The sequence below is a fragment of the Flavobacterium sp. W21_SRS_FM3 genome (genome assembly GCF_052113625.1).
GTDB lineage: Bacteria > Bacteroidota > Bacteroidia > Flavobacteriales > Flavobacteriaceae > Flavobacterium.
The window spans coordinates 57,672-115,342 of the sequence record NZ_JBGQOD010000011.1 but is presented as its reverse complement, the minus strand read 5'-3'; the positions used below and the strand labels follow the sequence as shown (position 1 = coordinate 115,342).

General features: G+C 34.3%; 41 protein-coding genes (1 of these 41 only partly in view). 24 read left to right on the top strand and 17 right to left on the bottom strand.

Translation table 11 applies throughout. The features are described 5' to 3' along the window. The first annotated feature begins 591 nt into the window (after window positions 1–591). From ACEN2K_RS14135 to ACEN2K_RS14110, 6 genes are all read left to right on the top strand, one after another. Window positions 592–1,098, top strand: coding sequence for a DUF4402 domain-containing protein (locus tag ACEN2K_RS14135; protein ID WP_441759983.1), 507 nt, complete (start codon window positions 592–594; stop codon window positions 1,096–1,098). A gap of 587 nt (window positions 1,099–1,685) precedes the next feature. After that, entirely contained in the window at window positions 1,686–2,252 is a 567-nt protein-coding gene (locus ACEN2K_RS14130) for a DUF4402 domain-containing protein (RefSeq protein WP_441759982.1), read from the top strand. 90 nt (window positions 2,253–2,342) lie between these two features. Further along, complete coding sequence (locus tag ACEN2K_RS14125; protein WP_441759981.1) at window positions 2,343–3,158, top strand: hypothetical protein; 816 nt, start codon at window positions 2,343–2,345, stop codon at window positions 3,156–3,158. A 43-nt stretch (window positions 3,159–3,201) separates the two neighbouring features. Further along, complete coding sequence (locus ACEN2K_RS14120; RefSeq protein WP_441759980.1) at window positions 3,202–3,741, top strand: DUF4402 domain-containing protein; 540 nt, start codon at window positions 3,202–3,204, stop codon at window positions 3,739–3,741. Further along, window positions 3,742–7,059, top strand: a complete 3,318-nt coding sequence (locus ACEN2K_RS14115; protein ID WP_441759979.1) for a stalk domain-containing protein — start codon at window positions 3,742–3,744, stop codon at window positions 7,057–7,059. A 138-nt stretch (window positions 7,060–7,197) separates the two neighbouring features. Next, complete coding sequence (locus ACEN2K_RS14110; protein ID WP_441759978.1) at window positions 7,198–20,304, top strand: LamG-like jellyroll fold domain-containing protein; 13,107 nt, start codon at window positions 7,198–7,200, stop codon at window positions 20,302–20,304. A gap of 351 nt (window positions 20,305–20,655) precedes the next feature. Here ACEN2K_RS14110 and ACEN2K_RS14105 read toward each other — a convergent pair whose 3' ends face one another. The 10 genes from ACEN2K_RS14105 to ACEN2K_RS14060 form a co-directional block, all read right to left on the bottom strand. Further along, window positions 20,656–21,918 carry a DUF819 family protein gene (locus ACEN2K_RS14105; RefSeq protein WP_441759977.1) on the bottom strand — a complete coding sequence of 421 codons (1,263 nt, stop codon included), beginning with the start codon at window positions 21,916–21,918 and terminating at the stop codon, window positions 20,656–20,658. A 90-nt stretch (window positions 21,919–22,008) separates the two neighbouring features. Next, window positions 22,009–23,544 carry a glutamate racemase gene (locus ACEN2K_RS14100; protein ID WP_441759976.1) on the bottom strand — a complete coding sequence of 512 codons (1,536 nt, stop codon included), beginning with the start codon at window positions 23,542–23,544 and terminating at the stop codon, window positions 22,009–22,011. A gap of 6 nt (window positions 23,545–23,550) precedes the next feature. Then, complete coding sequence (locus ACEN2K_RS14095; RefSeq protein ID WP_441759975.1) at window positions 23,551–25,107, bottom strand: N-acyl-D-amino-acid deacylase family protein; 1,557 nt, start codon at window positions 25,105–25,107, stop codon at window positions 23,551–23,553. Between the two features lie 214 nt (window positions 25,108–25,321). Beyond that, window positions 25,322–26,680: a serine hydrolase domain-containing protein gene (locus ACEN2K_RS14090; protein WP_441759974.1), complete on the bottom strand. Its 1,359-nt coding sequence runs from the start codon at window positions 26,678–26,680 to the stop codon at window positions 25,322–25,324. Continuing rightward, the gene (locus ACEN2K_RS14085) at window positions 26,673–27,713 is read right to left on the bottom strand and encodes a dipeptide epimerase (RefSeq protein ID WP_441759973.1); all 1,041 of its coding nucleotides are present in this window, start codon (window positions 27,711–27,713) and stop codon (window positions 26,673–26,675) included. Before ACEN2K_RS14085 ends, ACEN2K_RS14090 begins: the two co-directional genes overlap by 8 nt. Further along, window positions 27,714–29,126: a RagB/SusD family nutrient uptake outer membrane protein gene (locus ACEN2K_RS14080; protein WP_441759972.1), complete on the bottom strand. Its 1,413-nt coding sequence runs from the start codon at window positions 29,124–29,126 to the stop codon at window positions 27,714–27,716. A gap of 12 nt (window positions 29,127–29,138) precedes the next feature. Then, window positions 29,139–32,513 (bottom strand): TonB-dependent receptor, encoded by a 3,375-nt coding sequence (locus ACEN2K_RS14075; protein WP_441759971.1) that lies wholly within the window; start codon window positions 32,511–32,513, stop codon window positions 29,139–29,141. A gap of 96 nt (window positions 32,514–32,609) precedes the next feature. Next, window positions 32,610–33,590, bottom strand: a complete 981-nt coding sequence (locus ACEN2K_RS14070; protein ID WP_441759970.1) for a FecR family protein — start codon at window positions 33,588–33,590, stop codon at window positions 32,610–32,612. A 74-nt stretch (window positions 33,591–33,664) separates the two neighbouring features. Further along, window positions 33,665–34,243 (bottom strand): RNA polymerase sigma-70 factor, encoded by a 579-nt coding sequence (locus tag ACEN2K_RS14065; protein WP_441759969.1) that lies wholly within the window; start codon window positions 34,241–34,243, stop codon window positions 33,665–33,667. Between the two features lie 165 nt (window positions 34,244–34,408). Beyond that, window positions 34,409–34,909 (bottom strand): DUF456 domain-containing protein, encoded by a 501-nt coding sequence (locus ACEN2K_RS14060; protein WP_441759968.1) that lies wholly within the window; start codon window positions 34,907–34,909, stop codon window positions 34,409–34,411. A 50-nt stretch (window positions 34,910–34,959) separates the two neighbouring features. On the opposite strand from ACEN2K_RS14060, the gene ACEN2K_RS14055 reads away from it, so the two are divergent. Together ACEN2K_RS14055 and ACEN2K_RS14050 are read left to right on the top strand one after the other, a co-directional pair. Then, window positions 34,960–35,346 carry a hypothetical protein gene (locus ACEN2K_RS14055; RefSeq protein ID WP_441759967.1) on the top strand — a complete coding sequence of 129 codons (387 nt, stop codon included), beginning with the start codon at window positions 34,960–34,962 and terminating at the stop codon, window positions 35,344–35,346. A gap of 45 nt (window positions 35,347–35,391) precedes the next feature. Next, window positions 35,392–35,868 (top strand): hypothetical protein, encoded by a 477-nt coding sequence (locus ACEN2K_RS14050; RefSeq protein ID WP_441759966.1) that lies wholly within the window; start codon window positions 35,392–35,394, stop codon window positions 35,866–35,868. A 166-nt stretch (window positions 35,869–36,034) separates the two neighbouring features. Here ACEN2K_RS14050 and ACEN2K_RS14045 read toward each other — a convergent pair whose 3' ends face one another. Both ACEN2K_RS14045 and ACEN2K_RS14040 read right to left on the bottom strand, forming a co-directional pair. Next, window positions 36,035–37,141 (bottom strand): glycosyltransferase family 2 protein, encoded by a 1,107-nt coding sequence (locus ACEN2K_RS14045; RefSeq protein ID WP_441759965.1) that lies wholly within the window; start codon window positions 37,139–37,141, stop codon window positions 36,035–36,037. Window positions 37,142–37,152: 11 nt separating this feature from the next. Beyond that, the gene (locus tag ACEN2K_RS14040) at window positions 37,153–38,121 is read right to left on the bottom strand and encodes a hypothetical protein (protein WP_441759964.1); all 969 of its coding nucleotides are present in this window, start codon (window positions 38,119–38,121) and stop codon (window positions 37,153–37,155) included. A gap of 54 nt (window positions 38,122–38,175) precedes the next feature. Here ACEN2K_RS14040 and ruvC point away from each other — a divergent pair, with 54 nt between their 5' ends. From ruvC to ACEN2K_RS13965, 15 genes are all read left to right on the top strand, one after another. Beyond that, window positions 38,176–38,730, top strand: coding sequence for a crossover junction endodeoxyribonuclease RuvC (gene ruvC, locus ACEN2K_RS14035; RefSeq protein ID WP_441759963.1), 555 nt, complete (start codon window positions 38,176–38,178; stop codon window positions 38,728–38,730). Then, window positions 38,727–39,884 (top strand): radical SAM family heme chaperone HemW, encoded by a 1,158-nt coding sequence (hemW, locus tag ACEN2K_RS14030; protein WP_441759962.1) that lies wholly within the window; start codon window positions 38,727–38,729, stop codon window positions 39,882–39,884. The genes ruvC and hemW overlap by 4 nt, the downstream gene beginning before the upstream one ends. Window positions 39,885–39,936: 52 nt before the next feature. Next, window positions 39,937–40,221 (top strand): GIY-YIG nuclease family protein, encoded by a 285-nt coding sequence (locus tag ACEN2K_RS14025; protein ID WP_441759961.1) that lies wholly within the window; start codon window positions 39,937–39,939, stop codon window positions 40,219–40,221. 40 nt (window positions 40,222–40,261) lie between these two features. Further along, a complete protein-coding gene (locus ACEN2K_RS14020) occupies window positions 40,262–41,026 on the top strand; it encodes a cyclase family protein (protein ID WP_441759960.1) in 765 nt (254 codons plus the stop codon). Then, complete coding sequence (locus tag ACEN2K_RS14015; protein WP_441759959.1) at window positions 41,023–41,424, top strand: GNAT family N-acetyltransferase; 402 nt, start codon at window positions 41,023–41,025, stop codon at window positions 41,422–41,424. The genes ACEN2K_RS14020 and ACEN2K_RS14015 overlap by 4 nt, the downstream gene beginning before the upstream one ends. Before the next feature lie 18 nt (window positions 41,425–41,442). Continuing rightward, window positions 41,443–41,808, top strand: coding sequence for an MmcQ/YjbR family DNA-binding protein (locus ACEN2K_RS14010; RefSeq protein ID WP_441759958.1), 366 nt, complete (start codon window positions 41,443–41,445; stop codon window positions 41,806–41,808). 116 nt (window positions 41,809–41,924) lie between these two features. Then, window positions 41,925–42,338, top strand: coding sequence for a response regulator (locus ACEN2K_RS14005; protein ID WP_441759957.1), 414 nt, complete (start codon window positions 41,925–41,927; stop codon window positions 42,336–42,338). 8 nt (window positions 42,339–42,346) lie between these two features. Then, window positions 42,347–42,889, top strand: coding sequence for a heme NO-binding domain-containing protein (locus tag ACEN2K_RS14000; RefSeq protein ID WP_441759956.1), 543 nt, complete (start codon window positions 42,347–42,349; stop codon window positions 42,887–42,889). A 3-nt stretch (window positions 42,890–42,892) separates the two neighbouring features. Beyond that, the gene (locus ACEN2K_RS13995) at window positions 42,893–45,577 is read left to right on the top strand and encodes a PAS domain S-box protein (protein WP_441759955.1); all 2,685 of its coding nucleotides are present in this window, start codon (window positions 42,893–42,895) and stop codon (window positions 45,575–45,577) included. A gap of 1 nt (window position 45,578) precedes the next feature. Next, window positions 45,579–46,712: an FIST signal transduction protein gene (locus ACEN2K_RS13990; protein ID WP_441759954.1), complete on the top strand. Its 1,134-nt coding sequence runs from the start codon at window positions 45,579–45,581 to the stop codon at window positions 46,710–46,712. Further along, window positions 46,712–47,758, top strand: a complete 1,047-nt coding sequence (locus ACEN2K_RS13985) for a sensor histidine kinase (RefSeq protein WP_441759953.1) — start codon at window positions 46,712–46,714, stop codon at window positions 47,756–47,758. Before ACEN2K_RS13990 ends, ACEN2K_RS13985 begins: the two co-directional genes overlap by 1 nt. Continuing rightward, a complete protein-coding gene (locus ACEN2K_RS13980; protein ID WP_441759952.1) occupies window positions 47,739–48,056 on the top strand; it encodes an Hpt domain-containing protein in 318 nt (105 codons plus the stop codon). The genes ACEN2K_RS13985 and ACEN2K_RS13980 overlap by 20 nt, the downstream gene beginning before the upstream one ends. A gap of 10 nt (window positions 48,057–48,066) precedes the next feature. After that, the gene (locus ACEN2K_RS13975) at window positions 48,067–48,771 is read left to right on the top strand and encodes a LytR/AlgR family response regulator transcription factor (RefSeq protein WP_441759951.1); all 705 of its coding nucleotides are present in this window, start codon (window positions 48,067–48,069) and stop codon (window positions 48,769–48,771) included. Window positions 48,772–49,032: 261 nt separating this feature from the next. Then, complete coding sequence (locus ACEN2K_RS13970) at window positions 49,033–50,202, top strand: response regulator (protein WP_441759950.1); 1,170 nt, start codon at window positions 49,033–49,035, stop codon at window positions 50,200–50,202. A gap of 163 nt (window positions 50,203–50,365) precedes the next feature. After that, window positions 50,366–51,067, top strand: a complete 702-nt coding sequence (locus tag ACEN2K_RS13965) for a PH domain-containing protein (protein WP_441759949.1) — start codon at window positions 50,366–50,368, stop codon at window positions 51,065–51,067. 64 nt (window positions 51,068–51,131) lie between these two features. On the opposite strand, the gene ACEN2K_RS13960 is transcribed toward ACEN2K_RS13965, so the two are convergent. The 3 genes from ACEN2K_RS13960 to ACEN2K_RS13950 form a co-directional block, all read right to left on the bottom strand. Further along, on the bottom strand, window positions 51,132–52,232 hold the full coding sequence (locus tag ACEN2K_RS13960; protein ID WP_441759948.1) for a DUF4407 domain-containing protein: 1,101 nt from the start codon (window positions 52,230–52,232) through the stop codon (window positions 51,132–51,134). A 194-nt stretch (window positions 52,233–52,426) separates the two neighbouring features. Further along, window positions 52,427–54,028 carry a phosphoenolpyruvate carboxykinase (ATP) gene (pckA, locus tag ACEN2K_RS13955; RefSeq protein ID WP_441759947.1) on the bottom strand — a complete coding sequence of 534 codons (1,602 nt, stop codon included), beginning with the start codon at window positions 54,026–54,028 and terminating at the stop codon, window positions 52,427–52,429. An 80-nt stretch (window positions 54,029–54,108) separates the two neighbouring features. Then, complete coding sequence (locus tag ACEN2K_RS13950; protein ID WP_441759946.1) at window positions 54,109–54,495, bottom strand: DUF423 domain-containing protein; 387 nt, start codon at window positions 54,493–54,495, stop codon at window positions 54,109–54,111. A gap of 165 nt (window positions 54,496–54,660) precedes the next feature. Between ACEN2K_RS13950 and ACEN2K_RS13945 the strand changes: the two genes are divergently transcribed. After that, window positions 54,661–56,034, top strand: a complete 1,374-nt coding sequence (locus ACEN2K_RS13945; protein ID WP_441759945.1) for a saccharopine dehydrogenase family protein — start codon at window positions 54,661–54,663, stop codon at window positions 56,032–56,034. Between the two features lie 58 nt (window positions 56,035–56,092). On the opposite strand, the gene ACEN2K_RS13940 is transcribed toward ACEN2K_RS13945, so the two are convergent. After that, the gene (locus ACEN2K_RS13940; protein ID WP_441759944.1) at window positions 56,093–57,559 is read right to left on the bottom strand and encodes a M56 family metallopeptidase; all 1,467 of its coding nucleotides are present in this window, start codon (window positions 57,557–57,559) and stop codon (window positions 56,093–56,095) included. Beyond that, window positions 57,556–57,671: the 3' end of a BlaI/MecI/CopY family transcriptional regulator gene (locus ACEN2K_RS13935; protein WP_441759943.1), read on the bottom strand. The gene runs 259 nt beyond the window's last position; 116 of the gene's 375 nt are visible here — the last part of the coding sequence; the start codon falls outside the window, past its right edge; its stop codon occupies window positions 57,556–57,558. Before ACEN2K_RS13935 ends, ACEN2K_RS13940 begins: the two co-directional genes overlap by 4 nt.

The window sequence follows — 57,671 nt, the reverse complement described above, 5'->3', positions numbered from 1 at the left end:
TATTATCAGCTGTAGGGTGAATTTCAACTTTTATATGTTTGTCCCAAATATAATTATTGATCCCAAATTTTCCTTTAGCTAATTTTTGTATTTTATCTTTAAAAGTGGGATTTTAAAAATACATGCTGGTTATAATTTTGACGCTTCACTTTTTTAAGTATTACAAGTAAATTCCTTCGCTACGCATCCTCCTATATTAAGCATAACAATTAGAGATAGATTTACTTGCATTTAACAAAAATGACAGTTAAAATATTTTCATTGCAAGTGCATTAAATCATTACTTTTTACTGCCTTCTTTCCCTTATACTAAGCTGCTTGTTTCTTACTTACTTCATGACCAATATGATTTCGGTTTTATTTCATTAATAAATATTTAAGTAAGAAAAAACTTATATAAAAGTTAAAAGAATGTATTTAGTCGATTATTTATGTCGCTTTATCCGATATTTATTACTTTAGGATTAGAACTTCAAGTTTGAATGCTTTTAGACACCTATGATATTTCAACATTCTATAATGGATGCTTATTAATTGTCTCTCATCCAGATTTAAAGTACCAAAGTATAATGAATAGTAAATTTGATAACAGTGGATACAGTAAGGTTTATTTTAGTATTGATGTTCTTGATTTCTTCAAAAGGAATCAACGCACAATGTAATGCTAGCGCTGGAGCTTCTGCCACCATTGTTGCACCAGTGCAAGTCATTAAAAATGCCGACATCGCTTTTAGTGGATTCAATACTAATGGAGGTTTAGGAACTATTGAAATTATTGCAAATAGTAATGGAGCTATAAAATGTTCAAATAATATTGTTGAAACTGAAATGGCTACTGTCTCAAATGCGGCGATATTTATTATTTCTGGTAAAACAAATGAGGAATATAGTATAACTATTCCTGATAATGAATACATCGTAAGCAATGGCTCAGAAGATATAATAATCAATAAGTTTGTGTTTAATTCAGAGAAACAAAAGACTGAAGAAGGCGATCTATTATACCTTGGAGCTACAATACATTTAAAAGAAAATCAAGCTCTAGGACTGTACACTAATACTAAAAATAATTTGGCTGTTACTATTAATTACAATTAGGTCTTTAGTACCATTAGTATTACATATAAAAGGCTCATTGTCCAGTGATTAGTGAATTTTTTTAGTCAAAATTTATATAATTATAATGTTTAAGGTTTTGAATACGAATAGTGGCTTAATTTAATAGCAATCCCATATATGTGCTTTTCCAAAATTAATATTTTAGAAAGATTTTGGATTGTGTTTTTTAATGTAAACAGCAATTTAATTCTACTTCATTGTAATTGATTGTTTAGGTACTGGTTTAAGTATTTAATTCTACTATAATTTTTTTCCACTTTTCAATTCCTTCAAATTAATTTAAATATTTTGGTTACTTCTTATAATATTTCACACAATAGGTTAATTTCTTAACGAATTTTTTAAAATGTGGCTTTATTAAATAGGATTTAATAACCTTACTGACATTAATGCTATTAATAATGCTGTTTGTCGTTTTTATAGGTTGTTTAACAGTTATTTTTTTTTTAATTTTTTTCTTGATGTTTATTTGCAGCGTCAAAACAAGAACAATGTTCTTGACATTTTAAAAAAAAAATCAGATATAATTCCCCAATTCTATCGCCTAACATTCAAACCTACTTAATATGAAAAAAATTACTATTATTGCTATATTAGCAATCGCTGCTTTCTCAAACAATGCAAACGCTCAAACAGATACAAAAGCAACTACAACAACTGATGCAAAGGCTAAATTAATAAAAGTAATGTCTTTGTCAAATACAAATGCAAAAGGTTTAGACTTTGGGACTATCGTTTTGACAGATGGTACTGCTGGAACAGTTACACTTAAAACAGATGGTAGCCGTGTGTATACAGGTAGTGCTGCCCAAGCTGCAGCAGGAGCTACACAAGAGCCTCAAGTAGCGTCATATACAGTTTCGGGTACTCCAAATGAAACTTATGCAGTTACATTACCTTCTCAAATTGACATATCTACTACAACATCAGCTACAGCTGGAGGGACGGTTACAACTATGAAAATCGACAATTTAAAAGCAAGATTTAATGGTGCTAGTGCAGATGCAACATCAAGTAAATTAAGTACATCAGGGGCTGACTCATTTGTAGTCGGTGGTATTCTTAATATTGCTGCAACGCAAAATCCAGGTGTTTACACTGGAACTTATGATGTGGCTGTTAACTACAACTAGTTTATACATATAATTTTATAAAAAGAATGTACTGTGAAGTGCATTCTTTTTTTTTTGTATTTTCGCACTTAATTAATCAGCGCAAGTGTAATGAAAAAAGTAAAATATCTCGTAATCTGTATTTTGGTGAATTTATTTTTACCAAAGATACATGCTCAAGGGGATTTATATGTTACACCAAGTAGGGTGATTTTAGATGGCGCTAAGCAAAAAGCAGTTTTGAGTGTTGCTAATACAGGAAAAGAAACAGCCACCTACTCTATTTCTTTTGTTCAAAGAAGAATGAATGAAGATGGATCTTTTACTAATATCGATATAGCAGATGAAGGTGCTCCCTTTGCAGATCCTTTCTTACGTATTTATCCTCGTCAAGTTACTTTAGCCCCTAATGAAGGTCAATCTGTAATACTGCAATTAAAGCGTAATCAAGCCATGACTGATGGTGAATATCGTTCGCATCTCTACTTTAGATCAGAAAAAAATTATGTTCCTCTAGGGCAACAATTACAAGATAGTGTAGCCTCAGTTAGTGTAAAACTAATACCTATATTCGGCATAAGCATTCCAATAATTGTAAGAGTTGGAGAGGTTGTGAGCAAAGCTTCTCTATCAAATATTGCCATTGACTTTAAAGAAGAGCAAAATAGTATAAGCTTTACAATTGAGCGTCAAGGTAGTGGTTCTATATATGGAGATCTAAAAGTCGAATATATTCAGCCAAATGGCAAAGTGAAAGAAGTTGGAGCTATTAACGGTGTTGCTGTATATACCAACATTAAAAAAAGAGTTATGAAAGTTCCCCTCACAGACAGTTTTTTGACTAAGCAATTTAAAGGGGTTATCAAAGTTAGTTATTTAGATCGTGAAGATCAAACTGTTATAGCTACTTCTGAAATCACATTGTAGAAAATATTTTAAGGAAGATCAGGAAATACGATATTAAGCCTATATGAAGAGATTAGATTTAACAAATTCCAATATAAAATTCAGTATACTTTTCTGTAGTGTGTTTTTATATACCTCTGTAATTTGTTCACAACCATCACTACCTTCTAGAGCTTTAACTGTTAATGCAACTCAACAATTAAGTTTTGGAACTTTTGCCCTCACTGGAGGCGGAGATGGTATCCTAACCATTGGTACTGACGGATTTAGAACTGCAATTCAAAATATATATTTATCTGAGTTAAGTCCTTATGCGCAGCCCGCTGTATTTGATATAAGATTATGTCAAGGAAGAAATGTTAGAATCAACTTTGAAGATGCTATTTTTTTAACTCGACCAGGGGGAGGGACAATGAGATTGGAGTTAGGTCCAGCAAGAAGGGAAGGAATAGCAACAGATTTAAAAAACGGTGATTCATTTTCTAGCCAAAACAATTGCAATTTTATAACCATATTAAGGCTTGGGGGAAAACTATACATACCAGCCAACTCATTAAGTGGAATTTACACTGGCAGTTTTGAAATTATGTTTGAGCAAGAGTAGATGATGAATAATTTTATAAAGACTAGATATCCACGTATCTCTACACTGACTGAGCTTCCAGGTCAAGTAACCTACATTTTATCTTTTTTATTTTTCCTGTCGTTTTCAGTCTCTGCACAGCATGAAAATATTGCAATTAAAAATCAGGCATTCGCTTCTAATTATGATGTCATTCCTTTACAATTTAATGTTAATAATTTATTCTCATTTGAATCAGATGTTATCATAACTGAGGAAGAAATTGTTTTTGTTAATGTGGAAGAAGTATTTAAGCAGTTAGGTATTGCTATTAATGTAAATGTTTCTGAAAAAACTATTACGGGATTTATAAAATATGAATCGAATAATTATAAAATTGATATTGATAAGGAGATCCTATCTGTAGGCAATAAATCTACTTCATCTGTAAATGGAATTTATCAAGTGATGAACTCCATTTTTATTAAATCAAGTTTAATAGCGGATGAATTTGGCATTCAACTAATTTATAATCCGCGGTCTTTAACTATAAAAGTCGAATCAAATTTTGAGCTTCCCAAGTTAAAACAGGCTCGATTGGAGAATATACGCACAAATATTACGAAGCTGCAATCTAATACTCAAACGGTAAGTGATACCATTGTGGGTAGAGAATATCATTTATTTAAAGGTACAACGATGAATTGGGCTGCCAGTGCATTTGAGACATCTGGACAAGCTTTTGCCAGTACTGTTAATTTAAGTTTAGGCACAGAGTTCTTGTACGGGGAAACAAATGTGGCATTCTTTTTAAGCAGCCAAAATAAATTTGATGCTCGTCAACTGCAGTATAATTGGCGTTGGGTAAATAATGAAAGTAAGTTCATTAGGCAAGCTCAAGTTGGAAAAATTTACAGTCAAAGTATCTCTTTCCTGCGAGCACCATTAGTAGGGGCTACTTTTACTAATTCCTCTAATTCGGTTAGAAAGGCTAGGGGTACATATACAATCAGTGAGTTTACTGAGCCTAATTGGACTGTGGAACTGTATATTAACGATGCTTTGGTTGATCATACCATTGCAGATGGTTCTGGGTTATTCCTTTTCAATGTGCCCATCGTATACGGATACAGCACCTTAAAACTAAAATTTTATGGGTTGGTAGGCGAGGAACGTATTGAGGAGCGTAATATGAACATTCCTTATACCTTTATGCCTCCAAAAGTTTTGGAATACAACGTAGTAGCGGGTGTTTTAGAAGACGAGAACTTAAGTCAATATGGTCGCGGAGAATTCAATTATGGTTTTAATAGATTTATCACTATTGGTGGTGGAGTAGAATACTTATCTAGTATATCACATCAACCAGTTTTACCATTTGCGACTATAGCTTTTCAACCTTTTTCAAAGGTGGTTGTTAATTTAGAGTACGTACATAATGTCAGTCTAAAAAGTTTGCTCAACTACTCCCTAGGTAGTAGTTCATTTTTAGAATTAGATTATAGAAAATATGTCGAAGGGCAGCAAGTTTCATTAAATAGGACTTTAGAGGAGAGAAGTATTCGTTTCACTTTTCCGTTTGCAATCAATAAGGTCACGGGGAATACAAAAATAAGTTACAACCAATTCTTATATAAAGGTTTTGCTTACAATTCGATGGAGGCATTGTTCTCTGGTCGTTATGAAAACTATGCTGCTAATGCCTCCTTATCGTCAAACTGGATTAGTGGTGGAACTTATTTTTTAAGCTCAAATTTAACATTGTCCTATAAATTAAATAATGGGTTACTTATTAGGCCTGTTGTTCAGTATAATTTTACGGATAATCAATTAATGCGTCATGGTGTTAGTGTCGAAAAACGTTTATCAAATATGTCTTTCTCAACAGCATACTTTAAAAATTATCAAAACAATACCGATAACTTTTTATTGAGCTACTCTTATGATCTAAATAGTGCACGCAGCTATTTTACTGCTGCATATAATAACAAAAGGTTTAATTCTTCTCAAAGTGCTCAAGGTGGAATCGCATTTGGTGGTGACAACGGATATATCAAGGCAGGAAGTAATTCATCAGTAGGGAGAGGAGGAATATTATTTTATCCATTTTTAGACTTGAATAGAAACGGTAAAAAAGATATTGGAGAACGCACTGTATTTGTTAAAAATGTTAAGGTTTTAAATGGGCGTGCATCAACTAGTATTAAAGACTCAATCGTCAGGATTTCTGATTTGAATTCATTTATCAAATATAAAGTGGAGTTTTTGGATGCTGATTTAGATAACATATCCTGGAACTTTAAACATCATTCTTATGAGGTTTTAGTAGATCCAAATCAGTATAAAAAGGTGGAAGTGCCTATAGTGGTTATGGGAGAGGTTAGTGGTATGGTTTATTTAAACTCTAACAAAGATTCAAATGGGCAAGGGAGAGTCATTGTAGAAATATACAATAGTAATGGTTTAAAAGTAGCCGAGACCTTAAGTGAATCTGATGGCTATTTTTATTACCTTGGACTGCAGCCTGGACAATATACAGTTAAAATTGACCAACAACAATTAGATAAACTGAGTTATCAATCAAATCCTGGTATACACAAAGTCACTATTGAAGTGGCTGAAGATGGAACTGTAGTTGACGGACTGGATTTTCATCTGTCAGTGAAAGACAGGAAGGCGACTAGCGAATTGACACAATCAGATAAAAAAAACCAGGTCCAATCTTCGTCGTCAAACGGCAATACAAATACGAAGCCTTTAAGTGATGTAATTAATTCCAAAGAAATCTTTTATAGTATTCAAATTGGTCGTTATAAAAATGACGGGGTTCCTAATACAGTAAAAAATTTAGATTTAGTTTTCTATGAAGAATTAGAGGCAGATGAGCTAATGTATTATTATGGATTTTTCCGAACTAGAGATAGAGCTATAATTGCAAAAAACACGTTAGTGTTACGAGGTATAAATGGTACTTCAATAGTAGCTTACCAATTTGGAACAAAAATATCTGAAGTGACTCCTAATTTGAATGGTCAGATTGCAGTTAATACAGCAGAAAATGGGGTTGGATTACCCATGGATTTGAGAGTAAATACTACTTTTGAGAAAATCTCAAGTATTCATGAAGATTTCTTTAGTGTTCAAATAGGAGTATTTAAAAAATATGTACCTTCGAAAATTCTTAACAACTTTAATCCAGTATATTACGAGTTCATAGCGGGAGAACGGATTAGGTATATTTCAGGGAAATTCAAAACGTTCCAGGAAGCTAGAAAAATGAAATACAAAATAACTGCTAAAGGTATAAAAGATGCCTACATAGTTAAATATAATAATGGAATTGATAAGAACAGCAAATAGTTGCAGGGTGACAATAAAGAAAAGTAATTATTAACTGCTATTACTTTGCTTTTTACACCAAATAAAATAATTGGATTGAAACGTTCCTATTTTTAATTGCTATTTTAATTTTTTTATAATTCCCAAATCTTAAAAATATTGAAAACAAAATTACTCTACCTATTTGTAGTTTTTTTTATACATTCTTTTATTCAAGCGCAAATTATTCCTGCGCAAAACACTGTATGTAAAAATGATGCTGTGACTTACAGTGTTTCCAATACTTATACTTCTTACAAGTGGACGATCACAGGGGGAACACCTTCATCTAGCACTAATAGTAGCGTAAATGTTGTGTGGGGAAATGGCAACCGTGGTTCTATTTCTTTCGAAGGATTCAATGGTTCTGTTTCTCAGGGCGTTATAACTAAGACAATTTACATTGCGCAGCAATCTCTTGTCACTGCACCTGTTAATAAAAGTGTTTATAAAGGTAAATCTACAGATATATCACTTGATTTTGCAAATAAATCTTTATTGCTAAATGGTAGTACAGATTATGTCAAGATCTCAAATTCTAATTTAATCAATTTAGGAGTTACTGATTTCAGAACTGTTAGTTTATGGTTTAAGGCTAATGAAGTAAATACTCGTCAAGTTTTATATAACGAAGGAGGAGGAACTAATGGGTTTTCGATGTATATTGAAAATGGGCGCGTCTATGTTTTAGCGTGGGAAGGAAATGATGCATGGCAAGCTCCTAGTCAAATAATAAATACTGGTAAGTGGTACAACATTGTTTTTGTATTTGATAAAAATGCAACGGATGGATATCACTTTAAGGGGTATTTAGATGGGGTTAATATTGGCTCTTTTAATGAAGGAGCCAAAGCTAATGATGGCGTATCTGCTCACTCGGGTGCAGTTGAAATAGGAGCTAATATTGGATCAATTAGATTTGGAGATAATTCTACTAGCGCTAATAATTATTTTAATGGCTATATAGATGAATTTAAACTGTGGAATCGTGCGTTAACAAATCAAGAAATTATCGGAGAGAAAGATCACTGGTTGCAGAGTCCAATTATCGATGCAGAGCTGGATGTTTACATAAATTTCGATAATACAGTTGCTGATTTGTCAGATAGTCCTTCTGCTGAAAGTGGATCTCTTAATGGATCACCCCAATATGATAGTGATGCACCTCTTCTCCCATCTATTTTGTGGAGTCCTGGCGGAGCCACAACAAGGACCATTACGGTTAGTCCAAGTAATAGTACCACGTATAATTATAATTTAAAAGAGAAGTTGTCCAGTAACTGTTCTCAAAATGGATCTGTAAATGTGACAGTAGTCACGCTACCAGATACTGACGGAGACGGTATTTATGATTTATTCGATTTAGACAATGACAATGACGGTATAAGTGATGCCATGGAAAATAATTGTAACCCAATAACGGGTTATGATGCCTATTGGCCACTGGATAATTCAACAAATGATGTATCGGGTAACAATCACAATGTAGTATCAGGAAGTATTAATTATGATTCTGGAGCCAAAAAAGGTTCTAATGCTGCATCTTTTAATGGGGTCTCCACTTATTTGCAATATAGTGATGGAACTTTTTTAAATCAAGCAGTCAGCTATTTTACCTATTCGTTTTGGATTAAACCCTCCTCTCTATCTGGGATACAAACCTTATTAGATGAAGGAGGCGGAACCTACGGACTTGCTATTAGGTTAAATGGTAATGTATTAGAAAATTCAATTCGTAGTGGTGGAGCTAGTTCACAAGTGTCAACCTCTAACTTTGTTTTTCCAGATGATAACTCGTGGCATCATGTAGCTATGACTTATAACAATGGGGATTTGATTATGTATCTGGACGGCAAAGCATCAGGTACCTTAATTACTGGATTTGGTCAGCTTGCTAAACATACTAGTAATCATAGTTTCGGTAGAAGTGATGGTGACTCATTTGGAGTTTCAGACAATTATTATAGCGGTTTGATGGATGAAATCGTTTATTATGCTTCTGCTTTGTCTTCTGCGGATATTACAAAATTATACATTGACTTCTGTGACAATGATGGTGACGGTATAGAGAATAAATTTGATAAAGATAGTGACGGAGATAATTGTTTTGATGCGAATGAAGCCTATGGCGCTACTGTTGACAGCAATGGTGATGGTACATACGGTGGCGTCGTAGGTGCTGGTCAAGTGGATGGCAATGGAAAAGTCTTAGCTGCAGCCTATACTTCACCAATAAAAACAGCTGGAGGGAAAAGTAAATTTCAGGAAGCTGTGCTTGTTACTATTACTAAAGCTCCAGTAAGCTTGGGTCTGTGTGTAGGCCAAAATGCACTTTTTACAGCGGTGGCAGCAGCAATAGTAAAAACTACTTCGCCACCAACTACAACATTAACGGAACTTTCTTACAAATGGCAGCTGAGCACAAACAACGGGATTAGCTATTCAGATTTAGTAGGTCAGTCTGGAGTTGTCGCTAGCGGGACGCAAGTTTCATTAAATCTTACCAATGTGACCGCTGGAATGAACAATTATAAATATAAGATATTATTTAGTAACGAAGCCAATATATGTGGTGCAGAAGATTTTGCTACTTTGACAGTAAATCCTCTACCAACTGCAACTATATCTGGGAGTACAACTATTTGTGAAGGTGTTAGCACGCCGCTTACGTTAAATTTTACAGGTAAAGGGCCTTGGAACCTTTCTGCCACTATAAATGGAGATCCAGTAGTCATTAATAATTTACCATCTCCTATCACATTTAATCAAAGTCCAACTGTAACTACTGAGTATAAATTAGTAAGCGTGACAGACGCTAATGGTTGCATGCAAACTGATTTGACCAGTTCAGCAACGGTTACTGTAGTGCAAATTCCAACTGTTACAAGTGTAACCTCTAACTCCAGATGTGGGACTGGTACTGTAGTTTTAGGAGCTGTGCCTTCTTCGGGTACTATAAACTGGTATATAGCGTCAATAGGAGGTACATCTATTGCAACAGGAACTAGTTTTACTACTCCTTCAATAGCCACGACCACAAGTTACTGGGTTGATGCAACAAGTAATGGATGTACAACGGGAACAAGGACCCAAGTCACCGCAACTATTAATCCGCTGCCCAATACTCCAGGAACTATATCAGGTGCTATAATGCAATGTCCTACTTTAACTTCACAAACTTATAGTATTGCAGCTGTCCCTAATGCTACTTCTTATAATTGGGTAGTTCCTACTGGCTGGACTATTACAGCGGGGGCAGGTTCCACCGCTATAACTGTAACTACAGGCACAACTGGGCAAAATGGAAACATAACTGTTTCTGCATCAAACTCTTGTGGTACAAGTGGTTTGCAAACTTTAGCAGTTACTGTTGGACCCGCAAAACCAGCCACGCCAGGAACAATTACAGGCGCGTCTACTCAATGTCCTAATACAGTGAATCAAGTTTACAGTATTGCGGCAGTAACTAATGCTACTACTTACAACTGGAGTGTTCCTTCTGGATGGACTATAACAGCAGGTGCTGGAACTAACTCCATAACAGTAACTACGGGAAGTAGTACAACGGGAAATATAACGGTATCAGCAGTGAACAATTGTGGTGCTAGTACAGCCCAAACTCTAGCTGTAGGATTTTCACAAATCCAAGTACTAGCCACTCTAGGAACAGTAAATGCTTGTTACACTTCTTTAAATGCTGCTTTTACAGCTATAAATGCGGGAACTCATAAAGGGGCAATCACTATTAATGTCTTTGGAAACACTGTAGAATCTCTTTCGGCAGTTTTAAATGCTAGTGGGTCTGGTTCAGCTAATTATAGTACAATTTTAATTCGTCCTCAAGGAGGCCAATCAAGATTAATTTCTGGTGCAGTGACAGGGCATATGATTGATCTGAACGGAGCAGATAATGTGACTATTGATGGATTAAATAATAACGGTAATTCACTAACGATTTCTAATGTTGCTACAGGTGCTTCAAGTACAGTTAGGTTCATTAATGATGCCTCTGGAAACATGATTACCAATACCACAATTCAAGGTTCAGCATCTACAGTTGCTTATGGAGTATTGTTTTTCTCTACAGGAACACCAACTATAGGAGTAGGTAATGACAACAATACCATTTCAAACAACGTAATCACAGCTGCGGGCGCGAACCTACCCATAAATGCTATTTATTCTTCAGGAACATCAGCCGCTATTGACAATAGTGGTAATATAGTTTCGGGTAATGCTATTTCAGATTATTTTAGTCCTAGCATTGCTTCAACAGGTGTTTTTATAGCTGGTTTTAATTCATCTTGGACCATAAGTGGTAACAAACTATTTCAGTCCAGTACTAGAACTAGTACAGTGGCTGTCATTCATAGAGGAATACAAATACTTTCAACAACGGGAGTTGGCTTTGACGTTTCAAATAATAGTATAGGATTTGCAACCATTTCGTCAACAGGAACGAGTACTTATACAGGTAACATAGGACATTCTTTTAGAGCTATTGAAACGTCTGTGGGAACTTCAGTCGCATCAAGTATACAAGGGAATATTATTTCAGGTATTAATATTTCCTCATCGACAGCTATAGCTTTGCCAGGTACTTTCAGCGGTATCAGTGTGTTGGCTGGTGCGGCCAATATTGGTACGGATTCTGGAAATATTGTAGGAGCACCTATTGGTGCAACCGCCATTACTGTTACATCAGCCACTACGCTTACGAATCTTACTGGAATTTATTCTACATCAACAAGTGCGGTAAATATTCAAAATAACAGTATTGGAGGAATAAATACTGGAGCGGGCAGTGCAACTATAGGATATATTTTTCACGGGATTTACACTGCAGGTGCTGCTGGGATTTATAACGTATCTTCTAATACTATTGGTAGTACAACCACTTCAAACTCCATTTCTGTTGGGACAAATGGAATAACAACTACAGCCGTTTGTACCTTTAACGGAATTACGAATACAGCGACTGGGGCAACTATGAGTATTTCAGATAATACCATCCAAAACTGCTCCGTTTATGGTTCGGCGGCCTCTGTATTTAGTGGTATCAATACATCGGGGACTAATAGCGCAGGAATTTTTGATATTAATAATAATGGCATACGATTAGGTACTAATACAGGTACCGGAGCGATGACTATTATTGGTAGTACTTCTGCCTATGCAACTGTGAACATAAATAGTAATATAGTTAGAAGCCATAGAAGAACTTCAACAGGAACTTTTACAGGTATATCAAGTTCAGGAGCAATCAATACGGCTTTAAATATCACTGGGAATCAATTCGGGAATGCCAATGGTGGCTTGCTAACTTTTGAGGTAGCAACTGCAAGTGCTTTAGTGGGAATCAACGTTTCCGGAGCAACTAATGCTAGTTCACTAACCATAGAAGATAATGATTTTAGAGGAATTACTCATGCCACGCAAGGTTCTTCAGTACATACTTACATTTCTAATTCGGCAGCAACCAAAACTCAAGAAATTAATAACAACACTTTTACCAATCTGGATGTAAATACTACTGGAAATGTTATTTTTATATCTAATAGTGTAGTGATTCCAGTTAACGGGTCACAAACTGTGAGCGATAATAAAATTGTTACCGCTTTTAATAAAGGTGGGGCAGGAGGTACGGTTACTTTATTCACAAGTACGGCCCTAACGACTGCTGCTGGAGTAACAGTAACGCATCAAAATAATGATTTCTCGAATATTACGTTAACAGGAGCTGCAACCATCGCAGGCTGGGTGCATACCGATGCAGGTCAATCAACTAAATCATTTTCAGATAACGTTTTTAATAATTGGACCACAGGAGGTGCTGCAGTAACGGGTATGAATATCAATGGATTTGGTGGATCTTCTGAGGTTATCTCTAATAGCTTTTCTAATATTAATGGTCAGGGAGCAATTACAGGGTTAACTATAGGTAATAGTGGTGTAGCGAATTTACTGTCTATATCTAATAATTTGATTACAAACCTAGTATCATGGGGGACAGGAGGAACAGTAATAGGATTAACATCTTCAAACCCAACCGCAACAATACTTATTGATGGGAATATAATAAATTCCCTTTCATCTACAGCTACAACAGTTAATATTAGTGGGGTTACTATAACTGCTACAGGAACAAATCTAACGGCAAGCAATAACACTGTTTCAAATTTATCAGCCACAGGAACAGCTACCTTCACTGGTATCTCTGCAGCATCTACTGGAACCGTCGTGATTCAGAATAATGCTATTCATACTATTAGTACAAATGGAATTGCGGGATCAGGATATACAGTAAATGGAATCAGCACTAGTGGTGCAGCGGGAAATTTTTCGATTGTAAATAATACTATTGGTACGACTTCCGCTAATTCTATAAAAGTAGGTACAGAGGGAAGCACGACTGCTGTATGTGTTTTTAATGGAATAACAAATACAGCTACAGGTAACATCAGTGTAAATAATAATACGATACAAAATGTTTCAGTTTATGGAACGGGAGCTTCAACTTATGCGGGTGTACTTAATACAGCTGCTGCTACTTCAGTTTCTATCTCAAATAATACAATTACTTCAGCATTAAATTTAGGAAATACATCAGGAACAGTTCGAGGAATTTCGATATCTGGCGGAACTACAGTTGGCGCATCTGAAAATACCATTACTAATTTATATGGTAATTCAATTACGACAGGGTCAGTTACGGGTATTACTATTTCAGGAGGAAGTACAGTTACTACTTTTGACAATATGATTAATAATCTATTAGCAAATGCTTTAACTTCTGGTACTATTAATGGTGTTTTGATTTCAGGCGGAGCTACTACTGCAGCTTATAGAAATAAAATATACGATCTTACTTCGGCCAGTGCAGCCTTGTCAACAGGAGGTGTTTATGGTGTTTCTGTAACTGCAGGAACTGCGGTTACTTTAAGAAACAATATTGTTGGAAATTTAACAGCAACAGCAGCTAATTCAACAACGGATGTAATTAGAGGAATTAGTGTTACTTCTACAACTGCTTCTTCAAATTTAAATGTCTACTACAATACAATACATTTAAATGCGCAATCCAGTGGAACAAACTTTTCTACATCTGGTATTTATCATACAGCCAATGCAAATTCAACCACAGCTACTCTGGATTTGCGAAATAACGTTATTAATAATATTTCACAATATAAGGGTTCGGGTTTGACCGTAGCATTTAGGAGGTCTAGCTCGGCTATAGATAATTTGGCTTCTACAAGTAATAATAATTTATATTATGCTGGTGCACCATCTTCAAATAATTTAATTTACTATGATGCTGCAAATTCAGACAATCTCTTACTTAATTACCAAACTAGAGTAAACCCTAGAGAAACTGCATCAGTTTCTGAAGATTTAATAACGGATTCTAAATTTCTAAGTGTCAGTGGTGCATCTGATGACTTCCTGCATTTTGACAATACAAAGACTAGCTTAGCTGAAAGTGGAGGTGCCTCAATTGCCGCAGACGAAATAGATTTTGATCAAGACCCTCGTTTTGGTAATGCAAGTTATGCTGGTGCAGGATCAGCACCCGATATTGGTGCCGATGAATTTGAATCCACTAAAGCACAACCTATGGGTGGAAATTATACTGTGGGTATTGGCGGAGATTATGAGAGTTTAACGAGAAATGGAGGCTTATTTGCAGATATTAACAGTAGAGGATTACAAGGAAATATAATAGTCAAAGTGATTTCTGATTTGTCTGAAGACGGACTGAACCCGTTAATTCAGTGGAGAGAAATAGGAGTTAAAAATTACACAGCCACTTTGGTGCCCTCTGCTGCTATAATAAGGACTATTAGTGGTAATGTATCTAATGCAATGATTCGATTAAATGGAGCAGACCGTTTTATAGTAGATGGACGATTTTCTGGCAGCGGGAATTTCATAACCTTTAGAAATACCAATACTGTTGGAACTGTTGGATCAGCGATACGATTCATAAATGGTGCAACATATAATAATTTTAAAAATTGTACAATTGAGGCTTATGCGGATGCTACTAACGGCGTCATCTTGTTCAGTACTTCCAACATAGGTGGAGGAAATAGTTATAACAGTTTTGAAAACTGTAATATCATTGCAACTGTAGGAACTGGAACAAGTCCAGTGGCTATTTATTCTGCTGGATCCACTGGTTTTGAAAATAATGGAAATACCTTAAAGAATAATGCTATTTATAATTTCTTGCAAAGAGGAATTGATATTTCGGCGAGCGGATCTACCGCTTGGACAATTAGCGGTAACAGCATCTATAACGCAGCGGTAGTCTCGTCTGTTAATTTTGCTAATGCAACCGATTTTTATGGTATCAGAATTTCAGGAGGCTCGGGTTATACTCTAGACGGAAATTATATTGGTGGGTCTTCTGCCCAAATTGGTGGGACTAATGCTGTATATGGTTCTACTACTGGTAGAGTTGGTTTTTATGGGATTTCAATGACGACTTCCGCCCCTTTCACTAGTTCTGTAATTAAGAGTAATACTATTGCAGGAATAACAGTTAATTCTGTTCCTCTTGCAGCAAATGCCGTTACTTTTTATGGTATCGATTTACCAGCTACAGGAAGTAATATTATAGTTGGTGGCGAAACTAGCTCTGATGGGAATACAATAGGTTCTTCAAGCGGCAATGGTAGTATTTCAATTAATACTTCTACAGCTGCCTTAGCAAATACTTCCTTGGTGAGAGGGATTAATAGTTTGAGTTCAAAAGGTAACGCAGGTGTCATAAAAAACAATAAGATTGGTGGGATTGATATGATCAATTTCGGTATTACAGCAGCAGTTGCAGCACCAACAACTTTTTTAGGTATTTATGTAACGAATGCATCAGCTCCAAACATTCTTAATAATTCTGTTGGTTTAAGTCAAACAGCAAGTATTCGTCTTTTGACTTCTTCTCAGGCAGTTGCCACTAGTTTAACTGGAATAAGCATAGGGTCATTAGTTACCGCCATGATTGTGGATGGGAATACTGTGCAAAATATTTCTAAACTTAATACCACAAATACAGCAGGAACTTTTACAGGAATTAATTCTGTGGCTGCGGCAAATTCTATTCTGACAATCAATAACAATACAATCAAAAATATTTATATCGATAGTGGAACTACAGGGATTGTATCCGGTATCACTAATTCATCGTTGGCAGGAACTTCTACTGAAGCTCACATCACAAATAATACATTAGATACTTTTACTGTCAAAGCTTTTAATGTAGGAACAGGCAGTGCTTCTTATTTTATGGGGATTTTTAATTCTACTGCCATAAAGACCTTGAATATTACTAGAAACACGCTGACTAATTATAATACGCCGCAAACTGGAACCGGAAACATTAATTTTATTCGAAATACTGGAGCTGTAAGTACAACAGTTAACATTAATAATAATGCACTAGGAACTGCGTCTAATCCTTTAGTGACATTTACAGGAGCAAATACAGGAGCACATATTTTTATTTATAACTCTGGTGGTGGTGCTTCGGCCGCTTTATCGATTAGTGAAAATGATTTTAGGGGAATCAATTATACAGGAAATAACGGTACAGGAGCACATACTTATGTATTCAATTCGGCTACTACTTTAACACAAAACATCAGTAAAAACACTTTTACTAATTTGAATGTGGGCACTAGCGGAGCTATAACTTTTATTTCCAATAGTGTGGCCTTGCGCACAAATGGGATTCAAAATGTAAATGATAATAAAATTGTAACGGGATTCTTTAAAACGGTGGCAAATGGAGCGGTGACTTTTATGACAAGTATTGCTCCTACCACTCTTTTAAATGCTACTTCAACTCATTCTGGCAATAATTTTTCTAACGTTACAGTATCGGGTACATCTGCTATAAATGGATTGGTGTTAACTGATGCCGGAGCTGGTCTTGCGACTCGCGTTGTGGAGAACAATGTATTTGATTTTTGGAGTGGAGGAACTGGAGCGATTACTGGGATAAATGTTAATATCATAAGTACAAATAATGCAACGCGATTGAATAAAATTAATAATATTACAAGTACTGGTAGCATTATTGGAATTAACACAGGATTAGCAAGTACGGGTGTTGGAAATGATAATGTTTATAATAACATCATTTCTAACTTAACTTCTTCAACCACTGCAGCAAATGCTGTTACAGGAATTGCCGTGATAGCTGCAGGAAACACTAAATCTATTTATAACAATACGATTTATAATCTAACAACTGGAATAGGTGTGACTACAGGGTCAATTCGTGGTATAGCTGTTACGGGCAGTACTCTTTCAAATATTTATAGTAACACTATTTATAATTTGAACGGTAACAATATAACTACTGGTTCCATCACTGGAATTTTAGTAAGCGGAGGTACCACTCTGAGTGTCAATCAAAACACGATCTATGCTTTAGCTGCCAATGCGCTAACAACAGGTTCAGCCAATGGTATTTGGATTTCTGCAGGTACCACTGTTTCAGCTTACAGAAACAAAATTTATGACCTTTCGTCTAGCAGTTCAGGTGTAGGAACAGGAGGTGTGTATGGTATTCAAGTTTCAGGAGCAGTTGCTAATGCAGTGTATACTTTGAGAAATAATTTAGTTGGTGACCTGAGAGCCAATAACGCAAGTTCTACTACTGACGTCATTAGAGGAATAAATTTAAGGTCTACTGGAGCTTCATCTGATTTGAATGTGTACTTTAATACCATTCATTTGAACGCTTCTTCGTCCGGCGCTAATTTTGGAACTACAGGTATTTATCATACTGTAAATGCGACGCCAACTACCGCAGCTCTTGATTTAAGAAATAACATCATCCATAATTCTTCAACTGTTAATGGTACAGCTTTAACAGTTGCATTTAGAAGGTCTGGTGCATTAACTGATAACTTTAAAACTACGTCAAATAATAATTTATACTTTGGGGGTGCACCTTCTAGTAAAAATTTAATTTTTAATGACGGTACTAATTCAGATCAACTCTTAAATGATTATAAAGCTAGAATGGGCGATAAAGACCATGCCTCAGTAACCGAAGATTTAATAAGCACTGCTAAGTTTTTGAGCTTAGATGGAAGTTCGCCTCAGTTTTTGCATATTGATCCTACAAAAGCCAATCAAATAGAAAGCAAAGGAACTGCTATAAGTGGCATAACTGTCGATTTTGATGGCGACATCCGTTTTGGTAGTTCTGGATACACTGGAAATGGATTTGCTGCAGATATTGGTGCAGATGAATTTAATGGCGTTTTACCAGCTATTGTATGGGATGGTGGAGCTGGAACTTCGCTATGGAATGATGCTATGAACTGGAGTTATGATTTTGTTCCCACTGGGACAGATATCGTAGATTTATCAGGAAATGATATTATAGACATTAATACAGCAGTACAAATAAAAGAACTAACTTTAAATAACCCAGGCTTGCAACTAACGGTATTAAAAGGGTTTTCTTTATCCGTTACTGGAAACCTAAATTTGACTAATGGAACGTTGAATACCGAAACGGTTTTTCCTAGCTACTCGGGTTTATTAACTATAACTGGTGGTACTGTCGGTTACTCCGCTCTTGGTAATCAATTGATTGCTAAAGCCCCGTATTATAACTTGCTTCTTAGTGGCAGTGGTTCTAAAACTATTCCGGCCACCTTAACATCAGTGATTAATAATCTAGAACTTAATGGCGAAACTGTAGCTACCATTCCAAATAATTTTAGCGTAGGTGCTGATTTAAATTTGAATAGTAACGCTGTTTTAACTATCGATGCTGATAAGACCTTGACTATTAATGGTTCAATTAATAATTATGTTGGCACAAAGGGACTTGTGTTACGTTCAAATAGTGTAGGCACGGCATCCCTAATTCATAATTCAAACAATGTACCAGCCACGGTTCAACGCTATATTAATGGTGCCGCGGAGGATTGGCATTTTTTATCTAGCCCAGTTACAAGTCAGGTAATAGCGGGCTCCCCATGGGTTCCGGCAGGAACTTATGGAAATAAAACAGGTTATGATTTATATATTTGGGATGAACCCACTCCCTGTTGGACCTATCAACTAAATACTTCTGTGGCACCAACTTGGCCTACGATTCATCCATCGTCGAGCTTTGTTGTAGGTCGTGGCTACTTGTATTCTACACAAGCTCCTAATCCAACAAAAGAGTTTATTGGATTGTTAAACAATGGCACTGTAGCCATCCCAGTTACTAATACAGGAACGAGTCTCGATGCAGTGGTAAGAGGGTTTAATTTAATAGGAAATCCCTATCCATCTTCTATTGACTGGAAAGCTAATTCAGGTTGGTCACGTTCTAACCTCGTTCCGTCTGATGCGGGATATGATATGTGGATTTGGAATCCTGCTGCCAATAATTATGGAGTATTTAATTCTAGTGGCTCTGTAGGTACAAATGGGGTTACACAATTTATACCTCCTATGCAAGGTTACTTTGTAAGAGCAGCTACAATTGGGAATATTAGTATGAACAATCAAGTACGTGTTAACAATGGCGCTAGTAACTGGCTCAAACTAAAAACGGGTAAAGCAAACAATCTTAAAGTGAGAATTGCATCTAATGATGGGTATGGTTATGATGAGGTCTTACTCCAATTTGGTTATACAAATAATCAGCCTGGAGCTCTCAAATTATATTCTCGAAAAGAGTCGGCTCCTTCGACCTACCTATTTGATTCTAAAAAGGAACTTTCTGTAAGGTATTTAACGGATACTAATGACAATGCAGCTGTTCCATTATACTTTAAAGCCGGAAAAAATGGGACTTATACTGTGAATATCGGAAATGAAAGCACCTCTTTTGCAACCCTTTTGTTAGAAGACAAACAAACAAAGACGGTGACTAACCTGAATGAAAATCCGAATTATAACTTTAAGGCTACGACAAAAGATGCTACCGACCGTTTTATTCTCCATTTTTCGCCAGTAATTGAAGAATCGAAGGAGCTTCCTGCAAGGATTTACTATGATGGTTCTGCAATAAATGTAGATTTGAAAACCATTGAAGGTCAAACTAGCATCCGAATCTTTGATATTATGGGTAAATTAATTGTAAATAAGGAAGTGGATGGAAAAATGATTCATCAATTTACAATGGCAACAAAAAATGAGATTTATATTGTAGTTGCTACTAATAATGGCAAAACTGTAAGTCGTAAAGTTTTAGTTTATTAAAAGGACTGTCTAACATTGGTTTACTTATATGATTTCCTTTACTAAAAAACTTACATGTTAAATTAGTATCCCTGTCCAGAAGACAGGTACAGTATTTTAATAGAATGAATTCATTAAAAAGTTTACAATCTGTCTTAAAAAGAGGGAGCAATTGATCGAAAAATATCTGTTTTTTAAAAGCATACTACATACAAACATTTATTGGCGTAAAGTAATTAGAGGACTAATTGTAATTATCTTTGAGGGAGTAAATGTAAAGCTTAGTTTCACCTTAGATTCTACCTTCTGGGGAAGGCCTACCAAAATGAAAATTATAATAGCAGATACTATCTATATTTTATTTTTAAACGGTTAATTAAGTATTATTAAGGATACTTGATGTAATAACAAACCACTAATGTAAGCTCCATAAGTTCCCGCTGCATAGCCCAAAACAGCCAGCAGGACCCCGACAGGGGCTAAAAATGGACTGAATGCTGCTGCAACGATTGGTGCTGATGCAGCCCCACCAATATTAGCCTGACTACCTACCGCAACATAAAAGAAAGGCGCTTTGATAATTTTGGCTACGATGATCATTACGATTATATGTGTAGTGATCCAAATGATACCTACCAAAAATAATAATGGATTGTCAAATATGGCACCTAAGTTCATGTGTGTTCCAATAGTTGCTACTAAGATGTATAAAAAGACGGTACCTACTTTTGAAGCACCGTAGCTTTCCATTTTTCGCACTTTTGTGAAGGATAATACAACACCTAATGTTGTTGTTATTATTACTAACCAAAAGAATTCGTTTGTAAAAGAGTATTTTTCTAATTCGGGATAATTCGCTTTAAAAAAAGGGGCTAAAATATCAGCTAAAAAGTGCCCGATTCCAGTAATTCCAAACGCGACCATTAAAATAATCATCAAATTATTAGTAGTAAGCGGCTGCCTTTTTCCCGCTTGTTCTTCTTCTAGCTTGTTCTCTAGTTCAGTTATTAGAGTGTTATCTGCCTTTAACCATTTGTCAATTTTATCTGTTTTTTGAGCTCCATACAGTAAGAAGCCCATCCATAGGTTAGCCACTAATACATCAACAGCTATCATTTGAGCAAACATGCTTTTACTGGCCCCAAAGACTTCTAACATAGCCGTTTGATTTGCTCCGCCACCAATCCAACTTCCTGCGATTGTTGATAAACCTTTCCAAACCTCTTCTCCATTTGATAATGCAACTTCAGGGAAAAAACTACCTACGATATATAATGCTAATGGTCCGCCAATAATTATTCCTACCGTTCCTGCTAAAAACATGATTACGGCTTTGCTTCCTAATCTTTTTAAGGCAACAAAATTGATGCTCAATGTGAGCAACACTAAACTTGCTGGTAGTAAATAACGCGAGGCGATGGTGTATAAACTAGAAGTTTCGCCAGATATAATATTAAAAGTATTGAAAAGTGCGGGAATAAAATAGCACAATAATACGGAAGGGACGACACTGTAGAATTTCTTAAAGAAAGCTTTCTCACTAGAAGAAGTGATGAAAATTAAACCTAGTATTGTAATTAGTATTCCTAATACAACAGCATCGTTTGTTATTAAAGCAGTTGGTTGGTTAGTCATGGTTAGTTTTAAATTATAATTAATGGAAAGATAAAAAAGTACTTATAATTATCTAGGAAATCATCTACTGATTTTTAATTAGAGCCTTTTTTATATTTTATCTTTCTTATTTAAAAAGCTCAGTTTGTCATTTGTTCGATTAAAATTCCGCATTAAATCATATACAGAGGGTATTTGCTGTTGGAAACGTGTAAGAATATCATCAGAAATATTTGCTCTGCTAAAGGGCACTATTTTTACATACTCTTGAATTTCTCCTGCGGTTCTTCCGTATTTGTATTCATACGGGAAACGTCCTTCGGAATCCATTTTAGTGTTGACATTGTCTTTATTGGCTACACTGATATAAAACTCACTATCCTTCATATTTCCATTCGGGTTAAATAATAATTTTTGATTTAGGTAGTCATATAGTTCTTTGGCTGTGTTTACTGCTGGATCAACTAATTTAATATTTTCAGCCATGAAATTTCGGTACAAATAAGCTCCGTCTTTTGCTTTGTAATTATACAATTCCTGCAACACCGTATTTATTTCATCAATTAAATAGGGATAATGTGTACAACCAAGTATAATTGATTTTAATTGATTTGTGGTTTTTGATTTTCGGATGTTTTCTAAAAGTGTGACCAGATGAAAGCGAACATAATTTTCAGAATCATTAATTTGTAAAATGGAACAGTCGTCGGCAATTTTAGTATCACAAAGCATTTTACTATTATCAAAATCGAAATTGTAAATATCGAATAGGGTTTTGTCAATTTTCAGGTCACCATTTAAACTTGGTCCTTTATAATCTTCTCTTGGATTTTTTAGATTTTTATTGAAATAATTTGCATCTTCATCTACTGCCTCAGCGATACCAACTCCTCCTTGAGAAAAGACTTCGATATTTCCAGTAAATCCTAATTCATCTTTAAATTTTAAGATGGTGTTTTGATATCCCTTTGAAGATACGGTACCAGCAGTAGCTAAAACACCTATAATAGCGTTTTCATCTTTTTTCATCGTTTCCAGCACGCCTCGAACACCAGCATCAATTACACCAATCACTTTTATACCTGAATTTGCTTTTTTTATGAATTCTTCGATATGCTCTTTGCCATAAGCTGTTGCTGTATTGCAAGCAATCACGATAACTTTTACTGGCTTTTTATCTGTATTTACAGATCTGTCATTAAAATCAGAATAATAATTCTTACTCATCAAAAACTGAGTATCCTTGATAATGTGTTCTTTTAGTAAATCTTCTTTATGTACTGCAGCATAATTCCCATACGGCATGTTAGCCTGATCTGCTAAATAAATAAAACTCTCCTTATTAAAATCTAATACACCATCTGCACCTGATTGATGTGAGTTGTTTTGATATTGGTCGTAATCTACAATCGCTTTTAAAACGGTTAAACCGCCAGTGCCTGAGTCAAAAACACCTATCGGAAGGCTGGTGTCGCTATAAGGATAGTTAGCAAAATCAATATGATAAAAACTTTCTTTGTTATCAATAATAGTATTGACAATGTCAGTTTTATCTGTTTTATGATTTGTAGTTTCCTGTAATTTCGGATTATGTCCACAGCTCGCGACTAGTATAAGCGCAAGTGTAGAAAGAATTATATTTTTCATAATTGCTTATTTTTTTAAAACTTTTCCGTTTAAGAGTTGGGTTACTTCTCCTTTTTCGACTGCTATTTTTCCATTTATGATACTGTATTCTAAACCTTCTGCTAGTTGAAAAGCATCCGAATAATCAGCTTTATCTATAAAAGTGTCTGGATTGAAAATGATGACATCGGCGAAATAGCCTTCTTTTAAGGCACCTCTATTTGGGATTTTTAGAATATCAGCTGTTTTGGAAGTACTTCCATTTATAAATTGAGCAATTCCAATTACCTTTTGATCTTTTACGTAAGTATTGTATTTTTTTGGAAATGTTCCATATTTTCTTGGATGTCCTGATCCTCCATCTGAACCTGTAACCACCCAGTCTTGCTTCATAAAAGTCGCAATGTCTTTAGAATTCATATTAAATGACGCTACTTTTGGCGAAGACTTTTTGAGTATTTCAAAAACAGCTTCTTCTGGAGAGACAGCAAATATTTTAGAAATTTCTAATAGATTTTTTCCAACAATTGTAGTGTCTATAGAAGCGACAATTAATAATTTATCTGGTCCACCTCTACGGCTAATATTCGTTTTTGTTTCGTCTAGAATGCGTTGTTTAAATAAGGGATTAGCATAGCGAATAAACACAGAGTCTATACCGCCGCTTTCAACCCATCGTGGTACTGCTACCGCTTTTAAACTAGTTGCTGATGCGTCGTAAGGATATTGATTTGCTGTAACTTCAATGCCTTGCTTTCGAGCAGTATTAATGATATTGACAATAGAATCGCTTTGATACCAGGCATCAAGTCCTAGGCATTTAATATGTGATATGTGAATAGGTAATTTTGCTTGTCGACCCACTTCTATAGCTTCTTCAACAGATGGGATTAATCCAATTGAATAGGAACTTTCATCTCTTAAATGAGTGTCGTAAATCCCATTATTCGCCGCAGTAGTTTTTGCTAGAGAAATAACTTCCGCTGTGGTTGCGTAACTTCCAGGGGAATAAAAAAGTCCAGTAGATAAACCAAAAGCACCCGAGTCTATTTCTTGTTGAACAAGTGCTTGCATTTTTATAATTTCTTCTGGGGTCGCCTCTCTATCGCTATTGCCAATAACTTGAGAGCGAATCGTACCATGTCCCACTAATAGAACAGCATTTGTACCAATGCCATTTTGCTGATATAATTTGTTGTATTTGGAAACGGGATAAAAACTAGAACCGTCATTACCTACAACCACAGTGGTAACTCCTTGCAGTAAAAATGGTTTGTTTTGGGAGGTTCCGGGATCATTTAAATCTTTATCAGCATGTGTATGCGGATCGATAAAACCAGGGCAAACGATTAGTCCTTTGGCATCAATAATTTTTGAAGCGGTTATCAAAGCTTTATTTTTATCACCTACAAAAACAATTTGAACTCCTTTTATTGCAATAGATACATCAGTAGGAATAGTATCAATTCCGTTATAAACAGTGCCGTTTTGAATAAGAATATCTACATTCATTTCTCTTTTTAGCGGTTGACAACCCATAAAAAGCAAGGTTGAAGCTATAAATATCAGTTTTGTTTTTTTCATGGAATTCAATTTTTATTTATTGAAGAGCTATTGTTTAGTCGAATTTCGTTGCTGTCTAGTTTTGTGTCTTGAGCATAAAAAGCTATTCAGCAGTAGAGATAATGGCTATATGCACTGTGCCATTTCTTTATGCTGGTCTCTTTAAATTAGAAACTTTGGAAAGTAAATTCGAGAACTATATTTGAGGAGCTAACCGCAAATTTTAAAATATGGATTAAGATTTGTTAGCTGTTTGAATGATAGAAATTAGAGAGTTTAGCAGTTCAATTTTATCTGAGGCACCAACCTTTGCATAATCTTTTTGAAGTGCTTTTAAATTGGCAACATCCCAATCAATATCCGTATTGTCTTTATACCATTGGGGAATCATGTTCAAAGTTAGATTACATGCAGAATTTTTAAAGAATTCAGACGCTTTAACTTTTGGTAATACTAGAGGTTCACCATTCAAAAATCCGTTGACTGCAGCTGTGATTTCTTTTAAATAGGCCGAATTGTGGGTGTTGTTCAAAATGATAACCAAATCTTTTGTTACTAATGATCGACGAATGTAAGTCAAGTTTCCAGCCCAACTTCCGGTATGATATACCGTTTTTCCTTTTATACTATCGTTGATAATATGCCATCCGTAACCGTAATCAGAAGAATCTTTTGTAGGTGGATGTACGCTAAATGCCAATTCCTTAGAAGCAGTATTAAAAATAGAGTCGTCATAAAGGAATTCATCCCATTTAATCAAGTCTTCGATACTCGATGAAAGACGTCCTGATCCTAATCGACCACTTAAGAAACGGTAATACCCATTGTTAGCTAAAGTTTCTGGAATTACATTTTTGCATTCGGTTAAACTGAACATATAACCTGGAGCGTAATTTTTTTTGTCCCAAATGCTGTCTCTTCCAAGGAAAAAGCTGCTATTCATTTGCATCGGTTTAAAAACTTTTTTGGCTAAATAGTGTTCTAAAGTAGTTCCGCTAGCAGCATTTACAATTTCGGCTAACATGATGTATCCCGTGTTTGAATAATTGTATTTCTCGCCTGCAACAGTTAAAAGTGCTGGCTTTTGAGTTTTTAAATAATGTAAAATATCTTTGTTGTAGGCAATTGTAGTAGGGTCCCATTTTTCTCTAAAATATGGCTCATAATCTGGTAGTCCAGAAGTATGTGATAGCAATTGGGAAATGGTTATATCCTTATAGGGGAAATCCTGTCCCAAATAGATTGTCGCAAGATCAGTCACTTTTAGCTTGTTTTCTTGTTGTAGCAAAAGTATTGCTGCAGCGGTAAACTGTTTAGAAACGGAAGCAATTTCTTGTGAGCTAGTAGTTAAAAAAGGAGTTTGTTTCTTTAAATTGGCAATACCGTATGCTTTTTTAAAGATTAGTTTGCCTTTTCGTTTTACAGCTACTGCTCCGTTAAACATTTTTGCCGCGTATAATTTTGAAAAATAACTATCCAAAGTATCATTTTGTACCTCAGTCGTCGTTTTTATGCTTGTCTTTTTTTGTGCTGTACAGCTAGTAAGAGAAAGGGATAAAAATAAAATGATCGCCGTTTGATATATTTTATACATAAGTTTCAATTTTGTCCCAGTTGGGATCAATTAATCCAATTCCGTTAGTGTCATTAAGATGAATGCAACCGTTTATTAGTTGATGTCCTTGGTAGGGATCATTAGTTACCCCTAAATTACCATCTAAATCAATCCAATCTGCCATGGCTCCTAAATGCGCAGCCGCAGCAATAGCACAAGAAGTTTCAGACATGCAACCCAGCATTATTTTAAGATTCAGTGATTGGGCTAAATTAGCCATAGCAAAAGCTTCATGCAATCCAGTAGACTTCATCAATTTGATGTTGATTCCGTGGTAAAAATTACTTGCTGTTTTCACATCCTCTAAACGCTGTATTCCTTCATCACCTATCAAAGGTAAAGTACTTCGAGATACTAGCCATTCCATGTCGGCAAAGGATTTCTTAGGCATAGGTTGTTCGATAAAAACAACATTTTCTTCCTTTAACCAGGCAATTTTATCTAGTGCTTCTTCTTTGTTGGTCCAACCTTGATTGGCATCTATAAATAAGGGTTTGTCAGAGACATTTCGAACTGCTTTTATGATTTCAGCATCGTTATCGCCACCAAGTTTAATTTTTAGATAATGAAAATCAGCAGCCTCTTCAACTCTCTTTTCGATAATTTGAGCACTATCTATACCAATAGTTTTACTGGTTTTAAGTTCTTTTTTTTCTAAATTGAAATATTGATACAAAGGCATCTTCATCATTTTTCCTAAAAGATCATGTAGCGCAATATCAATTGCAGCTTTTGCAGCAGTATTTCCTGGAGCATGCTTGTCCAAGTACTTGATTATTGTTGCAAATTCTAAGGGAGAGCTGAATTTAGAAAGATCAAGCGATTTTACAAAAGCTTGAGCCGTTTCCATTGTTTCCCCGTATAAGGGAGGCATTGAAGCCTCCCCATATCCTACAAAACTTTCGTATATTAGTTTTACTAAAAGAACAGGAGTGTTAGTACGTGCTCCCCCTGCAATTCTAAATACATGTTTTTTATTCAATAAATACGGTTTAATTTCTATAGAAATCATTTAGTATCCGGTGTTTTGAGGTTTGATATTCGGATTTGAATTTAATTCCTTCAAAGGTATCGGCAGGATAAATTTATCACTAGGATAGCTTACCGTCATGCTTTTATCAGACTGAATAATTTTCACATCTTTTTTATTTCTGTTTAAATCAAATAAACGATGTCCTTCAAAAGCAAGTTCCTTTCTTCTTTCCTCAAGAATTCGGTTTAATAAAGCAGTACCTGTTTCTGTTGCATTAGCAGCAGCTGGGTTTGCTCTTTTTATAATGACATTCAAATCATTTTGAGCTAAGGTGTTTTGATTGTCTTTGGCGTAAGCTTCAGCTCTAATTAAATACTGCTCTGCTAAACGCAAGATTTTAATATTGTCATCGCTCAATGTTCCTTTTGGGAATTTATTTACAAAAAGTGCCACTTTCTCTGCACTAGGTTTTGCTCCAGTTGTGATAGCAGTTCTTCTTGCATCTTGAGCATCATAAAGACCGTAAAGCTCAGTAGGTACTAAAGCATCTGCGTATCCTGTAACGTTAAAGAAGTGACCTAAACTATTACTTCCTTCATTATCTGCAATTGTATTTACAACTTCAAATAAGGTTTCGTTATTTAGTTCTGTACTCCATAGCGTAGCATAATCTTTATTAGCAATTAAACTATAACCTCCTGTTGCAATAACTTCAGAGCTGTATTTAATAGCATTGATTTTATCATCTTGGTACAATGCCACTCTTGCTAGTAAGCCTTTTGCCGCTCCAATAGAAAAGCTTCCTTTTCCTTTTTGAGTTTGCATTAAGCCTAAAGCAGTCGTTAGATCATTGGTAATTTGAGTATACACTTCTTTTACCGTATTTCTTTTTGGTGAAGTTTGTACAATATTAACTTCTGTGATTACGGGTACACCTAGATGGCTTGCATCTGCTGTGAAATTATAAGGTTGTGCAAACATTCTAACAAGGTCAAAATGTGCCAATGCTCTAAGAGCATAAGCTTCACCAATTAATTGATTGATAGTGTTTTGCTGAGCAGTGCTGCTTCCCTGTAATTTTTTCCCACCTTCGATAGCACGAGTGGCATTAACAATTACCTGATATCCTTTTTCCCATAAACCCTCAGCTTCGCCATTTCTTTCAGAAACTACAAAAGTTTCATATTCTAAATAAGGACCCGTATTTCTGGAACTCAGGTAAAGATTATCAGCCATTAATTCAGGAATGATGTACATGGTTCTACCATAATAATCATTGCTTTGCAGTTTGCTATACGTCCCATTTACTGCAGTTTGTAACGTCACAATATCCACTATGGCGCTTTCGGCAGCGACACTTTGTTCTGGATTAATGTCTAAAAAAGATTCGCTACAGGATACCGTAAGCATCACGATAGCTAAAATTGCTATATGTTTAAATTTTAATATCATTTGTTTTAGTTTTTAGAATGAAAAATCAACTCCCATTAAAAATTGTTTCGAAATAGGGATTCTTAGATTAGCGGTTCCGTTAATTCCAACTTCTGGATCCATTTCTAATCCTTTGTCTTTAACCCATGTCAATACATTTGTTCCTTTTAGGTAAAAACGTATATTACTAACTTTTAATTTATCAGTCAGTGAACTTGGAAACTGGTAAGCTAGCGTGATGTCTCTAAGTCTAATATAAGTTCCATCATATAAGAAACGAGTAGAATGTTGGTTAGCTAATCCAGACTGTGTGTTACCCCAAACAACCTTGGGAACATTTGTAATATCACCTGGTTGTTGCCATCTGTTTTCATAGATTTTGCGAGTAAGGTTTCCTCTATCATTTAATTTAGCACTACCATCACTAGCTACATATCTACCCCAAGTATCATACACTTTATTACCATCATTCATGAATAGCATAAACGAAAAACTTACATTTTTATAACTAAATGTATTGGTGAAACCAGAATAGAACTTAGGCAAAGCACTTCCTTGTTGGTAAGGGTCAGCTTTACTATAATCGCTTGTTGTTGCCGTCTTTTTTCCGTCAGTATACCAAAGCGCATTTCCATTTTGAGGATCAACACCTGCGTATCCTGGCATGTAAAAAGTATAAAAATCGTTTCCTACTTCTCTAATGTAATTGTCCTCAATAATAGGTTCGTTGTTTTGTAACTTTATTATTTCATTAGAGTTTGTAGTAATATTAAAATCTGATTTCCATGAAAAGCCATCCGGATTATCAAATATTGCAGCTGATAAAGCAAATTCGATTCCGCTGTTTTTCATTTCACCTACATTATCTAAGTAACTTGTGATTCCGTTTGTAGCCGATATAGGTACTTTGAATAATAAGTCTGTTGTCGTTCTCGTATAGTATTCAAAGGTTCCAGATAATCTATTGAACAATCCAAAATCCAAACCAATATTAAAAGGTTTGTTTTTCTCCCATGTTAAAGATGGATTAGATTGTTGACTGTAAGAATACCCAGGCTTGTCATTATAATCGTCTCCAGTACTATACAATCCTCTTGAAGCAAAATCCCCAATTTCTTGATTACCATTAATACCGTAACTAGATCTTAGTTTTAATTTATTTACAAAAGTTACATTTTCCATAAACGCTTCCTTTTCTATATTCCAACCTGCTCCTACAGAGCCAAAATTAGCATACCTCACATCAGAACCAAATCTAGATGAACCATCTCGTCTTCCCGTTACATTCAAGAAATATTTATTGTTTAAAGCATAATTTACATTAAAGAATAAAGAGGAAAGTGATGAGGCTGTTTTTGAACTTGAGGCATCTCTATACACTGAAGCATTATCTAGCGAAGTTAATCCTGGCGCACCATAGTTACTCGCATAAGCAAATACAGAGCTACTCGTTATTTTTTGCGCCTCTTGCCCTAATAAGAATTTAAGGTTATTAGACTCATTTAAGTCTAAGTTGTATTTTAATAAGTTGGTAACATTCCAGTTTAGGACAATGTTATCCGAGGCTCTACCGCGTCCACCATCATTTCTACCTTCCCCAAAATACGGATTGTCATATTGAAATTCATCTGCTATATTGAAATCAACATTTCCTTTGGTTTCAAATGATAAATTCTTGGTGAAATCATAGTTTAAACCTAAATTTCCTAAAATCCCATATAATTTAGATTTTCTAATATTGTCTTTGGCTATCCCAATAGGGTTATACGTTAAAAGAATACTAGTATTATAAGATCCATCAGCATTATAAACGGGCTGCCAAGGCACCTCTCTAGCCATTGCTCTAACAGGGTTATTGGCATTTCCTGCCTCATCGATCGTATTAAGAATTTGATTGCTTGCTGCAACCCCAAAATTCATCGATAATTTATCTGTTGCTTTATGGTTGATATTCACCTTAGCATTAAATTTTTTATAGTCAACCCCAATAATTACAGCTTGTTGGTCATAGATTCCAAGTGAAGAATAAAATGTAGTTTTGTCGCTACCACCACTAGCGCTAAAACCATATTGTCTGTACTCTCCTGTTCTCCCTATCACATCTTGCCAGTCTGTGTTGACATTTTCATCAACGTTGTCATAGATATATTTTTGAGCAACTGCAGGGCTTTCGCCAATGTTTATGCGGCTTTCAATTAATAATTCTAAACTCTCAGGAGTAGTTAATAATTTGTTTCTCTTTGGTAGGATCATTTCACTGATTCCATACTGACTACTGAAATCAAATTTTGTTTTCCCAGATTTCCCTTTTTTTGTCGTGATAAGAACAACTCCATTTGCTCCTCTTGAACCATAAATAGAAGTTGCCGATGCATCTTTTAAAACAGTAATGGTTTCAATGTCTTTTGGGTTGATTCCAGCAATTGTATTAGAACTTGTTGCAATAGTAGAGATGTTTCCTGAAACTACAGGAATTCCATCAACAACATACAAAGGGTCAGAATTAGCATTTATAGAACCCACACCTCTAATTCGGATGCTTTGTGCATAACCTGGCTGTCCACTTGTTGAAGATATTTGTACTCCTGCCACATTACCTTGTAAACTCTCCTGGAATGAAGCAGCTGGTGTTTCTTTAACTTTAGAAACATCAACATTTACAGCAGCACCTGTAAAAGAGCTTTTGCTTTGCTTGTCATAAGCTACAACAATTACCTCGTTTAATGCACTAATGTCAGGTAGCATAGTTATTTTAAAAGTGGTGGCTTGTCGGCTTATTTTTCTAGTTTCTGTTTTAAAACCCATGTAGCTAATTTCTACGATATCATCATAGTTAGCTTTTAAAGTGAAATGTCCGTCAAGATCTGTAAGTGTTCCTGTTGTTGTGTTTTTTATACTCACATTAATACCTGCAAGTGGAATACCTGCTTCATCGACAACCGTTCCTTTCACTTCGATTTTTTCTTGTTGAAAAGTATAATTTTCCGTTATACTATTTTCAGATTTACCCTCATTATGGAATGTTTGGGGCAAAGTGTCTTTAAATAGAATGACTTTATTGTTCATTATTTCATAAGATATGCCCGTTCCTTTTAACGCTTTATCAAGTACCTTATTTATTTTGTCTGATGAAGCTTTAATACTGATAACCGTATTTTCATCCACTAATTTATTGTTATAAAAAAAAGTAAAATCAGACTGGTCTTCTATTTTAGAAAGGACATGTTTAAGAGTAACTTTATCATATTCAATAGCTATTTTTTGACCATAAGTAGGCAAACTACTTGCAGAAATTTTAACGATGGTAAGTGCAACTAGTATCGAATATATTTTCATTATTCTAATAATTTTATCTACCGAAGAAGGTCTTCTTCTGGCGGAATTCTTTTTAATTCGGTTTTTTTTCATAATTTTAACTTGGTTTTTTGTTAGTACTTGTTTAGAAACGGTAATCAGCTATAAAGCCTTTTTAAATTAAGAGAGTGTTGGCGCACTCTCTTTTTTTTATTTTGATTTAATCAAAAGCGTATTGGTGTTGTTATTGTAACTGCAATTTAAATTTGAAGAAACTTCTAATATTTTTATGATGTCCTCAATCGAGTTGTTTTTGTCAATTTCTCCTGAGAAAGCATAGTCTTTAAAGGCATCAGAAGCCATAATCACTTTAACCCCGTACCAGCGTTCAATATTTAATGCAAACTCATCTAACGGTGTTTTATTGAAAATGAGTTTTCCGGATTTCCAAGATGTAATGTTCTCTGTGGTGACTTCAGCTACTGAAAGTTCTTTTTCTTTTTTAGAAAAGGTAGCTTTCTGTTTAGGACTTAAAGTTAATAATGGTTTGTTTTCTTTTTGGTCGTACAATTCTACTTTTCCCGTTACAAGGGTTGTTTCGACATTTTTTTCAGAAGCATAGGATTTGACATTAAAGGTGGTTCCCAACACCTTAACTTTTATTCCAGAGGCTGTTTCTACTATAAAAGGTTTGTTTTTGTTTTTAACCACATCAAAAAAAGCTTCGCCATAAAGGCTAATTCTTCTTTCCGTGTTGCCGTACTGATTACTAACAACAATTTTACTTTCGGCATTTAGCCAAACTATGGTTCCATCGCCAAGTGTGATTTGTTTTTGTTCTTTTGCAGATGAAGTGTAAGCTGTAAACGGTTTGGCCGTAGCAGTATTAGAAGTATTGGAATAATAGAAGTAAGTAGTTAATAGCAAAGGAATCATGATAACGGATGCTATTTTTAGAAATAAGTGAAGCGTATTTTTGGATCTGTTTTTTTTCTTTAAAAAAAGACGGAATTGCTTTTCAGGATTTACTTTTTCAATAGTTTCATCAACCGTACCCACAATTTGTTGAGCTTTAATTTTATTATAATAAGCTTGATTGTCGGGGGAAGCATTGATCCAAGAAATTACTTCAAGGTCAAACTTGGTATTTCCTTTTTTAGTTATAAATTGTATTAAATCAGATTCTTTCATATAGGGCATTTTATATTAAAACGATATAAAATGTAAATACCCCTACGTTACTTTTGATTTTTTTTTGGCAATTTTTAAAAGAAGAGCGCTGTGTATTCTTTAAGCTCCATTCTTAAAAACTTTAGCGCTTTTGTAAGTTGGTTTTCTACGGTTTTTGTAGAGATGTTTAATTCTTCGGCAATTTCTTTGTGCTTTAACCCTTGAAACCTGCTTTTTATAAAAATGCGTTTGCAAGCTTCGGGTAGTTTGTCTACGGATTTATTGATTTTTTCAAGAAGTTCATTTTCAATATACAAAGTACTTGCAGTATCTAATAACGCTAACTGATTGATGTTTTTTCTTTCAATGTCACAAAAATCTTTATAATTGGCACGCACTTTTTGATGCTTAAAATAATCGAGACAAGCATTTTTAACCATCTTGAATAGGTAAGAATGGAGGTTCAGGTCTAGTTCTAGCTTGGCTCTTTTCTTCCAAATTTTGAAGTAAATATTTTGTACAATCTCTTTTGCCTCCTCTTCATCTTCGATGTAGCTATTAGCAAAGTGAAATAATTTTTGAAAATATAAATGGTACAGCGTTTCAAAGGCAGCGTTTTCGCCTTCCTTCAATTGGTGAATGAAAAAAGAAGTATTTATAATATCTTTGTCCAACGAGCTGTTTTTTGGTAAGTATTCAGTGGTATTCTTTGCGAATATCTCAAAAATAAGTTAAAAACCAAAATTATTTACTTGTTTTAAATTTGAGTCTCAAATGCAAGTCTGCCTTTTTATACAGCACTCAAACAACTGGTGATGTAATAAATCCCAATAAAGGGATTAAAACAGAGCTTCCTTGTATTGCCATACGACTGTAATGAATACCCCTAAAAAAAGTAAACACACCAGAAACTGTATAAATGTCGAGGCTAAAAATCCTACAAACGATCCAGTAGCGGCTTTAAGTGCACGGCCATGATTGTTGGCATCAAAAAAAAGTTCGCCTACAAATGCTCCCACAAAAGGACCAATTAAAAAGCCAAATGGAATAGGTGAGAAGATCCCAATGACTAAGCCGATATTTGTTCCCCAAATACCATATTTGCTACCACCAAATCGTTTTGTTCCTTGTGCGGGGATGATGTAATCTAAAATTGATAGTACAATAGTGATGCATAAAGTTATTCCTAGGACCCAATAATCAGCGGGAACTACACTCGTAAAATAGAGTAAAGCGATTCCCACCCAGCTAATCCCAGGTCCTGGCAATACTGGTAAAAAGCTCCCAAGAATTCCGGTTAGCATACATATAAAACCAAGAATTAAAAGTAAAATGTCCATAACTTATATTTTTAGTAATTTTGCCATTTCAAAATGTAATTAATTGCGAAATGAAAATGAAGAAAAGTACTTTTACATCGGCTGTCATCTTATTTTTTATGTTAGTTTGCAGTACGCTTTATGCACAAGAAAAACAAACTAAGCTGCAAGATAGCACATTAAAGGATTCTATTTATAATGCTAATAAAAAGAAAGTTTACAATTTTTCGTTAAAGGAATTTGATCAACTTTTTTTTGAATTTTCCGATAAAAAAGCAAATCCTGACCACATATTAACCAAAATGAAGTTCTACACTTACACCATTAAAATTGCCGCTTTTTCAGACCGATTAGCCATTTTGTATCCAGATCAAAAAGAGGTTGCCAACGCAAATAAAATCAAGTGGTTTGCTGAAAACTACGAAGATTATTTACTTTCGAAAGCATCACATAAATAATAATTGTATTTTTATAAAATATTAGTCCAATTCAAAAACAAAACATTGAAGCACTATTACTTTTTTTTAGCATTCTTACTTTTTACTTCCTGCCAATATTTCGATAAGCAAGTGCCTTCGGAAAAGGAATTGTTGCAAAAGGAATTAAAGACGATTAACTGGAAAGAGGTAGATGAATATCCTTCATTCGTAGACTGCAACACAGTCGAAGGAAAAAAAGAGCGTCAGCAATGTTTTTTTCAATATCTAACAGAATTAATTCAGGAAAAACTTAATGTAGATACGCTCTCCATTCTCTACCCTGAATTAGATACGATAGAGGTTAAAGTAACCGTTTTTCCTAATGCAAAAATGAAATTTGAACCGTTATTTCCTAAAGATTCTACAGCTTACGACATCATCAAAATCGACAGTATATTACATGCTAGATTAGTTAATTTTCCAAAAGTGAATCCAGCAATAAAACGCGGAATTCCCGTTAAAACACAATTTATCCTTCCAGTAATCCTTAAAGTCGAGTAGTTTTTTGGAGCATTTTCCTGCTATTCATTGCAATCTTTTATTCTGAACAACAGCATAAAAGGATTTTCATTTCTATCAGGGCTAGAGCATTCAGCTATCACTAGATGATTTTTTAATAGGACCTTAAATAGGGTTTAAAGTCAAGTTTTTAAATAAGTAAAAATGTTTAAGATGTAAATTCTCTTCCTTTCCATTCGTACTTACCCAAGAGGGAATACAAGGCTACACTGACACTAAAAAAAGGGTAAAATATGCTACTCACTAGTAAATAAGAAGTTCTTTTTGAGTTCAAAAATTGATTGGATTTCAGTATCAACACCATATCGATAATGATTTTAAAAAAAAGTAAAAGTAAAGCAGTAAGGTTATTACTATTTTCTAATAAAAAATAAGCAAGGGTGAATAACCAACACAAATTCCCCATGAAAACTACTATAGCAAGTGTTTTTCCAAAACTGCTTTGGTATGAGGCTGTTTTAGAGGCCCAGCGTACACGTTGCTGGAACAAGGATTTCCAGTCCTCTAATGGTTTGGTAGTTACAATACTGCTTTTTGATTTCAAATAGTGTACTTTTTCTGGTGCTCTGGCAATGGCTTTTTGCAATAAAAAAACATCATCACCACTGGCAATTGTGTCATTACCTTCAAAACCATTTAATTTTTGAAAAAGGGATTTGGTATAAGCCAAGTTGGCGCCATTACACATAAAACCATTATTAATCCCAAAACTACCTATGGTAGCTCCTTGTAAACTGGCAATGTCTAATTGTTGAAATTGTTGTAAAAAAGTAGTATCACAACTATAAGTAACGGCTCCTGCAATCATAGCGACCTCATGACCCTGAATATAATTATCCAGCGTCAGTAACCAGTTTTTACGCACCCTACAATCGGCATCTGTAGTGATAACCCAGTCAGTTGTAACCAGATTCATCGCGGTTACAATCGCATCTTTCTTGGGTGATTTTGAAACACGATTATTGTTTATTACTGAAACCTGAAACTCAAAATCGGAAATTTTAAAATCATCATTAGATGCATCATCGACAAGAATAATTCGAAACAAATTTGAAGGATAATTCAGTTTCGAAAAACTATCGAGAAGGTTGGGTAAATTTTCTGCTTCATCCCTGAACGGGACGATGATAGTGAACGCTGTTTTTGGTAATAAGCCACTATTTGTATAATTTTTTATTTTTGTAAAGCCATAAATAAGCGCACTTATTGCAATCAGGTAAATACCACAAACAATGCTCAGAAAAAGTATGACCATAGCTCTTGGAATTAATGAATTGCTGTTGATTTTCCTGCTGTAGCTAGAGGACTTTTAAAATTGAGTACGTAGTAACTTCCAATTACTACGGGTAAAACTACATTTAAAAACCACATCAAGGTCGATACAAAAATGACAATCCATTCGTTCACGCCCAGAATACCAAAGAAAAAGATGGCTACACTTCCTTTTACGGCAAAGTCTAAAAACTGAAAAGTAGGTAAAGAAGAAGCCAAAAAGTAAACGCTGGTCACAGCTGCCATCAACGTAAAATAAGGTAGATCAACATCAAAGGCTAAAAACAAGAAATAATATTGATGCGAAAACACAAGGTATCGGCATATACCTAAAAGGATGTTTTTGTGGTGAATGCGTTTTGGAATTTCATTGATTTTATGAATCAATTTTTCTATTGAATAACCTTTTATAGCTATTTTTTTTATCGAAAATAAAACTGTAAAAACAAGTAGTAATGCCCCAAAAAGGAGTGACACAGTTTTTGTAGTTATTACATTATATTCAGCATTAAAATAGAGTAAACCAAATATCCCAATGATAACGGTCAACACCATTTGGATTCCGTTGCAAATCAGATTCAGAAACACCACTTGCTTGGTTTCTTGTTTTTCGTAATACAGAGCTTTTCCTGCATATTCGCCCACACCATTTGGAGTAAAAATTCCTGCTGTCAATGCTGCCAAAACCTGTTTTGTAGCTTCTAAAACGGAAATGGGTTTGATATAAGAAGCTAAATTCTGCCATTTTAAAATCTCAAAATAGCGATTCATCACACTCAATAGTAAGATAAAAATAATTCCTAATACCGACTGGTTCTTTTTGAATTTGGCAGTAAACTGGACCCAGTCTAGTTTGTCATTATTTGCCAGCTGGTTGTAAATGAAATAAAATGCGCCGGCAACAATCAAAACTTTGATTAGAAGTACAAGGAATTGCTTAGTTTTGTGAGGAATTGAAATCATGAGTACAAAGAAACAAAACTTTAAACTCTGAATTTTAAACTTTAAATAAATCTTTTGGCAAACGAACGCATCATATTAGGAATTGACCCAGGAACCACTATAATGGGCTTTGGCTTGATTAAAGTAGTCGATAAAAAAATGGAATTTATTCAGTTGAACGAATTGCAGTTAAATAAAATGGACGACCATTATATGAAACTAAAACGAATTTTTGAACGTACCATTGAGTTGATTGATACGCATCATCCACATGAAATAGCAATTGAAGCCCCTTTCTTTGGCAAGAATGTACAGTCAATGCTGAAGCTTGGGCGTGCGCAAGGTGTGGCTATGGCAGCGGGTTTGTCAAGAGACATTCCAATTACCGAATATGAACCCAAGAAAATAAAAATGGCAATAACCGGAAATGGAAACGCCAGTAAAGAGCAAGTGGCTAAAATGCTTCAACAGTTATTGGGACTAAAAGAATTACCTAAAAATCTAGATAGCACCGATGGACTGGCTGCAGCCGTTTGTCATTTTTTCAACTCAGGAAAAGTAATTGGGACGAAAAGTTATACCGGTTGGGATGCTTTTGTTAAACAAAATGAAGCACGAGTTAAGAAATGAGCGGAATCTATATACATATCCCTTTTTGTAAGCAAGCCTGTCATTACTGCGACTTTCATTTTTCGACTTCAATGAAAAAAAAAGAGGAGATGGTTGTAGCTTTGGCCAAAGAAATTCGCTTACGCAAAAGTGAATCTGCAAATGAGCTTGTGGAGACCATTTATTTTGGAGGAGGAACGCCAAGTGTATTGACTTCGGACGAAATTAATTTCTTGATTGATGAAGTGTTTAATAATTATTCAGTTTCAGAAAACCCTGAAATTACGCTAGAAGCCAATCCAGATGATTTGTCAAGCGAACGAATTTTAGAACTTTCGAAAAGCAAAATCAATAGATTATCTATTGGGATTCAGTCTTTTTTTGAAGACGATTTGCAACTGATGAATCGGGCTCATAATTCGGCGGAAGCCAAAAAATGTTTGGCAGAAGCAATCCAATATTTTGAAAACATTTCGATTGATTTGATTTATGGAGTTCCGGACCCGAGCCAGAATGGCGAACAGGGGCAGCAAATGAGTAATGAGAAATGGAAGCAAAATATTGAAACCGCCTTATCATTTGGGATTCCGCATATCTCTAGTTATGCTTTGACAGTGGAGCCAAAAACGGCTTTGAAAAAACTAATTCAAACCGGTAAAATAGCGGAACCAAATGACGAAGTGGCTCAAGAGCACTTTATGATTTTGGTAGAAACACTCGAGGAGAATGGTTTTATACATTATGAGTTATCCAATTTTGGTAAGGAGAATTATTTTTCTAAGAATAACTCGGCCTATTGGTTAGGGAAAAAATATATAGGAATAGGACCATCGGCACATAGTTATGATGGTGTGTCTCGTAGTTGGAATATTGCTAATAATCCGTTATATATTAAAGCAATTAATGCGGATGAATTGCCAAATGAAGTTGAAGTTTTGTCTGTTTCTGATCGTTACAACGAATATGTTATGACGGGATTACGAACGATTTGGGGCGTTTCTTTAGATAAAATTCAATCGGAATTTGGACGAACGTATTTTGATTATTTAATGAAACAAGCTCAGAAATTCTTGGGTGATGAGTTACTTTTCATTGAAAATAATATTCTTAAACCCACAAAAAAAGGAAAGTTTCTGACAGATGGAATTGCAAGTGATTTGTTTATCCTGAACTAGTTTCAGGATCTAATGAACTAGTTTCAGGATTAGTTTTTTTATTCTATTTTGTATGAAAAAAGGATTTACATATATCTTGACTAATAAGAATCATACTGTTTTATATGTTGGTGCCACCAAAAATTTAAAAAACAGAATTGATCATCATATAAACGGCACTGCTGCGTCTTTTACAAAAAAGTACAATTCAACTATTTTAATTTATTTTGAAGAGTTTAGCAATTTTTCTGATGCATTTAAAAGAGAAAAACAATTGAAGAATTGGCACAAAGACTGGAAATGGAATTTAGCAAAATTGTATAATCCCGAATTAAAAGATTTATATTTGATGTTATAAAAGTATCTCAAGATGAGATGCTGAAATAAATTCAGCATAAATGAAAGCTACAATTCAACACAACAATACTAAATTCCAAGTCGATTTATCACAGCCATTAGATATCTCTATTCCATTATCTAATACGGAAGCAAATCCACTTGCCTGGTATATTGACAAACCTATAATAGAGCCAGTTAAGTTTGATGAATGGGTAGGGAAAGTATCATCAGGAATGTCATCGACTAATTTTAATAATATTCAATTCAATCCACATGGTCACGGCACACATACCGAATGTTTGGGGCATATTACAAAGGATTTTTATAGCATTAATCAATCTTTAAAACAGTTTTTCTTTTTGGCCGAATTAGTTTCGGTACAGCCAGAAGAACAAGGAGAAGATCTTGTTATTACAAAAGAGCAGATACAAACGGCTCTAAACGGTAAATCTCCAGAGGCAATTGTAATTAGGACTTTACCTAATAACGCAAGCAAACTTTCTAAAAAATATTCGCATACTAATCCGCCTTATTTGGATGAGGAAGCGGCACGTTTTATTCGCGAAAGCGGGATCGAACATTTGCTAATTGATTTACCTAGTGTCGATAAAGAAAAAGATAAAGGGAAACTTTTGGCTCACAAAGCCTTTTGGAATGTCAAGGATGTAAAAAATTTAAATACAGATGCCCGAATGGCGGCTACAATTACTGAGATGATTTATGTTGCTGATGAAGTCAAAGACGGTAGCTATTTATTGAATTTGCAAATAGCGTCTTTTGAGAATGATGCGAGTCCAAGTAAGCCCGTTTTGTACAAGATATGATAAGCGTTTCTACAGATAAAAATAAATTGGATGTTCCGTTTATTCAAGACTTTTTAAAAGATATTTATTGGGCTGCAGGGCGAACTATAGATGAAGTCCAAACCACGATTGATAATTCCTTTTGCTTTGGAATTTATCTTGAGGATCAACAAATAGGCTTTGCAAGAGTAATTACAGACTACGTTGTTTTTGCGTATGTGATGGATGTTTTTATTACTGAGGAACATCGTGGAAAGGGATATTCTTCTATTTTAATCGATGCGATGATGAAGGAACCCGAATTGCAGCAAGTAAAAATTTGGCGATTAGCTACTGCCGATGCTCATTTTTTATACAAGAAATTTGGATTTACTTCATTGGCATACCCAGAAAGAATGATGGAGAAGAAAGCATTTTAAATTTTAAAACTTCATACGATGAACTTAGAAAGTTATTATGAATATTGTTTGTCTAAAAAAGGAGTGACGGAGCATTTTCCTTTTGATGATGATACATTGGTATTTAAAGTAGGTGGAAAAATGTTTGCTTTATCTTCTTTAAAAAAATGGGAGGAAGGAGCTGCTGCCGTAAATTTAAAATGTGAACCAGATCGTGCAGAGGAATTGCGTGCACAGTATGAAGACATCATTCCAGGTTGGCATATGAGCAAGATCCATTGGAACACCGTGGCTATCAATAAAGAGGTTCCTGATACTTTGGTTAAAGAACTAATAGATCATTCTTACAGTTTAATTGTCAACAGCTTGTCTAAGAAGCTGAGGATCGAAATCCAAAATAATTAAAAAATCATTCATCGATTCTATTCTACCACTCATCTATACTAAACAAGTTTTTAATCGAAAAAACAGTATATTTTGATGAATGTAATGGTACATTTATACTTACAAAATATATAGAAATGAATAAGTCTTTAAATATTCTTTTAATAGAAGATGACGCTATCGAGCTCATGAAATTCAATAGAGTTTTGAGTTCATTAAATATGAAGCACAAAATTACTGAAGCTAATAATGGAGAAGAAGCCATAGCTGTCTTAAAGATTAAAGAAATTATACCCGATATTATCATACTAGATTTAAATATGCCTAAAGTTAGCGGTATTGAATTCTTAGAGATTCTTAAAAAGGATCCTTATTTAAAGTACATACCAGCTATTATTTTAACCACATCAAACAATCATAAAGATGTTATGGAATGCTACAGAATAGGTATTGCTGGCTATATATTAAAACCTTTAAAATACGATGACTATGTAGATAGAATTAAAAGGTTAATTGAATACTGGAGTAGTAATGAATTAATTTCTCAATAAATAGAAATATGTACGGAATTGTAAATAAAGCGATTGAAAGTTTGATTATAGCTAATTTTGGTCCTGATAAATGGGAAGCAATTAAGCTAAGAAGCGGTATTGACATCGACTTTTTTATAAGTACAGAACCGTATGATGATGCAATAACTTTTAAACTAGCTACAGCTGCTTCTGAAGAGATGAATATGCCCGTGAGCGACATTCTTGTTGCTTTTGGAGAATGGTGGGTGGTAAAGACAACTAAAGAAAAATATGGCGGTCTTATGGAAGCAGGAGGAAGTAATTTAAAAGAATTTTTAGTTAATCTGCCATTATTTCACAATCGAGTCATGTTAATTTATCCTAAGCTTACCCCTCCTGAATTCAAGGTTACTGAGGTAATGGAAAACAGTATTAATTTACATTACTTTTCTAAACGTGAAGGGCTTCAAGAATTTGTTAGAGGTTTGATTCAAGGTATTGGTATTATGTATAGTACTCCCGTAAAAATTGATTTAATTCAGTCAAGAATGCAAGGTAACAATCATGAAATTTTTAATATAAGCTGGTAAATTATGGAAACGATAGAATTTAAATTTGATTACAATAGTTTTAATAAACTATTTCCATTTTACATTCTAATTGATTCAAATTTTCAGATTACAAGTTTTGGTAGCAGCTTAGGTAAAATATATCCTGTTGTTAAAGAAAATAAGGATTTTCGATCTATTTTTAAAGTAAAAAGGCCAAGGATTGAAGCGCATACTTTTGCAAATTTACAATCCTTATATGGGCAAATGGTAATTTTAAAAAGTGGCTCTAATTCTATCATACTAAGAGGACAATTTCAGGAATTGGGCGATAAAATATTATTTATTGGTTCTCCATGGTTTACTAGTATGGAGGAGGTAGCACAAAATAAATTAACATTTAGCGATTTTGCTAATCACGATCCACTTATAGATATGCTTCATGTTTTGAAGTCACAAGAAATTGTAGCCCAGGAGTTAAACGAATTGTTAATCACTATAAATCAACAAAAAAACAAACTAAAAAAAGATCAAGAAGAGCTTAATAGGCTTTCTCTTGTAGCTCGTGCTAATGAAAATGGAGTAGTGTTCACTAATCCTGATGGTGTCATTTTCTGGTGCAATGAAGCATATACAAGGCTTACAGGATTTTCAAAAGAGGACGTAATTGGAAAAACACCTATCCAATTAGGTAGATGTGATGAAACAACTGTAGAGGAATTGAAGAAAATGACAGTTCCTTTTAAAAATGGAGCACCTTTTAATATTGAACATCTTCATCGCAGAAAGAAAGGGGATGGTTTTTGGGTTAAAACTAAAGGTCAGCCTATTTTTGATTCCGATGGGAAGCTAGTGCAATATTTTGCTATGATTGAAGATATTACTAGTAAAAAGCTTTCCGATTTTAAATTAAAAGAATCAGAAAACAGATTATCTTCTCTCATAATGAATTTACAAACTGGAATTCTTTTAGAAGATGAAAATAGAAAAATCTTAGTAGCCAATAAAAAATTCTGCGCCATGTTTGATTTTGAAGCAAACCCAGAAATATTGATAGGTAAAGACTTTACTAATACAGCCGAAGAATCCAAGCATTTCTTTAAACAGCCTGTAGCTTATGTGAAACAACTCAACAAGATTTTAAAAAGTAGAAAACCTTCATATAGTGAGGAGTTAGAGCTTGTTAATGGTAAGGTTTATGAACGCAATTATATTCCTATTTTTAGAGACGGTATTTATAAAGGAAACCTTAGATCGTATGTTGATATAACCGTTAAGAAAAAGTATGAACAAAGCTTGAAAGCAGAGAAGGATAAATACAGCAGTATTATTGCTAATATGAATTTAGGATTGATAGAAGTAGGGTTAGATGATGTTATTACCATGGCTAATCAGAGTTTTTGTGATATAAGTGGTTATGATTTAAACGAAATTATTGGTCAGAAATCAGAACAATTATTATTGTCTAAAGAGGAAGCAAAAATGATTGAATCTAAAAGGGAAAGTAGGAGAGCCGGCATTTCTGATTCTTATGAAATAAAAATAAATACTAAATGTGGTAAAAAAAGACATTGGTTGATTAGTGGTGCGCCAAACTATAATATAAATGGGGAAGTTATCGGTTCAATAGGAATCAATCTGGATATCACTGCTCAAAAAGAGCAAGAGGAACAGCTGTATTTATTGTCCTTAATTGCAGATAAAAACATCAATTCAGTTATCATATCAGATAAAGAAGGGAAGATGGAGTGGGTTAATACCAGCTTTTTACAAATGACTGGATATGCTATGGAGGAATTAATAGGGAATAAACCAGGTAGCTTACTGCAAGGAGAGGAGACGGATGTAGCGACAATAAATTATTTAAGAAGCAGCATTAAAGCTGGAGAGCCATTCAATTGTGAAATTATAAATTATTCAAAATCAGGAGAAAAATATTGGGTGAGAATTCAAGGTCAGGCACTCAGGAATAGAAATGGTGAAATAATACGATACTTTGCTATTGAAGAGAACATTACCAATAAAAAATTACTCGAAACACAAAAAGAACAGTTGTTGTTTAAACTGGAAAAACAAAATGAACAACTAAATGACTATGCTAAAATTGTTTCTCATGACTTAAAATCTCCATTAAGGAGCATACATTCTTTAATTACATGGATAAAAGAAGATAATTCAGCAGCTTTTACTGATCAAACAGCAGACTATTTTAATTTGATTCAAAATAAAGTAGAAAAAATGGACTATTTAATTGATGGGGTTTTAACCTACTCTAAAATTGATAGTCAAGAAGTTCAGAAAGAAAAAGTTGATATCAATGAAATTGTTTTGAATATTGTCGATATAATTCATATTCCTGATCATATCAGCGTGGTGGTTAAAAATCATTTACCTACCATTAATGCCGATAGGTTTAGAATGCAACAATTGTTTCAAAATATTATTAGCAATGCTGTAAATTATATTGATAAAGAAGTGGGGTTAGTAGAAATTAACTTTTCGGAATCAATGACACATTATGTGTTTAGTATTAAAGATAACGGTGTGGGTATAGATGAGAAACATCATCTAAAGGTGTTTAATACGTTTCAATCGTACACTGATAGTGAGCATTCAACTGGTTTAGGCTTATCTATTGTCAAGAAAATTGTAGAGAATTATAAGGGGAGAATTTGGGTAGAAAGTAAATTAGGAATAGGCTCTACATTTTTTATTAAATTGAAAAAATAGTATGAAAATAGTTCAAGCATATAAGCAAGGGGATAAAAGCTGGCAATATCGTCAAGAAAAGGAAACATTGAATAATCCGTTAGTTCTAATTTTTGGAAATCGCTTCCTTTTCGAAGATAAAAAAGTTTTGGAGGACATTCGTAACGAATTTCCTTATGAACATTTAGTGTTTGGTTCTACATCAGGCGAGATAATTTGTTGCAATGTTTTTGATAACAGTATAACTGTAACAGCAATTGAATTTGAAAAAAGTGGCTTTATTGTAAAAACTGAGAATATTTTTAAACATACCAAAGACGCTAAAAAATTAGGAGAATATCTTTATGATAAAATGCCCAAAGAAAATTTAAAACACTTATTTGTTCTCTCTGAGGGTAGTTTTGTAAACGGTAGTTCACTAATAAGCGGTCTGGAAAATAATATAGCCATTAACACTTCAATTACGGGAGGGATGTGCGGTGATGACGCCCGTTTTGAAAAAACACTAGCGTCATATAAAGAGGATCCTAAAGAAGGGGAAGTTGTCTTAATAGGTTTTTACGGTGACACATTAGAAATTTCATTTGCAAGCTATGGAGGTTGGATACCCTTTGGTCCGGAGCGAATAATTACAAAATCAGAGGCTAACATACTCTATGAAATTGATGGGAAACCTGCATTAGATCTGTATAAAAACTATTTAGGCGACAAAGCGGATCAGTTGCCACAAGCTTCGTTATTTTACCCTTTAAATGTCACACCTGAAGGGAAAGATAAACCAGTCGTTAGAACGATATTAAGCATAGATGATGCTAATCAATCGATGGTCTTAGCTGGGGATGTTCCTATGGATTCTAAAGTTCAATTAATGATGGCTTCCATAGATGGCATTGCATCTGGTGCTAGGAGAGCGGCCAAAGACGCTATGAAAAACAGAAAAAACGATCCACAACTTGCACTACTCGTCAGTTGCGTGGGAAGAAAATTAGTTATGGGACAAAGAGTTGAAGAAGAAATAGAGCAAGTACAGGAGATAATCGGTAAAGAAATAGCGAGCTGTGGTTTCTATTCTTACGGTGAAATGGCTCCATTTCATGGAGAAACTTCATGTGATCTGCATAATCAAACAATGACATTAACCCTAATAAGCGAATAATGAATTCTCTTTTAAAAAGACAATTAAAAAAATATCTTGATCAAGATGGTGAAATCATTACTGAATCATTATTAGCGGCTATAAGCGAATCGTATGATAATTATGAGGATCAGATGGCAATGTTGGGACGTGCTATGAAAATAAGTTCAGATGAATTGTTTCAAGCAAATAAGCAACTAAGGGAAGAAGCAAAAAGTTTGAAGGATATTAATAAAAACTTAGAAACTATTCTCAATTCAATGAATTTAGAAAGTAATAGTGTTTCTGAAAATAACAATTTTATTCCGTCAGAATATATTAAGAAACAATCTTTAGAGATTGTGAAAATCAATAAGCAGCGAGAAGAATTACTTCAAAATTTAGAAAAGCAAAACCAGTCCTTAAATGAATATGCTCACATGGTTTCTCACGACTTAAAAGCACCTTTAAGAAGTATCGACACACTTATAAATTGGTATATAGAGGACAATGTAGAGCAGATTAGCAGAGATAATAAAGAGCCGTTAGATTTAATTCTTCTCAATGTGGAGAAAATGGATTTACTGATTACAGGAATTTTAAACTATTCTTCTATAGATAATGAGCATGCAGAAGATAGGGTAGTAGACTTAAATGTTTTACTGAATGAAACAGCCAATACATTAGTATTTCCAGCTCATGTTAAGATTCAAATTGCCGATAATATGCCTAAGGTTTTTGGTAACAATTTTAGATTTAAACAATTATTCCAAAATTTAATTCAAAATGCGATCAATTTTAGTGATAAGGAAAACAGTCTTATCGAAATTGATTTTACCGAAAATGCAAACGAATACCAATTCACTATTAAAGATAATGGAATAGGAATACCAAAGAAATACCACAATCAGATATTTACCATCTTCAGTAAGCTAGAAAACAATACAAAGTCCACAGGTATAGGGCTTTCAATTGTAAAAAAAATAGTTGAATTATATAATGGTACAATCTGGTTAGAAAGTCAAGAAGGAGTAGGAAGTGTTTTTTATTTTACAATAGCAAAAGAGTATGGAACAACCAAATATTAATTACATCAATAAGTTATCTGGTGACAATGTAGCGTTCAAAAGCAAAATGATTGCAATTCTCAAAAGAGAACTTCCAGAAGAAACTACCATTTATAACCATCAGATGCAAAATAATGATTTCAATCTTGCCGCTCAGTCTGTTCATAAGTTAAAACACAAAATATCTATTCTAGGTTTAGAAAAAAGTTATTATCTTGCTGAAAGGTTTGAAGATAATTTAAAAAATAACGATATTGACCTACAATCTTCTTTTGAAGAGGTATTAGTGTTGATGAATGCATTTGTTGTAAAATTATAAAATTTAAAATATGAATAGTATTATTATTGATGATGAAGAAATGGCAAGAGCAATCATGACACAAATGATTGAATCTCACCCTGACTTAAAACTCATTCAAGAATTTCCTAATGCTATCCAAGCGATTAAATTTTTAAATCACATTGAAGTAGATCTAGTTTTTTTAGATATACACATGCCAGACTTCACAGGTTTTGATTTCATTGATACTTTAAAAAATCCACCTAAAATAATCTTAGTCACTTCTGACAAGGACTTTGCTATCGAAGCGTTTGGTTATTCTTGTATTGTTGATTACTTATTAAAGCCAATAACTGAGGAACGTTTTAATAAAGCCATCAAAAAAGCAAATTCAGCCCAAATAGAATCGGTTAAAGAAATCAAACCACAAATTAAAGAGGAGCTTAAAGAGTTTTATGTAAACATAGATAGGAGATTGATTAAAATTGATTTTGAATCTGTGGACATTATAGAAGCTAAGGGAGATTATATCCACATTAAAACAGATAAAAAGAATTACATTGTACACTCTACTCTTAAAAAGATAGAAGTCAAATTACCCTCTGATGTGTTTCTAAAAGTTCATCGCTCTTACATTATTAACACAAATAAAATTATCGATATTGAAGATAACAGTGTGTTAATAAAAAAAGATGTTATCCCTGTAAGCAGGGCTAATAGACCGGAATTGATGAAAAGATTAAATCTTTTATAGTGAACTTCAACCCTTGTTTGCAATTCAATAAAAAATCAAGTTTTTCAAAAAGTGCTGCTATATGCATATAGTTAATTTGCTAAATTCTCTATACGTAAGGGGCAACTGAGTTATTAAATTTCACTGCAAAAGGCTATTTTCATTGGTCTATTAAAACCATCCACTCATCGTTAGATTGTCTAGTCTAAATCTAAAATCTTAAAATTGGGCGCTATTAGAAGTTATTTTTACACTATATCAATAATGTAAAATAAACCAATTATGAAAATTTTAATAGCCGATGACCAAGAACTTGTCTTACTTTCATTAGAAAAGTATTTGTCTGATTTAGGGTACGAAGTTAGTTGTGCTACTAATATGTCTGAGGCTATTGCTTTGTATGATGAGTTAGAGCCATCTTTAGTGATATCTGATATAAATATGCCAGTATTGCCTAATTCTGATAACAGCTTCAAAACCTTAGATTACATTAAAAAAGTGTCTGGCCTAGAGATTGTTAAGTACATTAAAATCATTAAGAAAGATCCTGTTCCAGTAATGCTATTGTCTGGAAATAATGATGAATCTGTTATACTGAAAGGTTTTGCATTAGGTGCTGATGATTATATGAAAAAACCACTAAGCCTTGATGAAATTGCTACTCGTATTGAAAAACTCATTGGGGTTGTTGACAAAAAGAAAAAACGCAGTGATACTCCTCGATTAATTCAAAGGAAATGCATTGGAGTCGTTATCCCCTTTTATAATTTAGAACAAGAATTTTTTAAAAGGGATTATGCTAAAATAATTCATACTAATTTAGGATATCATTTCTGCTTTGTGAATTTGGGAGACAGTAGTAATTTAGATGCCATAAAAGAATTGATGGAAGGTAATGAGGAAAGAATAAGTATTTATAATTGCGGTGAAGCAGTGCTTATTTCTGAAGCGGTTAGATTGGCAGCTTTACATTTAGTAAAAGACGAGCAATTTGATTTTATTGGCTTTATTAACCCAGATCTGGATGTAAATTTTAGAGACTTCCATGATTTAGCAAAAACAATCTCTAATTCAAATTTTAAGTTTGTTAGTGGTAGGAGGCCTGTCCAAATGGAAGATAGCAGTATTTTTGATTTAGTAATAGCCAATGGTATTAAAACACTAATTAATAAGACAATTAACATGAAGTTACACGATGCTTTATGCGGCGCTAAAATTATGAGTAAAGAGGTTGTTGAGAAAACCTTTTCAGAAAAATTTAAGACTAATCAGACTTTCGACTTAGAGATTTTAATGCGAATGAAAAAAGAGTATGGTAATAGTAAGACAAAAAAAATAGTATGTGAACAACCCTTGCAAAGGTGGATGAGTTGTGATACTTTTAGTACCTCACTTCTCACTTCTTTCAACACTTTTTTTCAGATAGGGCAGATTGCGCTGCATTATAAGTAAGCCTCCGACTTTAAATAGCCTTTGAAGTACATGATTTTTAAAACGTCTTTTTGAAGGATTTAGATAATTGTTAAAAAATACTTTTACTTCCATTTAATACGGAATTTTGGTATTACTTTTGTCAATAAATTGAAAACCAAGACTCCATTAAGTTTTAGATAGTATGAAAGACCAAATAAAGAAATTCTTGAATGAAGATCAAGATCCTAAAGCGATTGAAAAAATCACTGCAAAACTACAGGACTTGTTAATGAAAAATGAAGAAGTAGGTTATATAGGAGTACAAAAGAAACCAGCAATCAATGTTTTTCCAGATAGTATTGTCTTAACTAATAAACGTATCATTTTATGCAAACCTAAGAACTTAGGACTATCAATGGATTTTGTGGATTATGACTGGGAGGATGTAGTCGCTGCTTTTGTTAAAGAAAATATTTTAGGCTCAGAGTTTTCATTTTCTACAAAAACTGAGTTGACTATATCAATAGATTACATCCCTAAAACCCAAGCTAGAAAACTATATACCTATGCTAAGGAACAAATGGATTTATTAAAAGTTCCTGCTCCTCAAAGTACTATTGTTGTAGAGGAAGTTCAGCCAGAAATTGTTCAAGATGCTGAGGTTATTGAGGAAATTGAAGCAGAAGAAGTAACTAATTTTTCTGAAATTATCAGGATTCCTGCAAATTCGTACAATACTGCTATTGTAAGTGAGGAAAATGAAAATAAGGAGAAAGCATTGGGTGAATTAACTCAAGATGAACTATTTAATAAATTGCAGAATTATAAAAAACTCTTGGATAACGGACTCATTTTACAAGGAGAATATGATGCCTATAAAAAAGAAATTCTATCTTTTATGTAATCTATCTAAGGTTTAAAAAATCAAAAAAAGGTCAAATGATGTTAATTTCATTTGACCTTTTTAATTATAAAGTACGCTTTTGTTTTTCTACAAAATTATGAGCTTGTAGTTCTAATAACTCTGTTGCTTTGCTGCGCTGCAAGTCATACAAATTTTTATCCTGAGCTATGTCTTCATATACTTTGTCATGCATCGATGCACTAGTCTTAACTATGAGTTCTCTCTGGTATTTATCTTGTGCTAGGGTTGCTTTTAAGGCTGTTTCTAAATCTTCTAGTTTAAAATCGTATTCTCCTTTAGGCGAAAGCAGTTTTGCAATAATAGGAGAGGTTTCTATAGCCAAAAACAACAACATAATAAAAAAGGATGGCAACCAAGGCAATTTGTTTAATGCATTAATTCGTGCCATTAAACCGTCAAACCCATCTATTATAGGCTGTGTATCGTTTACTTTTTTATCCAAATCTGATTTAAGGGTAATAGCTGTTTTGTCTAATTCGGCAATTTTAGCCATATTATTCTTTTGAAGGCTGTCAAACTCTGTTTTAGCCAAATCATGTTTAGCAATCTTCTCTTTAAAAACAGGACCTTTTCCTAATTTTTTTGTGCCAGCGGTACCTTCAGCTTCAGCAATATAGATTTCGTAGTAGCTGTTGACTTCTTTTTCTTTAGTAGTGATTTCCTGTTTCAATTTGCTGACCTCGGCTTTATTTTTGTCTAAATCAGATTTGAAGTAATTAGTGACTTCCTTTTTATTTTGCAGGGCCATTGCGTTTTTTTCTTTCAATAAAACGGTGTTGATTTCCTTTTCGAAAATTTTAATCTCTAGTGGTTTCGAGATTACAATCGCAATGATAACAGCCAAAATTATTCGGGGCGTAGCTTGTAGCAGTTCGCTTCCTATTTTGTCCCTTTTTCGAATAGTAGAAACGATAAAACGATCTAAATTAAAAATCAGTAAACTCCAAACGAGTCCAAAAAGCAAGGCAGGATAAATAGTATCAAAGACCGTAAATAAGGCATAAGTACTGGCAATAAATGCCATTACAGCTGTAAAGAATACAGTTGCACCTATCCCCACATATTTAGTTTGCTCTCCTTCTGAACATCCTTCTAGAATATCTTTGTCTGCTCCTGAGCAAACGATAAAAAATTGTTTTAACATGATTGATTGTTTTGATTGATGATGACTATGATGATTCTTTTGTCTTTTAAACTCGGGAATGCTTATGCAAATTTAACGCCAAAATATTTGTTTTCTTGTAAATTGCTGATATGTTTTTAGTTAGAGTTTAAATATAAAGCAAAAAGAGCTGTTCGTGTGAACAGCTCTTTTTAAAAAGTGAATTAAAATTAACGTTATGCGTTTGGTGCACCTGCCATTATATCGGCATTGGCAAACTCTTCAAATTTGGCAAAATTAGCTTTGAATTTTTGTCCTAATTCAATGGCTTTTTTATCGTATAATTCTTTGTCTTCCCAAGTATTTCTAGGGTTAAGTATTTCATTAGGTACGTTAGGGCAGTCTTGCGGAATAGCAATTCCAAAGACAGCATGATTTCTATATGCTACGGAGTCTAATTCTCCATTTAAAGCGGCCGTTATCATAGCACGAGTGTACTTTAATTTCATACGGCTTCCTGTTCCATAGGCGCCACCTGTCCACCCGGTGTTGATTAACCATACCTTAACGTCAGCTTCCTGTATTTTTTTACTTAACATTTCGGCATATCTAGTAGGGTGTAATGGCATAAATGGCGCTCCAAAACAGGCTGAGAAGTTGGGTTGCGGTTCTGTTACTCCAGCTTCTGTTCCTGCAACTTTTGCGGTATATCCTGATATGAAATGGTAAGCTGCTTGACCAGGAGTTAATTTTGAAATAGGAGGTAAAATTCCAAAAGAGTCTGCAGTTAAGAAAAAGATGTTTTTTGGGTTTTTCCCAATAGACCCCGGTTGGATATTGTCAATATGATAAATTGGGTAACTTACTCTTGTATTTGGTGTTATAGAAATATCTTCAAAATCTACTTCAGTAGTTCCTGCTTTGAAAACGACATTTTCTAATATAGCCCCTTTTTTAATTGCTCTAAAAATATCTGGCTCATTCTCTTCAGATAAGTTAATTACTTTAGCATAACAGCCGCCTTCAAAATTAAAAACGGTATTTTCATTAGTCCAACCGTGCTCATCATCACCAATTAATTTTCTTTTTGGGTCTGCAGATAATGTTGTTTTACCTGTTCCGGATAAACCAAAGAAAATAGCTGTATCGCCATCGTCTCCAACGTTAGCACTGCAGTGCATCGGTAAAGTGTTTTTATCTACAGGAAGAATAAAGTTTAGAGCAGAGAAGATTCCTTTTTTCATTTCTCCTGTGTAACCAGTCCCTCCAATTAACGCGATTTTTTTTGTAAAATTAAGAATTGCAAAGTTAGATTGACGAGTACCGTCTACAGCGGGATCTGCCATGAAGCTAGGGACACACATTACCGTCCATTCTGGGGTAAAGTTTTCTAATTCTTCTTCAGTAGGTCTTAAAAACATATTATAGCAAAACAAGTTTGCCCAAGGAGTTTCCGTTATTACTCTTACGTTTAAACGATAATTAGGATCGGCACATACATAAGAGTCTCTGACGTAAATTTCTTTATTGTTCAAGTATTTTGTAACTTTTTTATATAAGGCATCAAAAGCGTCGGATTCAAAAGGAATATTTATATTACCCCACCACACCTGATCTTTAGTGATGCTGTCTTTTACAATAAAACGGTCTTGCGGAGATCGTCCAGTAAATTCTCCAGTGTTAATTGCTAGCGCTCCTGTTGACATTTCAATTCCTTGACCTAAGGCTATTGTTTTGTCATGTAATTCGCTGGCTGATAATTGGTAATGAATCTTTGCGTTTTCGATTCCTAAGTCATTTAGCGAAATCGATTTCGTAAACGGTGTGTTATTATTCATAAAATTATGTATTGTGTGGTTTAATTTATTGAGTGCAAAAGTAGAAATTATATTTTAGATACGATTTGATATTCTTGTTTTTATGATTTTTTCTTGAGGTTTTGGAAAAGTAACACCAGCCAAGCCGCTATTAATAAGGCACCACCTATAGGAGTTACAAAACCAATAGTTTTAAAATCGAAAGAAGTAAGGGCATTAGTAGCTAATAAATATATAGTGCCAGAAAACAGAATAACACCTGACAAAACTAAATTATGGATGGTTTTTTTTGCTTTTTCTGACAGATTAGTTAGCAGTCCAACAAACAGTAAAAAAAGGGCATGGTACATTTGATAACGCACTCCAGTTTCAAATGTTATTAATTGCTCTGGTGCTAGTACTTTTTTGAGGGCATGTGCTCCAAAAGCGCCAAAAATTATAGCGATTCCTCCTAAAACTGTTGCTGTTGTAAGTATTTTTTTATTCATCTTTAAGTATATCTGATACAAAAGTATTCCTTATCTAATGATTGTAAAAGATTTCTAGCCATTAGTTTTAATTTTTAAGATGTTAAAAATTATAAAATGTTTTAACACATCAGCGTTGTTATAAATACAACATTTTTGTATGTTTGTGTTATATTTATATAAATTATGAGGCAAATCTTAATTATTGGTGCAGGAAGATCAGCATCTTCATTAATACAATACCTATTGAATAAATCGGAGCAAGAGCAACTGCATCTTGTTATTGCAGATTTGTCCTTGGCTTTAGCCGAAAAAAAAACAAATAATCATCCTAATGCTACAGCGATTGCTTTAGATATTTTTGACGCTAATCAAAGAAAGACTGCTATTGAGAAAGCAGCTATTGTTATCTCGATGTTGCCAGCTCATTTACATATTGAAGTAGCCAGAGACTGTATCGTTTATAAGAAGAGTTTAGTAACTGCCTCTTATGTAAGTGATGCGATGCAGGAATTAGACGCTGCGGCCAAAGAAAATAATTTGGTTTTTATGAATGAAATTGGTCTCGATCCAGGAATTGATCATATGAGCGCAATGAAAGTAATTGATGAAATTAGAGATAAAGGTGGCAAGATGCTTTTATTTGAATCATTTTGTGGTGGATTAGTTGCTCCGGAGTCCGATTCTAATCTTTGGAATTATAAATTTACTTGGGCGCCGCGTAATGTTGTGCTTGCTGGTCAAGGTGGAGCCGCTAAGTTTGTTCAAGAAGGGACTTATAAATACATTCCCTATTGTAATTTATTTAGACGTACAGAGTTTCTTGATGTAGAAGGTTATGGACGTTTTGAAGCCTATTCTAACAGGGATTCTTTAAAATATAGAAGTGTGTATGGTTTGGATAATGTACTTACTTTATATAGAGGTACCATTAGAAGAGTAGGCTTTTCTAAAGCATGGAATATGTTTGTGCAACTGGGGATGACAGATGATAGTTATGTCATGGAGGACTCTGAAAATATGAGTTATCGCCAGTTTGTAAATTCCTTTTTACCTTATCATCCTACGGATTCGGTGGAAATAAAAACCCGTTTAATTCTAAAAATTGACCAAGATGATATCATGTGGGATAAGTTATTAGAGTTGGATTTATTTAATGATACAAAGTTTGTAGGATTAAAGAATGCTACGCCTGCACAAATGCTAGAAAAAATACTGAGTGATAGTTGGACGTTACAAATGGACGACAAAGACATGATTGTGATGTATCACAAGTTTGGATTTGAACTTAATGGTACTAAGCAACAGATAGATTCTAAGATGGTTTGTCTAGGTGATGATCAAACGTATACCGCTATGTCAAAAACGGTAGGTTTGCCTGTCGCTATGGCGACTTTGCAAATATTAAATGGAAAGATAAAGACTCCAGGAGTTCAGCTTCCTATAAATAAAGAGGTGTATTTGCCTATTTTGAAAGAGTTAGAAGAGTATGGTGTTGTTTTTAAAGAACAAACAATGCCTTATTTAGGGTATAAACCCGATGTAGTTTTTAGTTTTTAGTTGTTCTAATTTTGAAATCCGCTTCCCCCTCCAGAAGCGGATTTTCTTTATAATTTTATTACTCTGCCACTATGGTTATAGGTAAGCTATATAGCGTTTTAACGGGGACATTGTTTAGTTTTCCGGGAATCCATTTTGGAGAAAGTTTCAGTACTCTGATGGCTTCTTCAGCTGTTCCGTAGCCAATATCTCTCAGGATGGTTAATTCGGAGAGTGAGCCATCTTTTTCAACCATAAAGGTGACATACACCTTGCCTTTTAGTTTCACATCTGAAGCCTCTTTCGAGATCTTGTAATTTTCTGCAACAAATTTATAAAACGCTTCCATTCCGCCTGGAAATGTTGGTTTTTGTGTCACCTCAGTAGTTTTGTAGGCTTTTCCTATTTTATTACTGTGAATGTTGATGTCAACATATTGCGGACCTTTACTAGCTAATATTTCATTTGGTTGTTCTTTGAATTCTTGCTTGTGTTCAGAAGGAGGAGCGGGCGCAGGTGGAGGAGGAGGCGGAACATGTTCTTTCTCTTCCGCAGTGAGTTCGGGGAATGTTTTGGTTGCAATTGTTGTTCCATTTTTATCTTTTATTCGAAAGGTAGTTTCTTCAAAGTATTTTTCCATTCCGCTGATAGGAGATTCTAATTTCACTGGACGTTGGGCTGATTCTTCTTTCTCTACTTTTTTACCACATGATAAAAAGACGATGCTTGCAATTAGAGGAATTAAAACTATTTTTTTTACTATAGCTCTGGTTCCAGAGGTGGTTTTTGTCATCATAATAAATCTTTTTTTAGTTATTGAATAATTCAAATTACTGGCCAAGTAATAGCTTGTGTCTTTATTAGCTACTGATAGCAATAGATTCTGGTAGAATGGAACATTGTTATATGCTGTTACAACTTGCTCATCAGCTAAGAATTCATGATTAAGTTGGATTGCTTTTTTATAGAATAAAAATATTGGGTTAAACCAAAGGAATACTTTTATAGTTTCGATGAATAAGATATCAAAAGTGTGTTTTTGTTTTACATGAATAAGTTCGTGGGTGAACAATTCCTCTTCAATATTTCTATTGTAATATGCTTTTTTATTGATGTAGATGCAGTTTAAAAAAGTGTGAGGCAGAATGTTGTCGTCTAATAAAACAAGCTTTGCATTTTTGTAGGGAACTGTAGAACTCCTTTTCTGTTTTTGAGTTAATTCTAAAATGTTGTTTATAAATCGGTACGCTAAAACTAATGCGGTGATACTATAAATTGACCAGAGTACAATCTCCCAGTAATTTGTTTGGTCAGCAATTACCATAGTTGCACCCTCCTCTGGAATCACCAGTGGTTTTTTTAAAAGTGCTGTGCTTGCCTCTTGAATAATCTCAATGGTTATAAATGGAATCGCAAAGGAAAATGCTAAGCTAAATAGCAAGTAAAAACGATTGAATTGATGCATTTTTTCTTTCTCTAAAATAAGATGGTACACTGCTAGTAGCACCGCTAAAGAAAGTGTCGATTTGATTGTAAAGTCTATCATTTTTTCTTCTTTAAGATTTCACCGTCAATTATTTTTCTTAAATCTTCTAATTCTTTAGACGAGAGGTTGGTTTCTTTCGTGAAGAATGAAGCAAATTGGGAAGCCGAATTAT

Bases quoted from the DNA above. Each gene is read 5' to 3' on its own strand.
- ACEN2K_RS14090 (WP_441759974.1), bottom strand. From the start codon at position 26,680: ATGTATAAAATATATCAAACGGCGATCATTTTATTTTTATCCCTTTCT.
- ACEN2K_RS14120 (WP_441759980.1), top strand. From the start codon at position 3,202: ATGAAGAGATTAGATTTAACAAATTCCAATATAAAATTCAGTATACTT.
- ACEN2K_RS14040 (WP_441759964.1), bottom strand. From the start codon at position 38,121: ATGATTTCAATTCCTCACAAAACTAAGCAATTCCTTGTACTTCTAATC.
- ACEN2K_RS14070 (WP_441759970.1), bottom strand. From the start codon at position 33,590: ATGAAAGAATCTGATTTAATACAATTTATAACTAAAAAAGGAAATACC.
- ACEN2K_RS13995 (WP_441759955.1), top strand. From the start codon at position 42,893: ATGGAAACGATAGAATTTAAATTTGATTACAATAGTTTTAATAAACTA.
- ACEN2K_RS14020 (WP_441759960.1), top strand. From the start codon at position 40,262: ATGAAAGCTACAATTCAACACAACAATACTAAATTCCAAGTCGATTTA.
- ACEN2K_RS13975 (WP_441759951.1), top strand. From the start codon at position 48,067: ATGAATAGTATTATTATTGATGATGAAGAAATGGCAAGAGCAATCATG.
- ACEN2K_RS14055 (WP_441759967.1), top strand. From the start codon at position 34,960: ATGAAAATGAAGAAAAGTACTTTTACATCGGCTGTCATCTTATTTTTT.
- ACEN2K_RS14100 (WP_441759976.1), bottom strand. From the start codon at position 23,544: ATGAAAAATATAATTCTTTCTACACTTGCGCTTATACTAGTCGCGAGC.
- ACEN2K_RS14005 (WP_441759957.1), top strand. From the start codon at position 41,925: ATGAATAAGTCTTTAAATATTCTTTTAATAGAAGATGACGCTATCGAG.
- ACEN2K_RS14105 (WP_441759977.1), bottom strand. From the start codon at position 21,918: ATGACTAACCAACCAACTGCTTTAATAACAAACGATGCTGTTGTATTA.
- ACEN2K_RS14045 (WP_441759965.1), bottom strand. From the start codon at position 37,141: ATGGTCATACTTTTTCTGAGCATTGTTTGTGGTATTTACCTGATTGCA.
- ACEN2K_RS14095 (WP_441759975.1), bottom strand. From the start codon at position 25,107: ATGAAAAAAACAAAACTGATATTTATAGCTTCAACCTTGCTTTTTATG.
- pckA (WP_441759947.1), bottom strand. From the start codon at position 54,028: ATGAATAATAACACACCGTTTACGAAATCGATTTCGCTAAATGACTTA.
- ACEN2K_RS13950 (WP_441759946.1), bottom strand. From the start codon at position 54,495: ATGAATAAAAAAATACTTACAACAGCAACAGTTTTAGGAGGAATCGCT.
- hemW (WP_441759962.1), top strand. From the start codon at position 38,727: ATGAGCGGAATCTATATACATATCCCTTTTTGTAAGCAAGCCTGTCAT.
- ACEN2K_RS13990 (WP_441759954.1), top strand. From the start codon at position 45,579: ATGAAAATAGTTCAAGCATATAAGCAAGGGGATAAAAGCTGGCAATAT.
- ACEN2K_RS13960 (WP_441759948.1), bottom strand. From the start codon at position 52,232: ATGTTAAAACAATTTTTTATCGTTTGCTCAGGAGCAGACAAAGATATT.
- ACEN2K_RS14010 (WP_441759958.1), top strand. From the start codon at position 41,443: ATGAACTTAGAAAGTTATTATGAATATTGTTTGTCTAAAAAAGGAGTG.
- ACEN2K_RS14000 (WP_441759956.1), top strand. From the start codon at position 42,347: ATGTACGGAATTGTAAATAAAGCGATTGAAAGTTTGATTATAGCTAAT.
- ACEN2K_RS14115 (WP_441759979.1), top strand. From the start codon at position 3,742: ATGATGAATAATTTTATAAAGACTAGATATCCACGTATCTCTACACTG.
- ACEN2K_RS13980 (WP_441759952.1), top strand. From the start codon at position 47,739: ATGGAACAACCAAATATTAATTACATCAATAAGTTATCTGGTGACAAT.
- ACEN2K_RS14075 (WP_441759971.1), bottom strand. From the start codon at position 32,513: ATGAAAAAAAACCGAATTAAAAAGAATTCCGCCAGAAGAAGACCTTCT.
- ACEN2K_RS14085 (WP_441759973.1), bottom strand. From the start codon at position 27,713: ATGATTTCTATAGAAATTAAACCGTATTTATTGAATAAAAAACATGTA.
- ACEN2K_RS14130 (WP_441759982.1), top strand. From the start codon at position 1,686: ATGAAAAAAATTACTATTATTGCTATATTAGCAATCGCTGCTTTCTCA.
- ACEN2K_RS14060 (WP_441759968.1), bottom strand. From the start codon at position 34,909: ATGGACATTTTACTTTTAATTCTTGGTTTTATATGTATGCTAACCGGA.
- ACEN2K_RS14080 (WP_441759972.1), bottom strand. From the start codon at position 29,126: ATGATATTAAAATTTAAACATATAGCAATTTTAGCTATCGTGATGCTT.
- ACEN2K_RS14025 (WP_441759961.1), top strand. From the start codon at position 39,937: ATGAAAAAAGGATTTACATATATCTTGACTAATAAGAATCATACTGTT.
- ACEN2K_RS13965 (WP_441759949.1), top strand. From the start codon at position 50,366: ATGAAAGACCAAATAAAGAAATTCTTGAATGAAGATCAAGATCCTAAA.
- ACEN2K_RS13970 (WP_441759950.1), top strand. From the start codon at position 49,033: ATGAAAATTTTAATAGCCGATGACCAAGAACTTGTCTTACTTTCATTA.
- ACEN2K_RS14015 (WP_441759959.1), top strand. From the start codon at position 41,023: ATGATAAGCGTTTCTACAGATAAAAATAAATTGGATGTTCCGTTTATT.
- ACEN2K_RS14125 (WP_441759981.1), top strand. From the start codon at position 2,343: ATGAAAAAAGTAAAATATCTCGTAATCTGTATTTTGGTGAATTTATTT.
- ACEN2K_RS13985 (WP_441759953.1), top strand. From the start codon at position 46,712: ATGAATTCTCTTTTAAAAAGACAATTAAAAAAATATCTTGATCAAGAT.
- ACEN2K_RS13945 (WP_441759945.1), top strand. From the start codon at position 54,661: ATGAGGCAAATCTTAATTATTGGTGCAGGAAGATCAGCATCTTCATTA.
- ACEN2K_RS13940 (WP_441759944.1), bottom strand. From the start codon at position 57,559: ATGATAGACTTTACAATCAAATCGACACTTTCTTTAGCGGTGCTACTA.